The following is a 55,169-nucleotide window of genomic DNA, read 5'->3' on the forward strand; positions in this document are numbered from 1 at the left end:
GCAAACCGTCTCGCGCAGCACAATGCGACGGAGCAGCACCGCCCCCCTTTATCGAGACGACGATCTCCAAACCGGCCCAACGAAAAATCATGCCCTACATCCATCGGCGACGCTCCCAAATCAAAACGTCGCCAAAACAATCATACGGCCCGCAGTAAAGGAATCCGACCCCCGCAAACCGAGTCAATCCGTCGCACCGACTTATGTATATGCCCTAGCGTAAAAACGGGGAGAGGGGACGTGCCCTGCGAGAGAGATGGGAACGGAGAGGTCGCGGCATGTCCCCTTCGCCCCGCGCGCGGGGGTCCGAAGGACGGGTCGAGACCCGTGGCTCGACCCCGGTCGGTGCCGGCAGGCGGATGAGGGGCATTCCGGTCAGCAGCTTACGCCGACATGCGGGGTATCGTACCAAAAGAACAAGGCCTCGCCGGGATTGCGAGGCCTTGTTTCATGCGGTCGGTCAGCCTGACTTAGTGGGCGAAGCTCATCTTGGGTTTGAACTGCCCTGACGGGGCCTGATCGAAAATCTGGTAGATCTGCGGGTTGCGAAGCGGCGTGCCGCTTTCGTCGTTCATCAGGTTTTGCTCGGAGACATAAGCGACATATTCGCTTTCGTCATTCTCGGCAAGCAGGTGATAGAACGGCTGGTCCCTGCTCGGGCGCACCTCGGCGGGAATGGAATTCCACCATTCCTCCGTATTCGCGAACTCAGGATCAACGTCGAAGATGACGCCACGAAACGGAAAAACCTTGTGCCGAACCACTTCGCCGATACTGAACTTTGCTATTCTTTCTTTCATGGTACGACTTCCTTTCATCACCAAATTTGGTGATTGGTGCCGCGCAAATCAAGATTTGTGCGCGATCTCGTCACATGAACGTCACATCCTCACCATTTGCCGTTCATGACCTGGGAGGCGAAAGCCCCGGCAAGCCGGGACTTTCCATGTTCTGAGCCGATCAGGCCGAATAGTACATGTCGTATTCGACCGGATGCGGCGTCATTTCGAAACGCATCACCTCAGCCATCTTCAGCTCGATGAAGGCATCGATCTGATCGTCGTCGAAGACGCCGCCGGCCGTCAGGAACTTGCGGTCCTTGTCGAGGCTTTCAAGCGCTTCGCGCAGGCTGCCGCAGACGGTCGGGATCTTCTTCAGTTCCTTCGGCGGCAGGTCGTAAAGATCCTTGTCCATGGCCTTGCCGGGATGGATCTTGTTCTTGATGCCGTCGAGGCCGGCCATCAGCATGGCGGCGAAGGCGAGATAGGGGTTGGCGGTCGGATCCGGGAAGCGGACCTCGACGCGTTTGGCCTTCGGGTTGGATCCGAACGGAATGCGGCAGGAAGCCGAGCGGTTACGCGCCGAATAGGCGAGCAGCACAGGGGCTTCGTAACCCGGGACGAGACGCTTGTAGGAGTTCGTCGATGGATTGGTGAAAGCGTTGATCGCCTTGGCATGCTTGATGATGCCGCCGATATAAAACAGGCAGCTCTCGGAAAGGCCGGCATATTCGTCGCCGGCAAAGGTCGGCTTGCCGCCCTTCCAGATCGATTGGTGCACGTGCATGCCCGAGCCGTTGTCGCCGAAGATCGGCTTCGGCATGAAGGTCGCCGTCTTGCCGTAGGCGTTGGCCACCTGGTGGACGACATATTTGTAGATCTGCATCTTGTCGGCGTTGCGCACCAGCGTATCGAACTTGATACCGAGTTCGTGCTGGGCGGCGGCGACTTCATGGTGATGCTTTTCGACGACGACGCCCATCTCGGAGAGCACAGTCAGCATTTCCGAACGCATGTCCTGGGCGCTGTCGACGGGGGGAACCGGGAAATAACCGCCCTTGATGCGCGGGCGATGGCCGAGGTTGCCGGTCTCGTAATCGGTGTCGTCGTTCGACGGCAGTTCGGTCGAATCGAGCTTGAAGCCGGTATTGTAAGGATCGGCCTTGTACTTGACGTCATCGAAGACGAAGAATTCGGCTTCCGGGCCGACGAAAACCGTATCGCCGATGCCGGATGCCTTGAGGTAGGCTTCGGCCTTCTTGGCGGTGCCGCGCGGATCGCGATTATAGGCCTCGCCGGAGACCGGATCGAGGATGTCGCAGACGATGACCATGGTCGACTGGGCGAAGAATGGGTCCATATGCACCGTTTCGGTGTCGGGCATCAGCACCATGTCGGACTCGTTGATGGCCTTCCAGCCGCCGATCGAGGAGCCGTCGAACATCACGCCGTCAGCGAACATGTCTTCATCGACGCAGACGACGTCCATCGTCACATGCTGCAGCTTGCCCTTCGGGTCGGTGAAACGCAGATCGACGAACTTAACGTCGTTCTCCTTGATCTGCTTCAGAATTTCGCTTGCGGTCGCCATTAAGTAGTTTCCTCCGATTTGCGATGACGGTGTGGCTCGGCGATGACGGTAACGGACTTTGCGCGATTGGCAAAGTGGTCAGATGGCATCAATGCCGGTCTCGCCGGTGCGGATGCGGATAACCTCTTCGACGTTGGAAACGAAGATCTTTCCGTCGCCGATGCGGCCGGTCTGCGCCGCCTTGCGGATCGCTTCGATGACGGCTTCCGCGTTCTCGTCGGCCAGTACAACCTCGACTTTTACCTTCGGCAGGAAATCGACGACGTACTCGGCTCCGCGGTAGAGTTCCGTGTGGCCCTTCTGACGGCCGAAACCCTTGGCTTCCGTGACCGTGATACCCTGCAGGCCGACTTCCTGAAGGGCTTCCTTCACTTCGTCCAGCTTGAAAGGCTTAATGATCGCTTCGATCTTTTTCATGAGAAAATGTCTCTCCGCTTCTCCTGTTATGGCAGGAATTTTCCCGCTCGCCGGATATGATGCAGATATCGTGCCAGTTTGAAATCCATCTTATCGAAAAAAGACGTCGATTCTGTCAAAACCGGCGCGTTTACCGGGAATTCTATGTGGTTTTGGTGGCAGAACGGGTGAAAAAACATTGTCTCCGATCAAAATCACATCCGAAACGGAAAAAGTCATGTATTTTCGCAACTGCGAATGCACCTCTCGAGATGATGAAAAGATAGGCAAATGCCTAAATGTCGTTCTTCTCTTTGGTATTCCAGGCGGTTGTTTTTTAGGCGTTTTTTGATTGAATAGGGTGATGATCAAAAACCTGTCCGACCTTCTTCTCACGCCGGCCGAAATGGCCGCCGTCGATACGGCCGCAGCCGCATCCGGCATCGATTCCTTTGCCCTGATGGAAAGGGCAGGCGCCGCGGTTGCCGCCGCGGCTCTGCGCCTTCATCCCGGAGCGCTGCGCTTCGTCGCGCTTTGCGGACCCGGCAACAATGGCGGCGACGCCTATGTCGCAGCACGTCATCTGCAGCAGAGCGGGGCAAGGGTGGCGCTCTTCCACCTCGGCGATCCCGTGAGGCTGAAGGGCGATGCCGCCCGCGCCCGCAGGAGCTGCGCATTGGAGGGACAAGGACTCGACCTCTATCGGCCCGAAACCGGCGACGTCGTCATCGATGGCCTGTTCGGGGCGGGGCTCGGTCGCGCGGTGTCGGCCGATGTGCGCACGCTGATCGGCCGCGTCACGCAGGCCGCTATTCCCGTGCTCGCCATCGATCTGCCCTCCGGCCTCGATGGCCGCACCGGCAAGGTGCTGGGTGCTGCCTTCCGGGCCTGCAACACCATCACCTTCATGACCCGCAAGCCCGGCCATCTGCTGATGCCGGGCAGGGAACTCTGCGGTGAATTGGAGGTCTTCGACATCGGTATCCCCGCTCGTATCGTCAGGGCTGAAGCGGGGGGTGCCATCGCCGAGAACACGCCGGATGCCTGGAAGCGCGTGTTGCCGGCCGAACATCTGGAAACCCACAAATACAAGCGCGGTCATCTCATCGTCTTCTCGGGCGAGGCCGACAAGACGGGTGCCGCGCGCATGTCGGCGACCTCGGGCCTGAAGGCCGGCGCCGGCCTGGTGACGATCGCCGCCCCCCGCGCGGCGATGGCCGCCAATGCGGCGCATCTCACCGCCGTCATGCTGCATGCCATCGACGACGAGGCCGACCTCGGCGACTGGCTCTCCGACAAGCGGCTGCAGACCTTCGTCCTCGGCCCCGGTTTCGGCATCGGCGCCAGGGCGCGCGGCTTCGTCTCGGCCCTTGCCGATCGCCATGTCGTGCTTGATGCCGACGGCATCTCTTCGTTCAAGGACGATCCGCAACAGCTGTTTGATCTTTTCGAGGGTGAGCCGCGGCTGGTGCTGACGCCGCACGAAGGCGAATTCGCGCGGCTCTTTCCCGATATCGGCGGCGACGAAGCGCTCGGCAAGGTGGACAAGGCCTTGGCCGCCGCCCGCCGCGCCAATGCCGCGATTATCTACAAAGGCGCCGATACCGTCATCGCCGCGCCAGACGGCCGTGCGCTCATCAATACCAACGCTCCCGTCTGGCTTGCCACCGCCGGTTCCGGCGACGTACTTGCCGGCATCATCGGCGGATTGCTCGCCCAGGGCCTGCCGGCCTTCGAGGCCGCGGCTGCCGGGGTCTGGCTGCATGGAGAGGCAGGTCAACGCGCCGGCAAAGGGCTGACGGCAGAGGAGCTTGCTGCCGAAGTATTGCCGTTTTAAAGCGTCGCTGCGCGTCCTTTGGGAGGGCGGATGCCGCCATCCGGCGGCGGATCTGCCCGCTGCTGGTCTTCTGCACCTTGAACGCAGAATCTGGACCGTCATCCGACATGTCTGACTGTGGCGCAGTCTGAAGGCCGGCTGAATGACGGCCATTGTCGTCGCGCTCCTTGCATGGCATCTTCCGGCCGGAGGATTCCGCGTCTCGTTGACGGGCTTTCCATTTTTTTGCGTAAGTCTGTCTTTCGACGGAGGCTCGAATGAGTATTGGCCTGATCGCCCTACTTGATGATATCGCGGCATTGGCCAAGGTGGCTGCGGCGTCGCTCGACGATATTGCCGGCCAGGCTGCCAAGGCGGGAGCGAAAGCGGCTGGCGTCGTCATTGATGATGCGGCCGTCACACCCCGCTACGTCACCGGATTTTCGGCAGCACGCGAATTGCCGATCATCGGCAAGATCACGCTCGGCTCGCTGAAGAACAAGCTTCTGATCCTGCTTCCGGCAGCACTGATCCTGAGCCTTGTCGCACCGCAGGCGATCACGCCGCTGCTGATGATTGGCGGGCTTTATCTCTGCTACGAGGGTGTGGAAAAAGTCTACGAACTGGTGCTGCCGCATGCAGCCCATGCCCATGAATCGGCACTCGAGACGACAAGCCTCGATGCCAAATCGCTAGAAGACGAGAAGGTTGCTGGCGCAATCAAGACGGATTTCATCCTGTCGGCCGAAATCATGGCGATTACGCTCGCCGCTGTGCCCTCAGGCAGCATGTTCACGCAAGCCGTCATCCTTGCCGTTGTTGGACTGGGTATCACGATCATGGTCTATGGCGGCGTGGCGCTTATCGTGAAAGCCGATGATCTGGGTCTGATGCTGGCGCGTGTGCGGACGGCATCTCCGATGGGCGCCGCCTTGCGTTCGATCGGGGAGGGGCTTGTCACAGGCATGCCTTATTTTCTGAAAGTACTCGGCATCGTCGGAACGGCCGCCATGATCTGGGTCGGCGGCGGCATCATCGTTCATGGCCTCGAAGCCTATGGCATCAGCGGCCTTGCGCATCTGATCCACGAGGCCGGCGAGGCGACTGCGCATGCGGTTCCCGTTCTGGCATCGGTGCTGCGCTGGGTCGTCGAGGCCGCAGGCGCGGGTATCGTCGGTATCGTCGCCGGCTTGATCGCAATTCCGGTCACAGGCTACGCCGTCTCGCCGATATGGCGGTACCTCAAATCGCTCCTGCCGCGCCGGCGGAAAGAGGCGCTGGCGAACGGGAAGAAATGAAGCTTGCGGCTATCGGCGGGCAAGCCCTGCTTATTTCGCCAGCGCCTGCTGCAGGGCGATTGCTCCATGTGGCGCATTGACCTTGCCCTCATGGATCATGAAGGCGAAGACGTCGCGCGGCTCGACCTTCACCTCGCGATCTCTATCGATCAGCGGCAGGTCATCAGGAATCTTGCCCTCGGCCCAGGTCTCCAGCCGGTCTGCCCAGGCCTTCAGGTCCTTTTCCGGATAGCAGGTCGGGATATCGTCCGATCCCTTCTGCAGCCTGGCATAGACGAAATCGGCCGTGACGTCGGCGATCATCGGATATTCGAAATGTTCGGCGCAAACAGGCGCCACGCCGTATTTCGCCAGCAGCGCGACGAACTCCGGCACCTTGAAGGAATCGTGCCGCACCTCGACCACGTGGCGGAGCGTCAGCCCGTCCTGTTTTGCCGGCAGCAGCTTCAGGAAGGCTTCGAAATCGTCTGCATCGAACCTCTTCGTCGGCGCGAACTGCCAGAGCAGCGGCCCGAGATGATCGCCGAGTTCGCTGATGCCCGATGACAGAAACCGCTCCATCGATTCACCGGCTTCGGCAAGCACCCGCCGATTGGTGACGAAACGTGTCGCCTTCAGCGAAAAGATGAAACCGTCGGGCACGTCAGCCGCCCATTTGGCAAAGACGGCGGGCTTCTGCGTGCTGTAATAGGTGCCGTTGACCTCGATAACCTTCAGCTGGCGGCTGGCATAATTCAGCTCGTCCTTCTGCTTCAGGCTCTCGGGAAAGAAATGCCCGCGCCAGGGCTCGAAGGTCCAGCCGCCGATGCCGGTGCGGATAGTGCCGGATTTCGTCATGTCGTCCTCCCCATTCGCAGCCGCTCAGGCCGCATTGATCTCTTTCGTCATGTAGACGAGCGTCCATCCTGGCCGATAAGGGTTCGGCCGGCGACCCGTTTCCTGAAACCCGAACGCGCTGTAGAGCGCGATATTCCACTCCATCCGCGCATTCGTGTAGAGCCGGATCTCCGGCACGGCCAATTCCCGCGCCTTGCCCTCCAGCCAATGCAGCATCGCCAGCCCATGTCCGGCACCCTGAAAGGCCGGCGAGACCGCGATGCTGAACAGCATGAGGTGATCGGAATGCCGTTCGACGACCACCAGGCCGGCCGTTTGCCCGCCGATCTCGCAGAGCCAGACCTCGCCGCATTCGATCCGCGGCGCGTAATCCTCCGTCACCGGGATCGGCGGAGCACCGAAGAGTTCGGTATAGGGCCGATAGGCGGCTGTTGTCAGCGTCACGATCGTTTCCAGATCATCGGGCGACGCTGGCCGCATCGTCATTCCGCCGCAACCGCCTTCTTCACCGGGCGCCGTTCCAGCAATTCCTTCAGGAACTGTCCGGTATAGGACCGCTTTTCCTTGACGATTGCTTCCGGCGTGCCAGTCGCGACGATCTCACCGCCACCATCGCCGCCTTCGGGGCCGAAATCGAGCACCCAGTCGGCCGTCTTGATGACTTCGAGATTGTGTTCGATCACCACCACCGAATTGCCCTGGTTGACCAGTTCGTGCAGCATTTCGAGCAGCTTGGCGACGTCGTGGAAATGCAGGCCGGTTGTCGGTTCGTCGAGAATGTAGAGCGTGCGTCCCGTCGAGCGTTTCGACAGTTCCTTGGCAAGCTTGACGCGCTGCGCCTCGCCGCCCGAAAGCGTATTCGCCTGCTGGCCGACCTTGATATAACCGAGGCCGACATCCTTCAACGATTGCAGCTTGTCGCGCACGGCAGGCACCGCCGCGAAGAAATCGACGCCTTCCTCCACCGTCATGTCGAGCACGTCGGCGATAGACCTCTGTTTGAAGGTGACGTCGAGTGTCTCGCGATTGTAGCGCTTGCCGTGGCAGACGTCGCAGGTGACGTAGACATCGGGCAGGAAGTGCATCTCGATCTTGATGACGCCGTCTCCCTGGCAGGCCTCGCAGCGTCCGCCCTTGACGTTGAAGGAGAAGCGGCCCGGCTGGTAGCCGCGGGCCTTTGCCTCCGGCAGACCGGCGAACCAATCTCGGATCGGCGTGAAGGCGCCGGTATAGGTCGCCGGGTTCGAGCGCGGGGTGCGGCCGATCGGCGATTGGTCGATATCGATCACCTTGTCGATATGCTCGAAACCGTCGATGCGGTCGTGATCGGCTGGGTTTTCACGCGCGCCCATGACGCGCCTTGCCGCCGATTTATAGAGCGTTTCGACCAGGAAGGTGGATTTGCCGCCGCCGGAAACGCCGGTTACCGCCGTAAACACCCCGAGCGGGATCGACGCCGTGACGTTCTTGAGATTGTTGCCACGCGCCCCGACTACCTTGATCTCGCGGCCCTTCTTCGGCTTGCGGCGCTCATTGGGAACCGGAACGCCGAGCTCGCCCGACAGATATTTGCCGGTCAGCGAGTTTGGATTGTCCATGATATCCTGCGGCGTGCCGTGGGCGATCACCTGGCCGCCGTGAATGCCGGCTGCCGGGCCGATATCGACCACGTCGTCGGCCGACAGGATCGCATCCTCGTCATGTTCGACGACGATGACGGTGTTGCCGATGTCGCGCAGGTGCTTCAGCGTGTCGAGCAGCCGGGCGTTGTCGCGCTGATGCAGGCCGATCGACGGCTCGTCGAGCACGTAAAGCACGCCTGTCAGTCCCGAGCCGATCTGCGAGGCAAGCCGGATGCGCTGGCTTTCGCCGCCCGACAGCGTGCCGGAATTGCGCGACAGGCTGAGATATTCCAGGCCGACGTCATTGAGGAAGCGCAGCCGGTCGCGGATTTCCTTGAGGATGCGCACGGCGATCTCGTTCTGCTTGGCGTTGAAGCTTGCCGGCAGCGTCTCGAACCAGTCACGGGCGACGCGGATCGACATCGCGGTCACTTCGCCGATATGCAGCGTGTCGATCTTCACCGCCAACGCCTCCGGCTTCAGGCGGAATCCGTTGCAGGAAGGGCAGGGGGCGGCCGACATGAAGCGTTCGATATCCTCGCGCGCCCAAGCGGAATCGGTCTCCTTCCAGCGGCGCTCGAGGTTGGTGATGATGCCTTCGAAATTCTTCTGCGTCGTATAGGAGCGGGCGCCATCGGCATAATGGAATTCGATCTTGTCGTTAGTGCCGTTGAGGATGACGTCCTTGGCCTCGTCGGAGAGATCGTTCCAGCGGGTGCCGAGCTTGAAGCCGTAATGTTTGCCGAGCGCTTCCAGCGTCTGGTTGTAATAGGGCGAGGTCGACTTGGCCCAGGGCGCGATCGCCCCGTCGCGCAGCGTCCGTTCGGGCTCGGGCACGATCAGATCCGCATCGATCTTCTGCTGGGCGCCGAGGCCGTCGCAGGTCGGGCAGGCGCCGAACGGGTTGTTGAAGGAGAAGAGCCTGGGTTCGATCTCGGGAATGGTAAAGCCCGATACTGGGCAGGCGAATTTCTCCGAAAACAGCACGCGTTCATGCGTCTCGTTCAGCGACTTGTTGGCCGAACCGCCGGCCGACGTCTCTTCCGGCGGCAGCGGCTTGTCGGCGAATTCGGCAACCGCCAGCCCGTCGGCGAGCTTCAGGCAGGTCTCCAGACTGTCCGCCAGGCGTGCCGAGACATCCGAGCGCACGACGATGCGGTCGACCACCACGTCGATGTCGTGCTTGTATTTCTTGTCGAGAACCGGCGCCTCGGCGATCTCGTAGAACTGGCCGTCGACCTTGACGCGCTGGAAGCCTTTCTTCATCAGCTCCGCCAGTTCCTTCTTGTATTCGCCCTTGCGCCCGCGCACGAGCGGCGCAAGGATATAAAGACGGGTACCCTCGCCGAAATCGAGGATGCGGTCGACCATCTGGCTGACGGTCTGGCTCTCGATCGGCAGGCCGGTTGCCGGCGAATAGGGAACGCCGACGCGGGCAAAGAGCAGGCGCATATAGTCGTAGATCTCGGTGACGGTCCCGACCGTCGAGCGCGGGTTGCGCGAGGTGGTCTTCTGCTCGATCGAGATCGCCGGCGACAGCCCGTCGATCTGGTCGACATCGGGCTTCTGCATCATCTCGAGGAACTGCCGGGCATAGGCCGACAGGCTCTCGACATAGCGCCGTTGGCCCTCGGCATAGATCGTGTCGAAAGCAAGCGAGGATTTGCCGGAACCCGAAAGCCCGGTCATGACGATCAGCTTGTTACGCGGCAGATCGAGATCGATGCTCTTAAGATTATGCTCGCGCGCGCCGCGGATGGAGATCGTCTTCAGTTCGCTCATCGTCTCTGCTTTGGTTTTCTGGATAACAGCCCTTATTTAGTGATGCCGACGGGCGAGTCGAGGCTGAATATCCGCAAGGGCTCAAGGTTTTCGATTCTGTTGACAGGATCATACGGATAACCTAGAACAAATAAAGAACAAAAATCCTGATGGATGCATGCGGCTTTCTGATGGATAAACATGTGGATTAAATGCCGCCCATGCGCATCGGCGGTCCGTGATGGTTTAAGGTGCGCCGATCGATTAAACGCCGCCGGGCAGGGCGGCAGGCAGGGTGAGAAGCATGGCTGGTAGCGTGAATAAGGTAATTCTGATTGGAAACGTCGGCGCGGACCCGGAAATCCGCCGCACTCAGGATGGCCGGCCGATCGCCAATATCCGGCTTGCAACCTCGGAGACCTGGCGCGACCGCAATTCCGGCGAGCGCCGCGAAAAGACCGAATGGCACACGATCGTCGTCTTCAACGAAGGCCTCTGCAAGGTCGTCGAGCAATATGTGAAGAAGGGCGCCAAGCTCTATATCGAAGGCCAGCTGCAGACCCGCAAATGGCAGGACCAGCAGGGCCAGGACCGTTACAGCACGGAAGTGGTGCTGCAGGGTTTCGGTTCGACGCTGACGATGCTCGACGGCCGCGGCGAAGGCGGCGGTGCGAGCGGCGGCCGTGGCAGCGCCGGTGGCGGCAACGATTATGGCGACGACTACGGCGCCCCGGCTCCCTCCTCATCACCCAGCCGCGGCGGTGGCGGCGGCGGCAACTTCTCGCGGGATCTCGACGACGACATCCCGTTCTGATCGTTAGGCTTTCGCAGTTTTGTGAAAGACTGGAGAGCATGGCGTCCATAACGGCGTCATGCTCTCCTTTGTTTTCGCGGCAGATCGTTCAGACCGCGGCCTCAATCGTCTACGGCCGTTTCAGTGCGGCGTCGCGCTGATCAGATTGAACGCCGACTTAGCCCCGTCGACGACGAACTGTGCGGCAAGGGCGGCCAGGATGACGCCGAGGAGCCGTGTCAGGATGGCCCGGCCGGTGACGCCGAGGAAACGGTCCAGCCTTTCAGCGATGAGCAGCATGACGAAGGTCAGCAGCAGATTGGCGGCAAGGACGCCGATCAGCTGGGCTTTCCCGATCGAGGTGGCGAGCGTGCCGGCTAGCAGGATCGTCGCCGAGATCGCACCCGGACCTGATATCAGCGGCAAGGCGAGGGGAAAGACGGCGATATTCTCGATATGATCCTTGGTGATCGCCGCCTCGGTCGCCTTCTCCTTGCGCTCCTGCCGCCTCTCGAACACCATCTCGAAGGCGATCCAGAACAGCAGCAGGCCGCCGGCGATGCGGAAGGCGCCGATCGAAATCCCGAGCACGCCGAGCACGCCGGCGCCAAACAGCGCGAAGACGGCAAGGATGATGAAGGCGATGACCGAGCCGCGCAGCGCCACCTGCTTGCGCTCGGTCCGGCTCATGCCTGTCGTCAGGCCCAGAAAGATCGGCGCAAGCCCCGGTGGATCGATGGTGACGAGCAGCGTCGTGAAGGCGTTGATCAATTGGTCGGCGCTTGCCATCGGCTCTCCGGAACCCCATATGGGTGCGTGGTTCTAATGATTGTGAAGCGGGGATTTCGATTTGGCAAATATCCCGCGGCGGCCCGCGGCGGATTTGTCCGGTCCGGCCGCGAAACTTGCATGTTTTACCCTCTTTAAGCCGCAAAAGCCTGTTCAAAACGCGCTGTGAAATTGGCGCGGCAACAGGCTTTCCGCTATAAATCTTCCAGTGATTCTAGAAGAGATCGTGATCTGTTTTGACTGAGCAAACACCCCCCGGCGGCGGGAAGCTCCCGCCAGGCATCGAGCCCATCTCCATCATGGAGGAAATGCAGCGGTCGTATCTCGATTACGCCATGAGCGTCATCGTTAGCCGCGCGTTGCCCGACGTGCGCGACGGCCTGAAGCCCGTGCACCGGCGCATCCTCTACGGCATGTCCGAGCTCGGCATCGACTGGAACAAGAAATACGTCAAATGCGCCCGCGTCACCGGTGACGTGATGGGTAAATTCCATCCGCACGGCAACTCTGCGATCTATGATGCGCTCGCCCGCATGGCGCAGCCCTGGTCGCTGCGGCTGCCGCTGATCGACGGTCAGGGCAATTTCGGCTCAGTCGATGGTGACCCGCCAGCGGCCGAACGTTACACCGAATGCCGCCTCGAAAAGGCTGCTCATTCGCTGCTCGACGATCTCGACAAGGAAACCGTCGATTTCCGCGACAACTACGACGGCACGCTGTCCGAACCGGTCGTGGTCCCTGCCAAGTTCCCGAACCTGCTCGTCAACGGCGCCGGCGGCATCGCCGTCGGCATGGCGACCAACATCCCGCCACACAATCTCTCCGAGGTCATCGACGGCTGCGTCGCGCTGATCGACGATCCGGCAATCGAACTGCCGGAACTGATGCAGATCATTCCCGGCCCCGATTTCCCCACAGGTGCGAAGATCCTCGGCCGTGCCGGCATCCGCTCCGCCTATGAGACCGGCCGCGGATCCGTCATCATGCGCGGCGTCGCCGCTATCGAGCCGATGCGCGGTGACCGCGAGCAAATCATCATCACCGAGATTCCCTATCAGGTGAATAAGGCAACGATGATCGAGAAGATGGCCGAGCTGGTGCGCGACAAGCGCATCGAAGGCATCTCCGACCTGCGTGACGAATCCGACCGCCAGGGTTATCGCGTCGTCGTCGAGCTGAAGCGCGATGCCAATGCCGAGGTCATCCTCAACCAGCTTTATCGTTATACGCCGCTGCAGACGTCCTTCGGCTGCAACATGGTGGCGCTGAACGGCGGCAAGCCCGAACAGTTGACCCTGCTCGACATGCTGCGCGCCTTCGTCTCCTTCCGCGAAGAAGTCGTTAGCCGGAGAACGAAATTCCTGCTGCGCAAGGCGCGTGACCGCGCCCATGTGTTGGTCGGTCTCGCCATTGCCGTCGCCAATATCGACGAGGTCATCCGCGTCATCCGCCAGGCGCCCGATCCGCAGTCGGCTCGTGAAGAGCTGATGACCCGCCGCTGGCCGGCGGAAGATGTCGAAAGCCTGATCCGTCTGATCGACGATCCGCGCCATCGCATCAACGAGGATCTCACCTACAACCTCTCGGAAGAGCAGGCCCGGGCCATCCTCGAACTGCGCCTTGCCCGCCTGACGGCCCTTGGCCGCGACGAAATCGGCGACGAACTCAACAAGATCGGCGAGGAAATCAAGGATTACCTCGATATCCTCTCCTCGCGCGTCCGTATCCAGACTATCGTCAAGGATGAACTCATCGCCGTCCGCGACGAGTTCGGCACACCGCGCCGCACCGAGATCGTCGATGGCGGTCTCGAAATGGACGACGAGGATCTGATCGCCCGCGAAGACATGGTCGTCACCGTCTCGCATCTCGGTTACATCAAGCGCGTGCCGCTGACCACCTACCGCGCCCAGCGCCGCGGCGGCAAGGGCCGCTCCGGCATGACGACCCGCGACGAGGATTTTGTTAGCCGGCTATTCGTCGTCAACACCCATACGCCGGTGCTGTTCTTCTCCTCGCGTGGCATCGTCTACAAGGAGAAGGTCTGGCGCCTGCCGATCGGCACGCCGACTTCGCGCGGCAAGGCGCTGATCAACATGCTGCCGCTCGCGCCCGGAGAGCGCATCACCACCATCCTGCCTTTGCCCGAGGACGAGGCGAGCTGGGACAATCTCGACGTCATGTTCTCGACGACGCGCGGCACGGTCCGCCGCAACAAGCTGTCGGACTTCGTCCAGGTCAACCGCAACGGCAAGATCGCCATGAAGCTCGAGGAGGAGGGCGACGAAATCCTCTCCGTCGAGACCTGCACCGAACATGACGACGTGCTGCTGACGACCGCACTCGGTCAGTGCATCCGCTTCTCCGTCGACGATGTCCGGGTCTTTGCCGGCCGCAACTCGATCGGCGTGCGCGGCATCAATCTCGGCGATCGCGACCGCATCATCTCCATGACGATCGTTGGTCATGTCGATGCCGAGCCGTGGGAGCGCGCTGCCTATCTCAAGCGTTCCGCCACTGAACGCCGGGCGACGGGCGTGGATGAAGAGGATATTGCGCTGGTCGGTGAAGAAGTCACCGAGGAGGGACAGCTCTCCGACGAGCGCTATGAAGAGCTGAGAGCACGCGAACAATTCGTGCTCACCGTCTCCGAAAAGGGCTTCGGCAAGCGTTCGTCCTCCTACGACTTCCGTATCTCCGGCCGCGGCGGCAAGGGCATCCGCGCCACCGATACGTCCAAGACCGCCGAGATCGGCGAGCTGGTCGCGGCCTTCCCGGTCGATGACGGCGACCAGATCATGCTGGTCTCCGATGGCGGCCAGCTGATCCGTGTGCCGGTCGGCGGCATCCGCATCGCCAGCCGCGCCACCAAGGGCGTCACCATCTTCTCGACGGCCAAGGACGAGAAGGTCGTCTCGGTCGAGCGCATCAGCGAGCCGGAGGAGGAGGAGACGGAGGAGGCTGTCGAGGTCGCCGAAGGCGCCCCTGGTACCGACGAAGGTGCTGCCGAAAGTGGCGGCGGCGAGGCGCCGATTGCCGATGGCGATCCGGCCGGGCCTGCCGAGGAATGATCAAGTGAACGGGGCGGCTTCGAGCCGCCCTTTTCTTTTCACGCGGCCCATCTTCTTTTCAAGTCGGATTGTGGTTCAGGACTACGCCCCAAGAAAAAGCCGGACGCTGGGTGGCATCCGGCTTTGAATGGCCCTGGCGACGGAAGGGTGCCGCGGAAAAAGGAGAGAAAGGAACGTCAGAACGCTTTATGTTTTTCGTTCAGAGCCTTCACCTCTTCGCCTTCGCGCTGGAGCGCTGAAATCGTCGAGGCCACAGACACGATAAACATGACGCTGATAAGGGCCGTGAGCATTGTCAAGATCGTGAACATAGGCATTCCTTTCCTGGGGAGTTGCGTTCTCGCCCCTCAGTACTGGCCCAGCACAGCCGTACGGGCCGAAGCATAGGGACCATAAACCTTGGACGTATCAACCTTCTGATCATAGAGAGCGACAGTTGCGGTCAACATGCCCGTGACCATTACCATCCAGAGCACGTTAATCATCGTAATCTTGCCGGGCATTTTTATTCCTTCCGCGCCGCATCTATGTATCGGTTGAATGAACGCATCCGTCTGTAAATGGTTCCGCCGGATGTTGATCGGGTGTTTACCAATGGCGATCTGAAGCGACCTTGAATGTCTCGTTCATCTGGCGTTCAGATTCGAAGCTCCGCGCAGCCGGCCCTGGGCGCGCACGATCGCCGCATGCTCGGCGAGCTCCGGCCGTACCCAGCTCACCTCGTAGCGATCGGCGAAATAGCCATAGGCCATCTCGGCGGCGAGAGAGAAAACGACGGCAAGTGCAACGAGCACGATCAGCATGGACTTGGTCTTTCGGGGAGTGCCGGATGCCGGAATGGCAGCGGCTGCCTTGATGATCCACGTTGGCAGATCCCGTCTGAAACCGCCTTGAACGGCACATTCATCCGCCGTTCAGTCGCCCGGAACGACTGGCCAAATCACTTGCGGCAAGCCGGCATCCGTGACAAAAGGCGTCAAACCAACGGCCGGACCAGATGACGACAGCTTTTTATCCGGGGTCCTTCGACCCGATCACCAATGGGCATGTGGATGTTCTGGTCCAGGCGCTGAACGTCGCCGAAAAGGTGATCGTCGCGATTGGCATCCATCCCGGCAAGGCGCCGCTCTTCTCCTTCGAAGAGAGAGCCGAGCTGATCCGCCGTTCGCTGGCCGAAGCGCTGCCTCGCAAGACCGGCGACATCGCCGTCGTCGCCTTCGACAATCTGGTCGTCGATGCCGCCCGCACCCATGGCGCCACGCTGTTGATCCGCGGCCTTCGCGACGGCACCGATCTTGATTATGAAATGCAGATGGCCGGCATGAACCGGACGATGGCGCCCGATATCCAGACCATCTTTTTGCCGGCGGGCACGGCCTCGCGGCCCATTACCGCCACATTGGTCCGCCAGATCGCCGCCATGGGCGGCGATGTCAGCGCTTTCGTTCCGGCCGCCGTCTTGCAGGCCCTCACATCCAAGCGCTCAAACTAGTAAGAACAAAGCAAAGACTAGGCGGAACCCGCCGCAATGGAGCTCACATGAAACTCTTTTATCTCGCATTTGCCGGCGTGTTGTATCTCGCCTCCTTCGCGGGGGATGCTTTTGCCCAGTCGGCCGATCACTATCTCACCATCCAGCTGAAGAACGGCCCTGTCGTCATCGAGCTCATGCCTGAGGTGGCGCCGAAGCATGTCGCCCAGATCGAGGCGCTGGCCAAGAAGGGCGAATATGACAACGTCGCCTTCCACCGCGTCATCGACGGCTTCATGGCTCAGACCGGCGACGTCAAATACGGCAATATGGAAAAGGGCTTCGATGCGAGCCTCGCCGGCACCGGCTCCTCGGATATGCCCGATATCCCGGCCGAATTCTCCAAGACCCCGTTCGTGCGCGGCACGGTCGGCATGGCCCGCTCGCAGGATCCGAATTCCGCCAATTCGCAGTTCTTCATCATGTTCGCCGACGGTTCCTTCCTGAACGGCCAGTACACCGTCGTCGGCAAGGTCGTCTCCGGCATGGAAAACGTCGACAAGATCAAGAAGGGCGAAGGCCAGAACGGCGAAGTCAAAAGCCCAGACTGGATGATCAAGGTCACCCTGGGCAAGAAGTAAGTTACGAGAGAAACAAGAGGAGAAGGCAAATGGCCGAGATCAAGGATCCCGAAAACACCGTCATTCTGGAAACCACCAAGGGCAAGGTTGTCATTCAGCTTTTGCCGCAGGTCGCCCCGGAACATGTCGCCCGCATCAAGGAACTCGCCCGCGAGGAGGCCTATGACGGCGTCGTCTTCCACCGCGTCATCCAGGATTTCATGGCCCAGACGGGCGATGTCGAATTTGGCAAGAAGGGCTCGGAGACCTTCAATCCCGGCCGCGCCGGCATGGGCGGCTCTTCGAAGCCGGACCTGAAGGCTGAATTCTCGGCGACCACGCATACCCGCGGCACCTGCTCGATGGCCCGTTCGCAGAACCCGAACTCGGCCAATTCGCAGTTCTTCATCTGCTTCACCGACGCGCCCTGGCTGAACAAGCAGTATTCGGTCTGGGGTCAGGTCATCGAAGGCATGGACAATGTTGACAAGATCAAGCGCGGCGAGCCAGTTTCCGATCCGGACTCGATCGTCTCCATGCGGGTTGCCGCCGACGTCTGATTGTGATTTCTGCTGAAACCCGCCCTTGCGCATTGCTGCGCGGGGGCGGGTTTCGCTTTGCCTGAAAGTGCCCTGATGCGCGTAGACCTTTTCGATTTCGACCTGCCCGATGAACGCATCGCGTTGAGGCCCGCTGAGCCGCGCGACAGCGCGCGCCTGCTCGTCGTCGATCCGAATGCGGAAAGCCGCCTGTCGGATCATCGCGTCGGCGATCTCACGTCGTTCCTGCGGGCTGGCGACGCGCTGGTCTTCAACGATACCAAGGTCATCCCCGCCCAACTCGAGGGCATCCGCCATCGCGACGGCGCCGGCGGCCAGCAGATGTCTGCCACGCTGCACATGCGGGTGGGCACCAGCCGCTGGAAGGCGTTCGCCAAGCCGGGCAAGCGTATCAAACAGGGTGACCGCATCTCCTTCGGCGATTCCGGCGAAAGCTGCTTGCTCGGTTCGCTGGATGCCACCGTCGAGGAAAAGGGTGAGGCCGGCGAGGTGACGCTGCTGTTCGATCTCTCAGGACATGCGCTCGACGAGGCGATCGCCGCCGTCGGCCACATTCCGCTGCCGCCCTATATCGCCGCCAAGCGCCCCGAGGACGAGCGTGACCGCGCCGACTACCAGACGATCTATGCCCGTGAGGAAGGCGCCGTCGCCGCGCCGACAGCCGGCCTGCATTTCACGCCCAGGCTATTCGATGCGCTCGATAGCGCCGGTATCGAACGCCATTTCGTCACGCTGCATGTCGGCGCCGGCACCTTCCTGCCCGTCAAGGCCGACGATACCGCCGATCATAGGATGCATCTCGAAAGCGGCTATGTCAGCGCCGAGATCGCCGCCCGGCTGAATGCTGTGCGGGAAAGAGGCGGGCGCATCGTCTGTGTCGGCACGACCTCGTTGCGGCTCATCGAGAGCGCCGCCGAGGAAAGCGGAGAGATCATGCCCTGGGCCGGCGCTACCGGCATCTTCATCACGCCGGGTTACCGCTTCAAGGCGGTCGACATGCTGATGACCAATTTCCACCTGCCGCGCTCGACGCTCTTCATGCTGGTCTCGGCCTTTTCGGGCCTCGATACGATGCGTGCCGCCTATGACCACGCCATTCAGACGGGCTACCGCTTCTATTCCTATGGCGATGCCAGCCTTCTCTTCCGGAAAGACTAGATGACAGACACCTTCCAATTCACGCTTGACAAGACCGATGCCGGCGCACGCCTCGGCCAGATCTCCATGCCGCGCGGCGAGATCCGCACGCCGGCCTTCATGCCGGTCGGCACCGTCGGCACGGTTAAGGCCATGTATCTCGACCAGGTGCGCGAGACCGGCGCCGATATCATCCTCGGCAATACCTATCACCTGATGCTGCGCCCGACGGCCGAGCGTGTCGCCCGTCTCGGCGGCCTACATAAGCTCATTCGCTGGGAGCATCCGATCCTGACAGATTCGGGCGGTTTCCAGGTGATGTCGCTATCCGGCTTGCGCAAGCTCGACGAGCAGGGCGTCACCTTCAAGTCGCATGTCGACGGCAGCCTGTACCATATGTCGCCGGAGCGCTCCATCGAAATCCAGGGGCTGCTCGGCTCCGACATCCAGATGCAGCTCGATGAATGCGTGGCGCTGCCGGCCGAGCCGAAGGAGATCGAGCGCGCCATGGAAATGTCGCTGCGCTGGGCCGAGCGCTGCCGGGTCGCCTTCGGCGAGCAGCCCGGCAAGGCGATGTTCGGCATCGTCCAGGGCGGCGATATCCCGGCGCTGCGCATCCGCTCGGCCGAGGCGTTGAGCCAGCTTGGCCTCAAGGGTTATGCGATCGGCGGCCTGGCGGTTGGCGAACCGCAGGACGTGATGCTGCAGATGCTGGAAACGACGTTGCCGGTACTTCCTCTGGAAAAGCCGCGTTACCTCATGGGCGTCGGCACGCCTGACGATATCCTGAAATCGGTCGCCCGCGGCATCGACATGTTCGACTGCGTCATGCCGACCCGCTCCGGCCGTCACGGTCTGGCTTTTACCCGCCGCGGCAAGGTCAATATCCGCAATGCCCGCCATGCCGAGGATATGCGCCCGCTCGACGAACAGTCGAACTGCCCGGCCTCGCGCGATTATTCGCGTGCCTATCTGCACCATCTCGTCCGCTCCAACGAGGCGCTCGGCGGCATGCTGCTCTCCTGGCACAATCTCGCTTATTACCAGGAACTGATGCAGGGCATCCGCAAGGCGATCGCCGAAGGCCGCTTCGCCGATTTCATGGCGGAAACACAGGAGGAATGGGCGAGGGGTGATCTCGAACCGGTGTAAGGTTACTCCGCTCCCGCGTTGCTTGCCGAGGGGACCGCAGACGCCGGGTTTGGCGCAACCATCGTCTTGAGCTTTTTGCGCGCTGGCTCGTCGAAGCGAATGGCAACGATCCCAGCCGCAATGAAAATCGCTATCACGACGACCATACCTGATGCCGGAGAGGCCGGAAGGTCAAAGCCCTTTTGCCGCAGTGACTGCAGCAGACTGAAGATTGGCCCATGTAGAATATAAATCGGATAGGAAAGCCTCCCCAGCCAGCGGAATAGCAGCTCGACCGAACCGGTCTGCCTTGTGCGCATCGCGAGCCAGACAATGGCCGGAAAGACCACGAGGCATATTAAGAAATCAAAATACGGGAAACCGAAGAACGTGCTGGCCGATATGCCTATGATGAAGATCAGACATCCACACAGACAAAGGCCGACAATGTTGCCGTTATTGGCCGTAGTCGGGTTCTGGATATCATAGAGCCTGTAGAGGCAGATCCCGAGCGAGAATGAGAACAGCACCCTTGAAAAGCCAAATATGAAGTAGCCAGGCTGGTGGCCGATGTCGAGGTTGCCTCCGACCAATGCCCCGCACATGGTGATGCCCGCAGTCCCCAGGGCGATGGCGAGCAAGCTGCTGAGTGACAGTCGTGTCAGAAGGACGGAGAACAACATCCCCGCCCAGAGCTCGAAGAAGAGCGACCAGCTAGGCCCATTGAAAGGAAAGAGACTTTCAAGATTTGTGCTTGGAACGAACAGGATCGCCTTCAGCAGAAGGCCTGCCAGGGTGAAGTAGTCCAACCCGTTTTGAAGTGCATAGTTGAAAAGGCCAATCGGAAGCGAAAGAAGATAAAGAGGGTAAAGCCGAATGATACGCTGCAGCAGAAATCCGGCGGGCGAAATCTGTCCCGTCGTCAGTTGCCTCTCATATGAATTTGCAAGAACGACGCCGCTCAATAGAAAGAAGAGGTCAACGGCAAGGTAACCGATATTCGCCGGCATCGGACCCAGCGTGCCACCGGTATGAAGGAACATGACCACGACGGCCGCAATTCCTCGCAACGCCTCAAGAGCTGTGAAAAATTGTTTGCCAGCGTTCAATATAACAACCCTCCGTTGGTAGTTTGTTACTCCAGGAGGATTTCTAAATCGTTAGCGCAACGAGACCGTGTAAATCAATTGGGTCCCGTCGAAGAGAGGAGACAGCGCGTTAGATGCCCTTGCTGTCCGCGTCCGGCATGATCTGCACGCCATTGATCCTGTAGCTGCCGTCCGGCTGGCGGGTGATCTGGTAGATCGCCGTCCAGTCCTTGCCGTCGCGGCCCGAAATCAGCACCTCGTGATAGATCAGCGCGCCGTTGTCGATCGAGCGGCTGCGCCCGAAGGCATAATTGCCTGGGTGATAGACCGGCTCGTAGCTCTTCTTCACCATGGCGAAAAACAGGTTCTTATCGGGATACATCGCCCTGATGCCGGGCGCGGCGAAGGAATAGGCGGTCTCGGCATCGTCCTTGAGGAAGGCCTTGATCTGTTCCTCGATCATCGTCCGCGTCGTGTCGATCGGATCTTCGGCGCGGGCCGATACGGAGGAGAGGGCGGATGCGGCACACAGGATGAGAACTGCGAAGAAGGCGCGCATGGATTGATCTCCGGCTCTGTCAGGGAAACGATCCCCCGACAGGCAGAAGTGTAGGCGATTTCTGGCGCAAGAAAAGCGGACTTTACGACCAGCGCCGGAAGAGGGCGCTGGCATTCACCCCGCCGAAGCCGAAACCGTTGGTGATCGCATAGTCCATTGCCAGCGGCCGCGCCTTCTTGCCGACGATATCGATGCCGTCGGCGGCTGGATCGGCCTGATCCAGGTTGCGGGTCGGCGGCGCGATCTGGTCGCGCAGCGCAAGGATGGTGAAGATCGCCTCCAGCCCGCCGGCGGCACCGAGCAGATGCCCCGTCGCCGATTTGGTCGCGCTGACGGCAATGCCGCCATTGCGGCCGAAGATTGTGCCGATCGCCGCGATCTCGCCTCTGTCACCGACCGGCGTCGAGGTCGCATGCGCGTTGAGATGCTTGACCTCGGAGGCGGGGATCTTTGCCTGCCGCAGTGCCGCGTCAATCGCCCGGCGGGCGCCGTCGCCATCTTCAGGTCCTGAGGTCATGTGGTAGGCGTCTGCCGCCGTGCCGTAGCCGACGAGCTCGGCGAGTGGTGTGGCGCCGCGGGCAAGCGCGTGCTCGAGCGTCTCAATGACCAGGATGCCGGCGCCTTCGCCCATGACGAAACCGTCGCGGGCCGTGTCGAAGGGCCGTGACGCCAGCTCCGGCGTCTCGTTGAAGCCGGTGGAAAGTGCACGTGCAGCGGCAAAGCCACCGAGGCTCACCTTGTCGATGCAGGCTTCGGCACCCCCGCAGATCGCCACATCCGCTTCGCCGGAGCGGATCAGCCGCGCCGCATCGCCGATCGCCTGGACGCTGGCCGCACACGCCGTCACCGGGGCCCCGAGCGGCCCCTTGAAGCCGTAGCGGATGCTGACCTGGCCGGCGGCGAGGTTGACGAGGAAGGCGGGCACGGTGAAGGGCGACAGCCGCCGCACGCCGCGCGTTTCGCCGATCCGCACCGCTTCGGCGATCGCCGGAAAGCCGCCAACCCCCGACGCGATGATCGTTGCCGTGCGCTGGCGCTCGGCTTCGTCGGTCGGCATCCAGCCGGCCTGTTTTACTGCTTCCTCCGTCGCCGCCATGGCGAAGTGGATGAAACGGTCCATCTTCTTCTGGTCTTTCGGCGGGATGTAACGATCGGGATCGAAGCTGGCCTCAGCATCTTCTGCGATACCGGGAACGATGCCGCCGACCTTGGCCGAGAGCTCGCCGACGATATCCTCCGCCAGCACCCTCAGCCCCGAACCGCCGTCGAGAAGGCGCTTCCAGGCGGGATCGACGCCGGTGCCGAGTGGCGAGACAAGTCCCATTCCGGTGACAACGATACGATCCATTTCCTTTTCCTTTCTATGCGTCGATGCCGAGATACCAGGCGCGCATGCGGGCGATCCGCTCATGCACCTCATCGTCGGCGGCAGGGCCTGCAAGCAGGCTGGTGTTTTCGGGTGTCACCTGTTCGCCGGTCCGCGCATCGACCAGCACCGCCTGACGCTCTTTACCGGAGGCGGCATCGCCCAAGAGAAAGGCAAGGTCTTCCTCAGGAATGTGCCGGTTTCCCCAGGAAAACAGGGTCATCAGAACAGGAAAGAAATCACGGCCCTTGTCCGTCAGCCGATATTCGTAGCGGGCAGGGCGCTGATGGTAGAGCCGCCGTTCGAACAGCCCCTTTTCCGTCAGGTGTTTCAGCCGCCGTGTCAGGATATTCGGCGCCACGCCGAGGCTTTTCTGGAATTCGTCGAAGCGCGAAAGCCCCTGGAAGGCGTCGCGCAGGATCAGCATGCTCCACCAGTCGCCGACGCTGTCGAGCGCGCGCGCCGCCGGGCATTTGAAGTCACTGAAGCTCGTCCGTTGCATGGCTAATGTCACTATAGCAGTGACTATCATCATGCAAGTTACTATGTGGCGTTGCCCTCGAAAATGCGGGCGAGCAGCATGCCGGTGACGAGCATGCCGATTGCCATGAAGATCGTATCGCCCGGCGTGCCGATATAGAGCGGCCCGACATTGGCAAACAGCAGGAAGGCGATGACGAAATTCGCCCAGCCCCAAACGACATTGGCTGTCGGCGAGCCAAGCTTTGCCCCTTGCGCGAATGGGATGCGGAAGCGCCGGCCGCTCACTCCGTTGACGAAATGCGGGATGCCGTTGGTCAGAAATGCTGCGGCGATAAAATGGGCGATATAGGCGATCCAGGGCAAAGGCTTCTCCGTTGCGGCACGAGTGGCGTCAACGGAGAATGTGGCCGGGATTTTCATGCCGGCAAGAGGAGGCTAAAGCATGTCGCGCAAAAGCGTGCAGCGGTTTTGCGGCAACGATATGCGTAAAAACAAAGAGTTAAAGCGAAAGGAGCGAATCTGAAAGATCGTGACGCGCTTTAGAAACGCACGTGGTGCGGCAGCCCGCTGCTGAATAGCGACGGGCCTGGCCGGGTCAGATCAGCACGAAATCCTTGAAGTGAAGCGCCGGAGAATTGTCGAGATCGGCGACATGGATTGCCGCACCCGCGGCACTTCCATCCGCATCAAAGGATAGAATGCCGCTGGCCTGGTCGTAGATCAGTCTATCGTCAGCTTCGAGCGCTTTCGTACCGACAACGAAATTCTCATCCGAAAATCCGGATAGGCTGAGTGCGGCGAAAATCGAATGGTCGAGCAGCAGCTTGTCGCCGGCCGCCGAGGAGAAATCCCGGATCTTGTCGATGCTCACATTGTCGGGCTTAACGTCGAAAACGAAGGAATCGGCCCCGCCGCCGCCGGTCAGAATGTCTGCGCCGGCTTTGCCGATCAGCTTGTCGTTGCCGAGCCCGCCGCTCAACTGGTCGGCGCCCTTGCCGCCATTGAGACTGTTGCTGCCGTCGTTGCCGGTCAGCACGTTGGACGTGTTGTTGCCCGTCGCGCTGAGATTGGCCGTTCCGGTCAAGGCAAGGTTCTCGATCGTTCCGGCCGTGCGCTTCAGATCGGCCAGGCTGAAGGAAGTCGAAGCCTTGACGGTGTCCTTGCCGGATCCGGCTGTTTCATCGGCAAAATCGCCGGCATTGTCGACCACATAGGTATCGTTGCCGGCGCCCCCCGCCATGTGGTCGGCGCCGGTGCTTCCATCGAGGATATTGTTGCCGGAATTGCCGACGAGAACATTCACCAGGCCATTTCCGGTGCCGTTCAGATTGGCGGTGCCGGTCAACGTCAGATTCTCGACGTTTCCGATCGTATGCGCCGTATCCTTGAGGCTGAAGCTGATCGACGACATGACGGTATCCGTTCCGCCGCCCCGGCTTTCGTCGACGATTTGATTCGCATTGGTCACGGTGAAGGTGTCGTTGCCGGTGCCGCCGTAAAGATGGTCGGTGGCCGGCGGCGGTGTGCTGGCGCCGGTGCCTGCTACCTCGACGATAACGGGATGGTCGACGACATCGAGCGTCAGCGATGAGACGTTGCTGAGGCTTTTGATCGCCGTCGTTCCGGTCAGCGGGTCGAAGACCTTCACGGAGCCGAACGAGGCGCCGAGATTGACTTTGACGGCCTTGTCCGCCGCCTGAATGGCGGTATCAGTGGACTGGTTCCAGATATCGGGCTCATTCCAGATGGTGATCTGGTAGCTTCCGTCCGATTTTTCCGTCAGCAGGCTGCGGGCCGAGGACGGCAGACCGTCGATCGAATAATTGAGGGTCCCCGTGCTGAAGCTCGCCTTCGCAGCGCCTTCGTCCGCAAGGATTTCGGTCAGATTGTGGATCGCCGTCGCAGCCGGTTTGGCGGAATAGTCGAGATGAAAAAGGCCGAAATGCTTTTCCTGATTGGCGCCCTGCGGATCGGAATAGGCGTCCAGCAGCTCGTAGATGAATGTCTGTTTCGATCCGAGTGCGGCGCCGTCCATCAGCGTATTGAGCAGGAGTTTTGCCTGCGTCGCTTCACTGACGCCTTCCCAGCCGCCATTGGTATCGGCGGTGAGCGAGGTGTGGTAACCGGTCTCGGTGATCGCCAGCGGCTTGCCGGGATCGGCAGCGCGCTGAACGCCGGATTCTCGGGAAAGCCACGAATATGGCTGGTCGCCATCCTTTGCATAGGTGTGGATCGTCGTGTAGTCGGAGGCCGACGCGACCGTATATCCGGTAAAGCCGAGAACGGGGATATTCTTCAGCAAGGGATCGGCGTTGACCGCGGCAGACAGGTCCTTCTGATAGGCGACCGCTGCGGCCTGGCCGCTCAGGCCGTGGTAGCTGACCGGCCAGTTGTTGACTTCGTTCGGGCCTTCGATGCCGACGACCGATCCGGGATGGGCTTGCACGAAATCATGCAGCCGCTGGGTGACGGTAGCGGGGTCGACTTCCCGCTGGGCGCTGAAGACGAATTGCACGCCGGCTTCGGCGGCATCGCCGAGATGCGTTTGGCCGTTAGGATCGGAGGCGGAGTTGGGGGCGTGATCGCGAACTGTATCAAGGCCAAGATAGTCGAGAGCCTTAACCACTTCTACGACGTTGGAATATTTTCCGTCGGTGTAGTCGATATGCGTGTCAATTCCAAAGGAACGAATAATATCGTTTATTCTAACGGCTTGAGCCATAAATTTTTCTCCCGGTTTACGAGGGAATTGGCAATGGGAATGAATCCCCATTTGTTGCCACCAATTCGATTTAATACACGAGGAGGATCGTGCGGAGCTGCCTCGTTATCCATGATATATTGTTGCGAATGTGGCCCGTTTCGGATTGCATTTATTATGAAATCTGCGCTTGCATTTTTTCGTCCGGCCGGCTGATCATGCCCGAGTGGGACGGCTCATAGGCAGAGTCCGGCGAAATCCGGCATGGTTTTGGAGGCTCCGATGACCGTCAATGTTCAATTCCGGTTTCGCAGCGGCCTGCCCTCGATGGCGTTCGACAATGTCCGCCTTCGCGGCAGTTGGGACGAGCAAGGCCGCCCCTCGAACGAGTGGACGTCTGTTCCTATGCAGCGCTCTCGTGACGAGGATGGCTATGATGTCTTTGTCATCAGGGTTCCCTTTCCCGATGACGCGATCGGCACACATTTTCGCTGGGGGATCGAACTCGATCGACCCGGCGTTTCAAGCCTTTGGGCGATCGCCGCCGAATTGGACGACGAGGCCTCGGCGCTTCGCGAACGCTCCTTCGATCTCCAGCAGGACTTGGCGCCGCAGACCTATTATCTGACATGGATCGGCCGTCTGGGGGCGAACCGGGTTGAAAGGCGCGACGGTGCAGACGGCATTCGTTTTTCGGTCTGGGCGCCGAACGCCAGGGCCGTTTCGCTCGTGCTTGCCGATCCCGCCGTCGGTTACATCGCCGATGACGGCACCGGAGCGGTCGCAACCATCAGGATGCGAAGGACCGTTGACGGATTCTGGAGCGTTGAAACCGGCGAGGACCACGGCCTTTCCGATTTCGACCGCATGGTCGGCACGCCCTATATGTACCGCGTCACCAGGGATGATGGATCGCTCGCCTACCGCACCGATATCTGGTCCCTCATGCAGATCGGCGCGGGAGACTTCGATCCCGATGGAGCGATCTATCACGGATCGCCGGCGGCATTGGACGGACCGCAAAGCTGTTCGGTGGTGTGCGACCCGAAGCGGTTGGTGCTGCCGTCGGGGGAGGAGCTTGCCGCCGAGGCGTTCTGGGCCGACGAATTCGCCGGCGATCGAAAGCTTCCGGATCGGCTCGAGGATCTGGTGATCTATGAACTGCATGTCGGTGCCCTCGGTTTCGGTAAGGCCGCGCCCGGCACGCTTGATGATGCCATTGCCTTCGTCGAGCATCTTACCGAGCTCGGCGTCAACGCTGTGGAACTGCTGCCGATTGCGGAATTCGAGACGCGGGCCAACTGGGGTTACGGCACGTCGCATTTCTTTGCCGCCGATCAGGGGGCTGGCGGTACCGACCGGCTGAAGATGTTCGTCAAGGTCTGCCACCAGCGCGGCATCGCCGTCATCCTCGATGTCTGTTACAACCACTTCGATCCGGATGGCGAGCGGGCGCAATGGGCCTATGATTCCAACGATCACACCCGCAATATCTATTATTGGTACGAGGGACGCCCCCGCGATTACGCCGACCCGACAGGCGGCTATATCGACAACATCTCCACGGGATGGGCGCCCCGCTTCGACGAGGAAGCCGTGCGCCAGCTTTTCATTTCGAGCGCGGCATTTCTCGTCTCCGTCTGCCATATCGATGGTTTCCGGCTCGATCAGACAAGTTCGATCCATCAATATCCGGTTCTGCATGCCGATGGCCGGCGCGCCGATCGCGCCGCTGCCTTCGGGGCCAAGTTTCTGAAGCAGTGGACCCGCACGATGCGGCTGATCAAGCCGCAGCTTTTCCTGACGGCCGAGGATTATTCGGACTGGTCGGCGATGACCGAGCCAAGCCTGACCGGCAACGGGCTCGGCTTCGATGCGACCTGGTATGGCGATTTTCATCACAACCTCGTCGAATACCACGGCGGCGCACAGGCGCAGCTGTTGAAGAATGCCGGTTTCGGGGACAAGCGGGCGCTGACCATGTCGTCTCTTGCCGGCGCATTGCAGACGAGCGCGCGATCCAAGGTGGTCTACAATCAGTCGCATGACGATTGCGGCAATCGTGAAGGATCGGCACGGACCGCTGTTATCGCCGTCAATTTCGCGCCTGTTGTCGGCGAGACCAGGGCGTGGGCAGAGGCGAGATCCCGTTTCGCGGCTGCGATGACGCTGCTATCACCGGGGACGCCGATGTTTTTCATGGGCGAGGAAATCGGCGCCCAGAAGCCCTATCGCTACAATGATTTCCTCGAGAACCGGGAGAATATTCTCGGCGAAGCTGATGGCAGTGGGGCAGGGATGCTCAGCTGTTATCGCGATCTGATCGCGCTCAGCATCCGCCAGGATGCCATTCGCTCCCGCAACATCTCCATTCCCCTGGTTCATGACGAAAATCGGGTGATCGCCTTTCATCGATGGAACGACGGCGAGAATTTCCTGGTCGTGGGGTCGCTGAATGACGCTCCCTTCGAACAGGGCTATCGGCTGCACAGCGAACGGCTGGGGGACGACCTCTGGGAGGAGATCTTCAACAGCGATTCCCGCACATATGGCGGCTGGAACATCGGTAACGGCGGCGGAAGAATCAGAGCCACGGCCGGAGTGCTGAATGCCGTGCTGCCGGCATCGGGTGTTCTGGTCTTTCGCAGGCTCTGACGCTTCCGACGTCCGGTATGGTCAGGCAAAGCCGAGCGGCAGATTTTCCACTTTTCTGTCATTGCCGTAGTCGCGCTCATGCGGCGAGCGACTGCGGCCGTCGCGGCGAGCGGAAAGATCGATCCGGTTTTCGGCGAAGATCCCATCGGGATAGGTGCCGGTGTCATGGCAATCGGCGTCGATCTTGGGTGCAAGGATTTTCAGGATCATCGGGGTTCCTCCACGGCGCAGCATCAACAGTTGGAAAGGTTGTCTGGTTCCATTCATAATCCCGCAATTATTAATAAATTAACCATAAATGCCGGTCTTCGGCAAAGGAGATCGCCATTCGCCTATCCGGACAGCCGCGATCGTTCTCAGGAACGTTCAATGGACGTTTGACGACGAGGACATCGACGCCAGCATTCCTCGATCGCGCGGAACAGCCGCGCTGTGTGCGCCAGCACTTCGGCGCCGACCTCTGTCTCGGCAATCGTGGTTGCCATGCTCTCCAAGCCGTCCGCCACCTCAATCAGCGCTGGCAGCATGTCGGCCCGTCCGATCGCTTCGGCCGATCTGGCCAGTTCGCGCAACGCCTCCGAATAGCTCGATATCAATGCGGGTTTCCGATCTGCCGGAATATCGCAGAACGAGCGTTTTTCAGCAGGCGACAGTGGTGACTTCGACATGGACGCGACCTGTTGAACCCCCAACGAGCTCGCATCCGCATTATTTCTTCCCGAGCCGGTCAATCGTCGCGAGGGCCGGCCGCTTGCATTGAAATGGAACTCCGGACCTGGATGGCCGTTGAGGTGCATGAACACAGGAGGTTTCCATGCAGCTGATCGATACTCGGGTGACACAAGCCGGCGACATCTTCACTGTCGAATTCCTGGGCGAGGGAGGAGAATCGATTTCCGTCAAAATCGACAACTCCCATGGCGAGCTCGACGACACGACGGCGGTCGACCACGCCAAGGTCATGATGGTTCAGCTGACCGCCTTTGCCGGCGGCGAAGCAGACGGCAGCATCAACCGTTACGATGCCTTGAGCAACGGCAATTTCGACGAAGGCAGCAAGGGCCTGATCGGCCAGCCGAGCGCGCGTTCGGCCGGCGATAGGCAAACGCTGGAAGAGGAACTCGATGAAGGCCTCGAGGACAGCTTTCCTGCAAGCGACCCTGTATCGGCAACGGTATCGTCCATTCCCGCAAACGCGCCACGGCACTGATTGCAACGCAATGTTGCAGGCGCCCGCATGTTCTTAATTCCAAACACCGGCCAAGGCTGCTCCGGTTTCCACGCGCTGCCTTGGTCTGCATGACAGATTGATGTCAAAACTGAGAAACAGCTGAAAACCTCAGCTGTGTGATTGACATGGGAGCCTTCTAGAGAGGGCACGAGAAGGGAGCGCCCGTGACGCGCTGCCGAGGTCTCGGAGACGCGCCCCCATGAAAATCATTCAGATCACCGACACCCATTTCAGTCCCGGCAAGCCGCATTTCAACGGCAACTGGGCACCGCTTCTGACCTGGATCGAAGAGACCGGTGCAGACCTGATCGTCCATACCGGCGATCTCACCGTCGACGGCGCCGACAAAGATGCAGACATCACCTTTTCGATGGATCTGATGCGCCAGGTGTCGATCCCGATGCTGATCGTCCCCGGCAATCACGATGTCGGCCACCTCAAGGGATCGGATCAGCCCGTCAATGCCGAGCGGCTGTCCCGCTGGCGCAGCCTTGTCGGCGACGACCGCTGGCTGGAGGATGCGGCCGGCTGGCGCTTCATCGGGTTGAATTCGCTGCTTCTTGGTCACGAGGATGACGAGGAGGAAGCCCAGTTCGAATGGCTAGCTCAGGCGCTTTCCGACAGGGCAGGGCGACGCGTTGCGCTTTTTGCGCACAAGCCGCTATTCGTAGACGCGCCAGATGAAGGCGATACCGGATATTGGAGTGTTCGCCCGTCTGAGCGCCGGCGGCTCTATGATCTGATCGCTGCCCATGACGTGGCGCTGTTTGCAAGCGGCCATCTCCACTGGGCCTGGCAGGGGCGCTTCGACAATACCCAGCTGACATGGGGTCCGTCGGCCGCCTTCATCATCGACAAGATGGAGCGCGAAATGCCGGGCGAGCGCCTGATCGGTGCCGTTGTCCACGAGTTCGATACTGCTGTCGAAAGCACGATCGTCGCCGTTCCCGGCATGACCGCTTATGTGCTCGATGATATCGTGCATGAGGTCTATCCCCAAGCGGTCAAACCGCGGGAGCCCGTCGAATGAGCGCGCTCTCGCTTCGCGGCATCACCAAGGCTTTTGGCGGCAACCAGATCCTTGATGGCGTGAGCCTTGATGTCGGCGCCGGCGAATTCATCGCGCTGGTCGGCCCCTCCGGCTGCGGCAAGAGCACGCTGCTGCGCGTCCTTGCCGGCCTCGACCATGCCGACCAGGGCGAAATCCTGATCGGCGGGCTGGGTATGTCCGGCGTTGCGGCTGCCGACCGCAACATCGCCATGGTCTTTCAGTCCTACGCGCTTTATCCGCACCTGACGGCCTCTGAAAATATCGCCGTGCCGCTGGCGATGCGCCGGCTGTCGAGGATGCAGCGGCTGCCCTTCATCGGGTCGCTGATGCCGGGTCAACGCGCCACCCGCGCGGCGATTGCCCGCGACGTCAAGGATATGGCGGCATCGCTGAAGATCGACCACCTGCTTGACCGCAAGCCCGGTCAGATGTCGGGCGGCCAGCGTCAGCGCGTGGCGCTGGCCCGCGCCATGGTGCGCCAGCCGAGCATCTTCCTGATGGACGAACCGCTCTCCAATCTCGATGCCAACCTGCGCGTTCACGCCCGCGGCGAGATCGTCGACCTGCATCGCCGCGCCGGCGCGCCGACGCTCTATGTCACCCATGACCAGGCGGAAGCGCTGTCCATGGCCGATCGTGTCGCCGTGATGATGGGCGGAAAGTTGCTGCAGATCGCCAGCCCCGAGGTCATCTACGATGATCCCGCCCATATCGAGGTCGCCCGCTTCATCGGCCAGCCGCGCATCAATCTGCTGCCGGCCTTTGCCGAAGGCGGCGTCATTCTCTGCGGCGGCCTGCGCCTGATGCTTGAAAACGCAGCCGACGGGAAGACGCCGGTCACGCTCGCTATTCGCCCGGAATTCGTTTTTCTCTCCAAGAGCCGGCATGACGGCCTTGCCGCCCGGATTGAACGCGTCGAATTCCTGGGCTCCGAGGTCATTCTCCATTGCCGGCTCGACGCGATCGGCGAGACTATCGTCGCCAAGGTTCAGCCCTCCGAAGCCTCGGGCCTCGCGGCCGGCGATCCGGTCGGGCTGCGGCTTTCGCCCGGTCGCACGCTGATCTTTGCCGAGGACGGCAGCCGGCTGGCCGGCAGCGTTGCAACAGGCGATGCCGGGCTGATTGCGGGCGACTCTCAACGGGAGAGGGCGCATGGCTAGTATCGTCTCCATGGCCGTGGGGTACGATGCCGCCGTTGCGCATCGGCGCAGCGAGGCCCGTATCGCCTGGATGCTGGTGATGCCGGCGATGATCCTGCTGTCTCTCTTCGTGCTTTTGCCGGTTGTATCAGTCATCGTGCTCGGCTTTACCGATTTCGAACTCGGCTACGGCAAGTTTCGTTTCGTCGGCTTCGAGAATTACGCGCACTTGATCACCGACCGCACGTTTCGCAAGTCGCTGTGGAATACGACGGTCTATACGGCGATCGTCGCACCAATTTCGATCCTTCTCGGCCTTGGCATCGCCATGCTGATCGAGAGCGAGACGAAGGCGCGCAGCTTCTTCCGCACTGCCTATTTCCTCCCGGTCGCCTCGCTGATCGTCGCCATGGCGACCGTCTGGCAATACATGTTCCACCCCACAATCGGGCCGCTCAACGCACTGCTCGCCCTCGTCGGGATTCCCGGCCCGAACTGGCTCGACAGCTCCGGCACGGTGCTTTACAGCCTGTCGATCATCGGCGTCTGGCAATCGGCCGGCTTCAACATGGTGCTGTTCCTGGCCGGGCTGACGGCGATCCCGCGCGAGCTCTATGCGGCCGCCGAGGTGGACGGCGCCAGATCCTCCCTCGACCGTTTTCTGCTGGTGACCTGGCCGATGCTCGGGCCGACGACGCTCTTCGTCATCACCATCAGCATCACCAATTCAGTCAAGGTCTTCGAGACCGTGAAGACGCTGACCGAGGGCGGTCCGAACAAGGCGTCGGAAGTGCTGCTCTTCACGATCTACCAGGAAGGCTTCGTCTATCTGCGCGTCGGTTATGCCTCGGCGATGACGGTGGTCTTTCTGCTGATCCTGGTGGTGCTGATGTTCCTGCAGTACCGCATTCTCGATCGCCGGGTGCATTACACATGATGACGAGCGCTTTTTCCCTCGGCAGGATCATCCGCCTGACCCTGCTTTCGCTCGGCGCGATCATCTTTCTGTCGCCCTACGTCTTCATGATCTCGACGGCTGGCAAGGCCCAAAGCGACATTTTCACCTCGTCGCTGTCGCTGATCCCGGCGCATCTCACCTATGCGGAGAATTTCGCCAAGGCCTTGAGCCGGGTGCCGATGGCGCGGCTCTTGTGGAACGGCGTCGTCGTCTGCGGGCTGATCTTCTTCTTCCAGGTGCTGGTGGCGATCCCTTGCGCCTACGCCATGGCAAAGCTGCGCTTCGGCGCCGCCCGCGCCATGATGGTGCTGGTCATGCTCGGCCTTCTGGTGCCGATCCATGCGACCGCGCTGCCGCTCTATGTTGCCTTCGACCGCGCCGCGCTGCTCAACAGCTATGCCGCCCTTGTCGCGCCCTTCACCATTTCGGTCTTTGCGATCTTCATGTTCCTGCAGTTCTTCCGCGCCATGCCTGATGATCTGATCCATGCCGCGCGTCTCGACGGCATGTCGGAACTCGGCATCGTCGCCCGCGTCATCGTGCCGAATGCCTGGCCGGCGGTTACCGCCTTCGCCATCTTCTCGGTCGTCGCGCACTGGAACGATCTCTACTGGCCGCTGATCGTCATCAGCAAGCAGGACTATGCCACACCACCGCTGGGCCTGATGTATTTCCGCGCCGCCGAGGCCGGCGACGACTACGGCGCGCTGATGGCGGCGACCCTCATCATTACCCTTCCCCTCGTCATCGCCTTCCTGCTTGCGCAGAAGCGCTTCGTCGAGGGCATCACCATGACCGGTCTCAAAGGCTGACCGGTTTCAACCCAGGAGAACGAGCGATGAAACATATCACCCAGCTTCTCGCCGCAGCGGCCGTCTCGATGGCAATCGCGCTTCCCGCGCACGCCGAGACGACGTTGACGGTTCACTACCCGATGCCGGGCTTCTTCAAGGACGTGATGGACACGATCTCGAAGAAGTTCATGGAAGAAAATCCCGACATCAAGATCCAGTTTGCCAGCCCGTCGGCCACCTATGAAGAAGGCATCCAGACGATCCTTCGCCAGGTCGGCACCAGCGAAATGCCTGATATCACCTTCATCGGCCTCAACCGCCTGCGCATGCTCGATGAGCGCGACGTCGCCGTCGATCTCGGCCCGCTCGTCCAGAAGGATGGCAACATGGCCGAGCAGGGCTTTTCCGACACGATCCTCAAGCTCGCCCAGGTCAAGGGCAAGCAGGTGGGCCTCGCTTTCGCGACCTCCAACCCGATCATGTATTACAACGCCGATCTCGTGAAGGCGGCCGGCGGCGACCCTGAAAATCCGCCGAAGACCTGGGACGAGGTCATCGCGCTCGGCGGCAAGATCAAGGCGCTCGGCAACGGTGTCGACGGCATCGATTTCCGCTGGCAGGGCGACGACTGGATGTTTTCGGCACTGCTCTTCGGCGCCGGCGGCAAGATGCTGAGCGACGACGAAAGCAAGGTCGCCTTCAACGGTCCGGAAGGCCAGAAGGCCGTCGAGGTCCTGCATCGCCTGGTCACCGAAGGCGGCATGCCTGTGTTCACCAAGGCCGCCGGCGAGCAGGCTTTCGCAGCCGGCAAGGTCGGCTTCGAGTTCCAGACGACAGGCGCGCTGCGCAATACGATCAAGAATGTCGGCAACAAGTTCGATCTGCGCACGGCCAAGATCCCGCTGATCGATCCGGCGAACGGACATCTACCGACCGGCGGCAACGCGGTCGTTATTCTGACGCATGACGCCGCCAAGCAGGATGCCGCCTGGAAGTTCGCCAAATTCGCCGCCGGTCCCTATGGCGCTTCCGTCGTCGTGCCCGGCACCGGCTATGTCCCGAACAACGAGCTTGCCGCAAAGTCGGCCGATTATCTCGGCGACTTCTACAAGCAGAACCCGCTATTCCAAGCAGGCCTCAGCCAAATGCCCGTGATGATCCCGTGGTATGCCTTCCCCGGCTCGAATGGCGTCAAAGTCACGCAGACGATCGTCGATAATCTCTCGCGCATCGTCGACCAGTCGGCCGAACCGAAGGAAGCGCTCGACGACGCAGCCGCTGACGTCGAGGACATGCTGCCGCGTAGCTAAGCGCCTCATCGGGCAATAGGTTAGGGCCGCCACGCCATGCGCGCGGCGGCACTGCTGTTTCTGGCAAACTTCTCAGATGGCGCGCACCGTGCCGCCACGACGCAGCGTATAGGCGACGTCGAGATGGCGGGCGGGCGCGGCATTCTCGGCCATGTCGAGAAGTAGCGAAGCGGCCGTCGCGCCCATGCTGGCATCCGGCATTTCGATGGTCGTCAGCGGCGGATCGATCAGCCTGCCGATGGCGATGCCGTCGAAGCCGGCGACCGAAACATCCCCAGGCACCGACAGCCCCTCGCGCTTCAGCGCGCCGATGACGCCGAGTGCTAGCAGATCGTTGGAGGCGATGATCGCCGTCGGTGCAAGCGCGCTCATCGTGACGCCAAGATCGAGCTGGTCATAGCCGCTGACGAAGGGGATCTGCACGGCATCGAGCGGCGCGAGTCCGCTTTCCGCCATGGCGTCGAGATAACCCCGGTGGCGAAGCCGCGCGCGGTCAGAGGCGGCGAAATTGCCGGAGAGAAACAGAATGCGGCGGTGGCCCATGCTGATCAGGAAGGTCGCGATCTCGCGGCCCGCGCCTCGATTGTCGGCGGTGACGGCTGCCGGAAACTGCGCCGTCGGCAGGTTGTTGAGCAGAACGGTCGGCGGGAGCTTCGCAAGCAGCGCCTCGCTGGTCGATGGATCGCAGACGGTGAGGATCAGCCCGGTCGGCCGGTCGTTCAAGAGGGCTGCGACCGCATCTGCCTCGCGCGCCGGATCGTAATTCGACTGGGCGATCAAGACGCCGTGGCCGGCCACCAGCATCCGGTTTTGGATGCTCGACAGCGACGAGGCGAAGACCGGATTGGTGATGCTGGGGATGAGCACGCCGACCACGGGCCTGCGTCCGAGCCGCCCGGTGGACAGGCCGGCCGGGCGATAGCCGAGTTCCGCAGCCGCACGGCGCACCTTGCGCACCATCAGATCGCTGGCCGGGCCGTTGCGGTTGAGAACACGGCTTGCGGTCGCCAGCGAGCATCCCGCCCGGAATGCTACCTGCTCCAACGTCGCCATCGAAAGCGCCCTCCTGGTGACAGCATCAAGGTGCAATCCTTTAGGCGGGTTCGATGACACTGATCTGACATCTAGGCGGAATTATCTACTTCTTGTCCACTCACACACATGGAAGTTGATGGGCAATGCAACCTGTGGAATAGTCGGATTGACGCCGTCTACCCTTTTCATTCTCAACACCTGGACAAGAATGTCTCACAAAAAAATGGAATGCTCCACGGCGCGGTGGTTTCTCGCGACGCTCTCCCTTGTCGCAAACGTCGCGTTGCCAGCCTTTGCAGACACGCCGTCCGTGCCCTGGCCGCAAACGCAAAGCGACATCCAAGCCGAATCCGATGTGCATTTCGGCACGCTCGCCAACGGTATGCGGTTTGCGATCATGCGCAATGCCACGCCGCCCGGACAAGCAGCTATCCGCTTTCGCATTGGCTCCGGTTCGCTCGACGAAAACGACGACCAGCAGGGCCTGGCGCATGTTCTCGAGCACATGGCCTTCAAGGGTTCGACACATGTCGCCGAAGGGGAAATGATCCGTATCTTGCAGCGCAAGGGCTTGGCCTTTGGACCGGACACCAACGCCCATACCTCTTATGACGAGACCGTCTATGCGCTCGATCTGCCTGAGGTCGATGCAGACACGATTTCGACGGGCCTGATGCTGATGCGAGAAACGGCGAGCGAACTGTCCCTCGATGCCAGCGCTTTTGATCGCGAACGCGGCGTCATTCTGTCCGAGGAGCGGCTGCGCGACACGCCGCAGTATCGCGCGTCACTCGGAATCATGAATTCGCTGCTCGCCGGCCAGCGCGCGACCATACGCGCGCCGATCGGTAAAGCCGAGATCATCAGCAATGCGCCCGTGGACCTCGTCCGTGATTATTACCGGGCCAATTACCGACCTGACCGGGCAACGCTGATAGTGGTGGGTGATATCGACCCCGCCGCCATGGAAGTCGAAATCCGGCAGTGCTTCGGCGACTGGAAGGCCGTGGGTCCGGCGCCGACAAAAGCGGATCTTGGCGCGCTTGTGACGAAGGGCGAAAGCGCCGAGGTCATCGTCGTCCCCGGTGGCATGACCAGCATACAGATCGCCTGGACGCGTCCCTATGACGCCGCGCCTGACACCTTCGCCAAGCGCCGCGCTGGGCTTATTGAGGATCTCGGTTTTCTGGTGCTCAAACGTCGGGTGAGCGCCGTGGCCAGCAAGGCGGATGCCCCTTTCATCAGTGCGGACGTCGGTTCCCAGGATCTCCTCGATTCCGCCCATATCGTCCTGATCGCGGCGAATTCGGAGCCGGACAAATGGCAGGCGGCGCTCACGGCCATTGACCAGGAACAGCGCCGGATCCAGGAGTTCGGCGTTGCGCAGGCGGAGATCGATCGCGAAATCCGCGAATATCGCTCGGCCCTGCAGGCTGCTGCGGCCGGAGCCGCGACGCGGATGACCACCGACATTGCTTCCATGCTGGCTCGCAGCGTCGATGACGATCAAGTCTTCACCTCGCCCGCCGAAGACCTCTCGCTGTTCGAGACCATGACGAACGGCGTCACGGCGGACGAGGTCAATCGGGCCTTGCAGCGTGCTTTCTCCGGCAACGGTCCGCAGGTCGTGCTACAGGCGGACCAATCACCTGAGGGCGGAGCCGACACGGTTCGGCAAGTCTATGACGCTTCAAATGCCATTGCCGTCTCGGCACCATCCGGTGCAACTGACGTTGCCTGGCCCTACACCCATTTCGGCGAACCGGGCGCTGTGGTCGAACGCCGTGCGGTTGAAGATCTCGGCTTGACCATGGTGCGCTTTTCCAACGGCGTACGGCTTACCGTCAAGCCAACCAGGCTGCGTGCCAACGAAGTGCTGGTGCGCGAAGATATCGGCCGCGGTCGCCTGGACCTGCCGCACGACCGTTCCGCCGCGATCTGGGCATCTCCGGCCGTCGTGCTGTCTGGCGTAAAGGCCATGGATTACCAGGATATACAGAAAGCGCTGACGGCCAACATTGTCGGCGTCGACTTCTCAGTCGGCGACAGTTCCTTCCGGTTCGACGGTCGTACACGGACTGAAGATCTTGCGACGCAGCTGCAGCTGATGAGCGCATACACCTCCGATCCCGCCTATCGCCCCGAGGCGTTCAAGCGTGTACAGCAGGCCTATTTGAGCGGCCTCGATCAGTATGACGCGTCGCCTGGCGGCGTTTTCAGCCGCGATTTCGCAGGTCTCGTGCATTCCGGTGACCCGCGCTGGACCTTCCCCGACCGCGCGCAGTTGTCCGCCGCCAAGCCAGATGAATTCGAGGCGCTGTTCCGGCCTATGGTTTCCAATGGTCCCATCGACATTACCATCGTTGGCGACGTGACGGTGGACGACGCAATCCGGCTGACGGCTGAAACCTTTGGCGCTTTGCCGCCGCGCCCGGAGACGGGGTCGAGCAACGATCGGGACGACGTGCATTTTCCGGCAACGACCGAGAAACCCGTTTTACAGACCCATAGCGGCAGGGCAGATAATGCCGCCGCCGCCGTAGGGGCTTCCATCGGCGATTTGCTCTCCGATCTGCCGCGATCCTTCACCGCCAATATTGCCACCCAGATTTTCCAAAACAGATTGATCGACCAGTTTCGCATTGCGGAAGGAGCAAGCTATGCCCTGCAGGGCGATGTTGAACTTTCAAGGGAAGTTCCCGGCTACGGCTACGCATATTTCTACGTCGAGACCGACCCGGCAAAGGTTGCGCGCTTCTATGCACTTGTCGACGAGACCGCCAATGATCTGCGGTCGCATGATGTCTCCGAAGACGAGCTCGCGCGCGCCCGGGAACCCATCATCGAGACATTGAAGCATCAGCAGCAGAGCAACGAATATTGGATCGCATATCTGCACCACGCCCAGACGGACTCGCGTCGTTTGGACCGGATACGCGATAGTCTCAGCGGCTACGGCAAGGTCACCGCCGGGGATATCCGCGCGTTTGCCGCGGCCTTTTTCAGCCCGGAAAAATTCTGGAAATTCGAAGTGCTGCCGGTGGCTGTACGTTAGGCGGTGAGCACCGCTCAGGACCGGCGTTTGACCACACGCATGTTCATCTCCGAGCGAAGCGCGAAGCCGTGTGTCTTGTAAAGCGAAATGGCGGATGTGTTCGCCGCATAGGCATGCAGATAGGCCGTGTCGCCGCTGGATGCGATTTCGCTGGCGACGAAACGGAAGAGCAGGGTGCCGAGGCCGCACCCCTGGAAATCGGGATGGGTGCAAAGCCCGCTGAGCTCGATGAAGCCAGTCTGCCGCATCCGCTGCCCGGCCATCGCCACCAGGCGGCCCTCGTTTCTGATCCCCCAGAAGCTGCCGAGGCTCTGGGCTCGCAGGGTGAACGGCCCGGGTTTGGTCAGTGTCGCCAAATCAAGCATGTCGGCGGCATCGGCCTCGGTGAGCGGCTGGATGCGGGAATCCGAAAGCCTCTCATGGGGCCGCTCGGCAACCATCTGGACCACCAATGCCTCTGTGACGACGGCTAAGCCCGGTGGAATGGCGATCGGTCCCGCCTCGACGAGGATCATGCTCTCCTCCGGCGCTGGCAGCTCCTCCAGGGAGTTTAGGCTTTCCGGCGCATCGTCGGCGGACGCCGCGAAGGGGACGACGGACGGCGGGTATCGCCGTGCCTTCTCATTGCCTTCTGCGAGATCGGCATGTGCGGTCTCCAGCGCGCTCCAGATCGGCCGGTCGAGAATATGTTTCATCATGTTTCCTCCTTGACAGGGCTGCGGCGCGCAAGCGGTGCCACCGCAAGCCCGTCCTCGATAGCGGCCAGCTGTTCGAGGATCGGTCCGTCGAGATCGCCGCAGAGATCGGCAACGGCGGCGGCGATGCGCGGCCAGATCACCTTCTTTGAATGATCGATGAGGTCCTGTCCCTTGTCGGTCAGCGAGACCAGTCTGCGACGCTGATCATCCGGTGCCGGCTGCATGTCGACGTAACCGAGTTCGAGAAGCTGGCCGATGGTCCGGGTTGCGCCGGGCTGGGTGATGCCCACCGCCTGCGCAAGCTCGCCGATCGTCAGCGGCCCGGCCCGGTCGATCGCCGCAAGGAACGGATACTGGCCCGCCTGGATGCCGAGGCCCGCTTCGTCGATGACCTGCTGCGTATCGGCCTGCAGCCTCTCTCCGATGCGCCGCAGCCGGCTGCCCATGCACAGAAACCCAAGCGTTCGGACCACATCCTCGACCATGCCGATCTCCATTTGTATGGGATGTTATATAACATGTTATGGATTAAATCGCAATTCTTCTGCGGAAAGGGCCGGCAGATGAAGCCGGGGGCAGGGCGGCACGAACCAGTGCCTCGATCAGCCTCGCCATCTCCTCGCCATCAGCAACACCACCAGCACACAGCTGAGCAGGCCAAGAGATAATGGCAGCCCCTGATGTCCGATCAGGTGCATCGCCAGTCCTATTGCCGGCGAGCCGACGATGCCGCCGATACCCCATACCAAGGCGAAGGCCGCATTGCCGGCGATCAAGGCTTGGCCGGTGAACCGCTCGCCGAGCTGGATCAGCGACAGGGTGTAGATCCCGAACGAGACCCCGCCCCAGACGAAAACCAGCGGCCAGATCAGCCACGTGGCGAAGACCGACGGCAGCAGCAGGCAGCAGGCCAGGCAAGCCAAGACGCAGAATAACATCGTCCGCGTCGAGCCGAACCGCTCGGCGACGTGCCCGAGCAAAATCTGCAGCACGGCATTGCCCGCGATGAAGCAGGTGATGAGCGACGCGATGCGCTCTTCGGCGCTGCCGAGCGCTGCGCCATAGACCGCGAACAGGGAAAGCAGGATCTGCTCGAAGGCGGCAGCCGTGAAAACCGCAAACAACAGCAGCGGCGCCAGTGGGAAGAAACCGCCGACCGATGTTGCCGCGCCTTCATCAGGCATGCCGGGCAGACGAGGGGCGACCGCAAGCACGATCAGGCCGCAGAAAAGGAAGGCCGCAATACCGATCATGAAGGGCGGCCAACCCTCGGCGCCGGTAAGGCCGAGCGACAGTGGGCCGATGGCGAATCCACCCGAAACGATCGATGAATAGAGGCCCATGATACGGCCCCGGCGTGGCGCCGGCGTGAGCGAGATCAGCCAGGTCTCGCTGATCACGTAAAGCGGATTGGCGAAGAAGCCGAGCAGGAAGCGCAGCAGCATCCAGGCCCATACGTCCTGCATCCAGGCAATTGCAAACAGGGTGAGAGCGGCCAGGATCGAACACAGGATCGCAAGCCGTCCTCCGCCGACACGCCGCGAAAGCGCCGGAATGAACGACGCTGATATAATGAAACCCAGCGGCGTCATCGCCGCCGACAAGCCGATCAGGCCCGATGTCGTTCCTTGCCGCTCTAGGATGAAACTCAGCAGCGGATAGGTCAGCCCCTGTGCCACGGCGAACACCGTGACGGTCGCGATGATACCCGCCATAGCGGCCCAGGGGATCCGATCCCCGCGTGGTGATGTGATGCTTTCGGCAGTCATGCAGATGTCCTCGTCAGACCGTATGGTTGAAGGTCCGGGTAAGCCTCAAGGTCAATGAGGATGAATTCTGCAAGGAGGCGGGGAGCGTCGTACTTAAGTTTTTCCAAAAAGTTCTCAAAAACGTCCAAAGGGACTAAACAGGTCAGCATCAAATTTTGCCCCGACCGCAAGCCATCACCGCCAAAATTCCGCCGGACATCATCAGGACCATCTGGAATGATCGCTTCACCTTCCTTTCTCGGCTTTCCCGATCTCCTTGCCGATGGGCGTTTGCCCCGTGTGGTGATCTTCGCAGCCGCTCACGGCAGCACCTATCCCGGCAAGGACAGCAGCGGCTACGCCCTGGCCGCTCATGCGATCCGCGCTGCGAGCCAGGACGATGCCCCGCTCGTCGAGCACTGGGATTTCGATCTCGGAGGGCCGCTGTTCGACGGTGGGCCGGTCTCATGCATCGACGCCGGCGACATCCGGACCACCGTGCACGATAATGCTGGCAACCGGGCCCGGATCGAGGCGAAGACGCGCGAGGTGCTGGAATTGCCGGCTATCCCGATCCTGCTCGGCGGCGACTGTTCCGTGACCTTTCCCTTCCTCACTGGCTTTGCGGATCAGGGCCCGGTCTGGGTCCTGCAGATCGACGCCCATATCGACTGGCGCGATGAGGTGCATGGCGAGCGCTACGGCTATTCAAGTCCGATGCGTAGGGCGAGCGAGATGCCGCATGTCGCCGGCATGGTGCAAGTCGGTCTTCGTAGTGTCGGCAGCGCGCGCGCCACCGACGTCGAGGCGGCTCGGCACTATGGCAGCCGCTTCGTGACCGCTCGTGAGGTTCACGCTGAGGGCGTCGAAGCTGCCCTCCAGCATATTCCGGAAGGAGCCCAGGTCGTCGTCACCCTCGATTGCGACAGCATCGATCCCAGCATCATGCCGGGCGTGGCGGCGCGTACTCCTGGCGGTCTCACCTACACTGAGGTGATCGACCTGATCGCGGGCCTCGGCAGGCGGGCCAGGATTGCAGGATTCGACCTTGTCGAGCTCTATCCTCCCGCCGACATAGACGGCCTGTCGGCGCTGACCGCCGCGCGCATTCTCGTCAATGGGGTCGGCGCCATCGTCCGGCAATATTGAAACCCTGCTTCCTTTGAGCAAGCAGTGCATGGTGCTGCATTTCGCCTCTAGGCGATCTTGCCAAGACGTGGTTCCGTCCCAGCCAGAAGCTGCCGAATGTTGGCGCAATGTCGTGCAATCACGTAAATGCCGTCGATACCACGCGGCCTAAGCGGACGAACAGTTCCATCCAAGCTTTAAAGACTCTAGGATGCGCCCTATGCAGGGGTCACGCTTTGCCTTTGGTCCGTTTGTGCTTGATCCGGGGGCTGGAACGCTTCTTCGGAACGATGATCCCGTTGCCGTTGGCCACCGCGGGGTAAAGCTGCTTGCAGCACTCGTCGCGCGGCCCGGCGAAATCCTCGGCAAGGCCGAGTTGATGGATGCGGCCTGGCCGGGCAGGATCGTCGAGGAAGGCAACCTCACGGTCCAGATCGCGCAGCTGCGCAAGCTGCTTGGTCCGGCTACCGATGGCGGTGAATGGATCTCCACGGTGCCGCGCGTCGGCTACCGCTTCATAGGCGCCATCAATCAGCTCGGCGGCTTGAAGCGAAAAGCTTTGCCGCTGCCCGACAAACCATCGATATCAGTGCTGCCCTTCCTCAATATCAGCAACGATCCCGAACAGGAATCCTTCGCCGATGGGCTGACCGAAGACCTGATCACAGACCTCTCCAGGATACCGGGCCTGTTCGTCATCGCCCGTAACTCGGCCTTCGCCTACAAGGGAAAGGCGATGGATGTGCGCGAGATCGCCGAGGAGCTTGGCGTGCGCTACCTGCTGCAGGGCAGCGCAAGACGCGTCGAGGCGCGCGTGCGCATCAATGCTCAGCTGGTCGATGCGGCAAGTGGCGATCATCTATGGGCGGAACGCTTCGATCGCAGCCTGGACGATGTCTTTGCCGTTCAGGACGAGGTGACGGCCAAGATCGTCGAGGCGCTGCTCGGCCGGCTGCGCGCACCGCCGCCGCGCAACCGGCCTAAAAATATCGAGGCTTACGATCTCTGCGTGCGGGCGCGCAGGCTGATGGATGACACGCCGCTTGCGGCGCGGGAAGCGCATCTGATGCTGACGCGCGCGATTTCGCTCGATCCCGACTATGCCGAGGCCTATCGCTGGCTTGCCATGAACCACTGGATGGGAGAGGTGCATTCCGCCGGACCAACGCAACCCACCCGAAGCCTTGCTTTGGAGCTGGCGCGCAAGGCCGTCGCGATCGACCCCAATGACGCCGGCTGTCGCTGGGTCCTGGCTTATCTGCTCGCCTATGAGCGCAGCTTTGCCGAGGCTGATGCGGGATTCGCCAAGGCGATCGAACTCGACCCGAACGAGGCCGACACCTTTGCGGCATTATCCGACATCACGGTCCTGGCCGGGCGGGTCGGGGAGGGCCTTGAGCATATCGCCAAGGCTTTCCGGCTAAACCCGTTTCCGGCAATTTGGTACTATCTGGCGCTCGGCCAGGCGCAATATGCCGCCGGCCAATACCAAGCCGCTGTCGAGACGCTGCGCAGCGACGAGACCTATCGCACGAGCTCACGCCGTTTCCTGGCAGCAAGCCTTGCCCAGCTCGGCCGGCTCGACGAGGCGCGCGCCGAGGTCGAACTGTTCCTCGTCGCCAACCCGCGTTTTTCAATCCGCCACTGGGCTGCGACCGAGCCATTTCGCGACGCTCGGACGCTTGCGCATTTCATCGATGGCTACCGCAAGGCAGGTCTTCCCGAGTAACACCGGCGCGTCTCAAAGACGGCCGGCCGGCCGTCTCCCGCGTCATCGATAAAGACCTGTCCGCGAGGCTCTGCATCGTCGCAGAGCCTCCGCGGATATGATAGGATCGGGATGCGTTGACCACGGGAGGGGAAAATGCGCCGAGTCCTTCTGTCTCTGATCCTTTGCGCGCAGTCCGCATCGATGTCGGCGGCGTCTGGGCCTGTCGTCTTCCACACCGCTTCGTTCGGTAGCAGCCGCTCGGTCAGTCTCGGTCTGGCCGGGGGCGGGCCTGCCCGCGATCCCGCCTTTGATTTCGACGTCGTCATCACACTCTCGGAATTCGACGGTGGCGGGACAGTGATCTATCGGGACGGAGGAAGACACGAGGCGAGCGTGCGCTGCGTTTCGCCCGCCATGGTGCGGATCAATTCCGCCGACTATACGGTTGACGTGTCGGCGCGGTCGGGAACCGACTGGAAGCATGATCTCTGGGCAGCGCTCTGCGCCGCTCCAGTTTCCTGAGCGGCATCTCGGCCTTGATTGACCGAGGGCATCAGGCCTTCCGGGGACGAACCTCCATGAACACGTATGGCGCGCCGGTTCCCGAGGGGACCGCATACACCGCATAAGACGCCTGCGGATCGTCGCCCATTCCCAAGGAGCCAGGTGGCATGCCCGGCACGGCCAGCCCTCGGACTGGCGGCCGCTCGTGCAACAGCCGTTGGACGGCCTCGATCGGCACGTGTCCCTCGAGGTAGTATTTCTCGATGACGGCGGTGTGGCACCCCTGCACCTCGACCGGTACGCCCAACTGCGCCTTCAGCGCTGCAAGGTCGTCGGTGTCGCGGGCGTCGACCGAAAATCCCGCTGCCGCCATTGCCTTCGACCATTCATGGCAGCAGCCGCAGCTGGGATCCTTGTAGACCGTCATCGTCGCCGGCGCGGCGGCATATGCCCATCTGCCAAAGAACGCCAGGGCGGATGCCGCCATTGCAATGAAGCTTCTCCTGTACATCGTCTCCACTCCGTGATGTCCTGCCGCCCGGATCGAGGCCGGGCGGCAGGCGCCCACTATTTTACTTCGGTGACGGTCAGCTTGCCATTCACGCGTTCGGCGACGAACTCGATGTTCGAGCCTTCCTTCAGTCTTTCCAGCAGGGCCGGGTCTTCGACCCGGAAGACCATCGTCATCGCAGGCATGTCGAGGTTCTTCAGATCCTCATGCTTGATGGTGACCTTCTTCGCCTTGGTGTCTACCTTGTTGACGACACCCTTGGTGAATTCCTGGGCGAACGCGCCGAAGGCCGCGCTGGCAGAGAGCAGGGCGGCCAGGCTGATTTTGATCATGGCAGTTTTCATGTTCTTGGCTCCTTTTTTGCGGATTATTTCCCAGCGACGGTGACGTCGCCGTGCATGCCGGCTTCGTAGTGGCCAGGGATCAGGCAGGCGAACTTGAACTCGCCGTCGGTGGTGAACTTCCAGACGATCTCGCCGGATTGACCGGCCGGAAGGCGGATGGAATTGGCGTCGGCATGTTCCATCTCCGGAAACTTCTCCATGACCTTCTTGTGCTCCAGAATCTTGTCTTCCTGATCGAGTACGAATTCGTGGTCGACGGTTCCGGCATTCTTGATTGCGATCTTGACCGTCTGCCCTTTGCGGACGTTGAACACAGCGGGGGTGAACAGCATTTTCCCGTCGTCGGTTTCCTTCATCGTGACGCGGATCGTCTGCGTTGCTTTGGCTTTATCGCCAGGTTCGCCAATGGCCATTTTTTCACCGTGACCGCCAGCGTGATTGCCGGAGGCGAGGGCAGGCGATGCGAGGGCGACCAGCGCCAGTGCCAATACACAATTCTTCATGCGTAAATCCTTTTTTTGGATGTGGGAGGTTGGCCTCAGCCGTTTTTCGGTTTCGGCGTGATTTGCGTTTTCGCGTCTTTGGCCTTGGTCGCGTCCGGCAATTCGCCAGTCCATTCCCAAGCCTGGGTCCCGGGTGGATTTTCGTACCAACCCGGATCTGAGTAATCGTCCGCCGAGATGCCCTCGCGGACCTTCACGACCGAGAACATGCCGCCCATTTCGATGGGGCCGTGCGGCCCCCAGCCGGTCATCATGGGAACGGTGTTCTCGGGGATGGGCATTTCCATTTCGCCCATGTCGGCCATGCCCTTGGTGCCCATGGGCATGTATTCCGGCTGCAGCTTCCTGATCTTCTCGGCGACCTTCGATTTATCCGCACCGATGAAGGTCGGGATGTCGTGACCCATGGCGTTCATCGTGTGGTGCGACTTGTGGCAATGGATCGCCCAGTCGCCGAGATACTTGGCGTCGAACTCGTAAGCACGCATCGCGCCGACCGGGATGTCGATGCTGACCTCCGGCCACCGCGCTTCCGGCCGTACCCAGCCGCCGTCGGTACAGGTTACCTCGAAATCGTAGCCGTGCATGTGGATCGGATGGTTCGTCATGGTGAGGTTGCCGACCCGCACCCGCACCCTGTCGTTCTTCGACACGACGAGAGGGCTGATGTCCGGAAACAAGCGGCTGTTCCAGCACCACATGTTGAAGTCGGTCATCTCCATGATCCGCGGCACATAGGAGCCGGGATCGATGTCGTAGGCGTTGAGCAGGAAGACGAAGTCGCGATCGACGCGCATGAACGTCGGATCCTTGGGATGGACGACGAAGAAGCCCATCATGCCCATGGCCATCTGCACCATCTCGTCGGAATGCGGGTGGTACATGAAGGTGCCGGATTTCACGAGGTCGAACTCGTAGACGTAGGTCTTGCCGACCGGAATGTGCGGCTGCGTCAGCCCGCCGACGCCGTCCATGCCCGATGGCACGAGCATCCCGTGCCAGTGGATCGTCGTGTGCTCCGGCAGCTTGTTCGTCACGAAGATGCGGACGCGGTCGCCTTCGACCGCCTCGATGGTCGGCCCCGGAGACTGTCCGTTGTAGCCCCAGAGATAGGCGGTCATGCCGTCGGCCATCTCGCGCTCGACTGGTTCGGCGACGAGGTGAAACTCCTTGACGCCGTTGTTCATCCTGTGGGGCAGGGTCCAGCCATTGAGGGTGACCACCGGCTGATAGTCCGGACCTGAGGCCGGGTGGAGTGGCGGCTGCATGTCCGCCGATTCCATTGTCGGTGCGTCGGGCAGCCCCATCGCCGACGTCTTCGTCCAGGCGGCTGCGGTGAGCAGAGTGGCGCTGGCTCCAAAAAGTTGTCGTCTGTTGAACATGATGTGTCCCTTCTTAATGACCGCCGCCAGCGCTGCCTTCGGAAGCAGCGGCGACCTCGGTCTCTGCCGACACCTTCGTCGCGCCGCCGCCGTAGATCGCAGGCGCGAGGTTGGCTTCGGCCAGCCAGAAGTCGCGCTTTGCGTTGACGGAGAGCAGGATGGAGTTGATCTTGTCACGGGTGTCGGTGAGCAGTTCGAACGTGTTCGAGATCATGCCGTTGTAGGTCAGCAGGGATTCTTCCTCGACCTTGGTGCGAAGTGGTACGACGTCGTTTTGGTAGTGCCGCGCGATATCGTAGTTCGAGCGGTAGGCTTCGTATGCCGATCTCGCCTCCGACCGGACATTGACGGCCTTCTCCGCCAGCAGATTCGCCGCCCGCATATATGCCACTTCAGCCTTGCGCATCCGGGCCTTGCCCGTATCGAAGATCGGGATTGCGAACTCCAGTTCGACCTGAGCGGTCGTCCTGGTCTTCTTCTCGTCGTCCTCGATTTCCCGTTCCGTTTCGAAGCCCGTCAGGATTTCGAGGTCGGTGACATAGCGCGTTGCTTCGGTCAGGCCATACGACCTGGCAGTGGCTTCGAGTTCGAGCTTTGCGACCTGGAGGTCTATCCGATTTCGGAGTGCTTCCGCCTCGATGGTGTCTCGCCTGGCGACGGACTTGGGTAGCGGGGGCAGGCCGTTGGGAACCTGGTAGTCGAGGTCAGTGCCCCAGAGGCCCATCAGCCGCGTCAACTCCTCCTTGGCGAGACGGGCCGCCAGCCGGGCCTTCGCTGTCTCTCCGGCGAGTTCAGCAACAAACACATGTTCGCGGGCCTGGGCGCCCTTGGTCATCGCACCGGTCTCGCCCAGCTTCTCCGCGAGCTCGGAAGCGGCGTCCGCCGCCGCCTGCGCACGCTGGAGCTGCGCGACGTTCTCCCAGGCCGCGACCGCGCCGATCCAGGCCCGCCGGGTGTCGGCAGCGACCTGAAGCGTCTTCACGGCCGCGGTCAGTTGCGACTGCCGAAAGCGAGTGTCGGCGATCGCGATATCCCTGTTCCTCGTGGCGAGCGCCAGGATGTTCGTCGTGATCATTCCCTCGATCGTCTTGAACGCCCCCAGCTCCGGCGTCCCCATGCCGGTCGTGCCGATGGAGACGGTTGGGTTGAGGAACATCGTCGACTGCCAGGCGTCGGCGGCGCTGTCGCCAAGATCGGCGTAGGCGGCCTGCAGACCCTTGTTGTTGAGCAGCGCGATCTGGACGGACGTTTCGACGTCGAGGGTCTTCCTTCGCGCGACCAGACTTCTGACCTGCGCGGCCGCCGACCGGGCTTGGTTCTGGTTCTGGATCCAGACGGTCTCTTTCGCCGTGACAGTGGCGGTCTTGTTGAAAACGGCGGTGAAGCCCGCTTCCTTGCTGGAATAATCGGCGTCTGTGGCGCAGCCGCTCAACACCAGCGGGAATATCAGCGCCACCATTGTTCTTCTTGGCTCGATCATGAGGCGTCTCCATTCGCTGGAGACTGCAGATCGTTCTGTCTACGCCAGGGCTTGGGATCGACGGTCTGCCTGGTGACGGAGCCGGAGATCGGCGACCGGTATGCGGCCGGGCGCGCGGACGGCTGTTCGACCGCTGCGGGGGACGCCACCACGTCGGGAGGAAGCGTGGATGCGCAGCCGCCGACAAGAAGCGGCAGCCCCACCACGAAGAGCGAGGGTTTCATTATGAAATTTCCGAATAAGAGATAACCTACGGTGCGCCCGCCCGAATGCGGGGCAGGCGACCGACTGGACCCGATCGAGCGGGCGCGTCTCTATTCAGATATTGGGGGGACGGTGGAGAGTCGGAAGTTCCCCAAGTGTCGTCCGGTCGTCAATAAATTCCCGGATGGAATTCACGATGGGTCCGCCGACGTCGGGACCTTCACAAATGATGCCAAGCCCGCCGCAGAAATCCTTGCAGCATTCCTGCTTGACCAGCTTCGATACGCCATCTGCATCATCACCGACGTCGCCCTGCGAATGGTCATGAGCAGCCATCTTCGTCATGTCATGGCCATCGTGATGCTGCATTGCATCGGACTCGGACAGTACCGCTGCCACCTCGGGGAAGGAGGAGCCATGCATCGCGGCGCTGGTGTTCGACAGCGAGTACCCTGCCAGTGATACGACGATCACCAGCCGCATCATCACGAGCAGCCTGCTCATTGCGATTCGGTACATCTTGCCCATGCTCCTCGAACTACATGCAAAGCAGATCGATTTCAATTGCGACTCATCTGTCGTCGATGTTCGCGTCCTTTATGTGGCACGGAACCGCCCGTCCCGTTCAGTCCTGGTGTTCTCAGCCATGAGCGGCCGCTGCGTCGTGCTGATATTCGCCACGTTACAGATCCTCGGCGGACCGCTTCCGGCGCGGGAACACCATCCGGTCGACTGTCTCGTCACGGACGACGAGCGTGTGCCAGATCGCCGCGGCGAGATGCAGCGCCACCATCGCCAGGATGATCTTCGACCCGACGACGTGGTACGGCGCGATCTCGAACCAGAAGTAGCTCGCGACAAATCCCATGCAGGCCTGTCCGATGATTGCGGCGTAGAAGGCGTGATGAAGCGTCGCGGCGGCTCGCCCGGTCCATGTGCCGGGCGCGCCGGTCTCGGGCGGGTGAAGGACACGAAGAGCCAGCCGCAGGCCCATCAGCAGGCCAATCGCCATTCCCGCGTAGTCGTGGAGCTGGTGCTGGACGACGTCCCAAGGCGATGGCGTCATCCCCATGTGGACGGCGTGGTGGGTTCTCTCGATGCTGCCGCCCGTCAGATACTGGACCGGCACCAGGAGGGCGATCAGCCAGTGAAGTCCTATCTGGGCTAGCGAATAACCAGGTTTCATCGATTTTTCCGAGCGCGAGGCGCAGACTAGCCGGCGATCGTTAATGCTTCCTCATCGGCCGTTGCCAAAACGCAAGGCCGCCACAGATCACTGGTACTGTGGAACATTGCCGCTGCCGCACAGTTCGGCGCCGGAAGGGAACCCAGCCTTATGAGACCTGAAAGCATCTTCCGGTACGCTCAGCTTTTGGTCGTCGCTCTCCTGGTGGCGGCGAATCCTTTCGGCATGGCCGCGGTGCCGAGCACCTTTCAAAACCAGCACTGTGCCGTCGTGGGGGAGCGTGATCACCATGCGCGGCATGCCTACGTCCCGCAAGCCGGGTGCTGTTCGGCGATGCACTGCTGTCCGATCCTTCCGGAACTTGCCAAGGTCGCGGCTCCGCGCTTTGAACCGGGGAAGCATGAAGCGACGCAGTCCGTCGACAGGCCGCTCCTGCTGATCCGTGCGATCGATCCGCCGCCCCGATTTCAGGCGGGCTGACACGGACCAAACAATCAAACAGATTTCGGAGATCGAAACATGAAGACGTTCACCAAGCTTGCCTTGTGCTCGGCAGTCGCCGCCTCCTTCGCAATCCTGCTGTCGGGCGCTTCCGCCCAGTCGACGATGGCCTATCCGGAGAAATGCAAGTCCGAAAGCATGAAGACCGACATGTCGAAGATGGACATGTCGGGCGGCATGCCGATGGGCGACATGACCGAGTACCAGAAGGCGTCGATGGACGGCATGAAGGACATGCACATGAACATGATGCAGGGGATGATGAAGAAGGACGCCGATGTCTCCTTCGTCTGCGGGATGATCGCCCACCACATGGGCGCGATCAGCATGTCGGAGGTCGAACTGAAGTACGGCGACAATGATGAGGCCAAGCAAATGGCCCAAAAGGTCATCGAAGCGCAGAAAAAGGAGATCGAAGAGATGTCCAAGTGGGTGGACAAGGAAGCCAAATAGGAGATTGAGCCATGCATCAGATGTCGACCGAGATGAAAGCCTGCATCAACAACTGCCTCGCCTGCTACAGCGAATGCCTGTCGATGGCCATGGGCCACTGCCTGGAACTGGGCGGCGAACATACCAAGCCTTCGCACTTCAAGCTGATGATGGCCTGCGCGGAGATCTGCCGGACCTCTGCGCACTTCATGCTGATCGGCTCGGAGCACCACAAGCATGTCTGCCGGGAATGCGCAGAAATCTGCGGCCAGTGCGCCGAAGACTGCGAGCGGGTGGGCGACATGCAAAGCTGCGTCGACGCCTGCCGCCGCTGCGCCGATAGCTGCAGCAAGATGGCCGCGTGATCGGGGAGGGCGGTCTCCGTCCGCCCTCTTCCTGCCCAGATGAGAACGGATATCCGGTAAAGCCGCGGATATCCGAAAGCAATTGGCATGGCTCGGTTTGGAACGCAGCGTTTATGAAACAGACCGCTTACATGAAGAAGGTTGGACTGCTCTCCATCGTGGGAGCAGTCCTGATGGCGGGGGTTCCGTCGCCAGCCGCGGAGGACCTCGTCTCCCGTCGACAGGCGGACATGAAGGCCATGGCCGCCGCGGCGAAGACGATCTCCGGCATGTTCAAGGATCCGGCGGCCTATAAGGCCAGCGAGTTCAAATGGGCGGCCGACACCATCCGTGACAAGTCCGGGAGCGTTCTCTCCGCACATTTCGCCTCCGAGGCCGCCAATCTGCAGTCGAAGGCCGGGCCGCATTCGAAGGCCAGGCCGAACATCCTCGAAGAGCGCGATCGGTTCGACCGTATCGCCAACGACCTGCGCGACTACGCCGTCGCACTGGATGCCGCCGCGCAGAACAACCCCGGGCCGATGACTGCCAGTATGCGCATGAAGCCCGGAGAGGCCATGGGCGGCGGTCCTTTCGGCACTCATGTCCGCAACGAGCAGGAGCTGCTGGCTATGCCGGCGGAACACGCGTTCCACCTCATGCTCCAGGCCTGCGCGACCTGCCACGCCAGGTTCAGGATGGAATAAGGGCGATCATGCGGGACCGGGAATGGCTCGCCTTGTTCAAGCGCCCGACCTTTCAAGCACGGCGTCATTCGCTTCAAACAGCCATGTTCGACGCTGCCGACATCACTTCCCGAGGGGCGGGACCGCCGAACATATGGCGGCCATCCTCCTCGACTTCCGTGAAACACCAGCGCACGACGCCATCTCGATCGAGCAGGAATTCGCCGACGAGTTGGCCGTGGCCGGTGGCGATCATCTGCTTGTCATCCTCGGTAAACTCATAGCCGTCCGCCTTGTCGAGGAAATCCGACGCCGCCATCGGGTCCATAGGCGCTGGAAGCTCGCCCGGCATGTCGATGCGCATCGACATCACCGTGTTCATGCTGACTTTGCGCGGCCACTCATTCTCATCTTCGGTGAACTGCAGATTCGGCAGGCCGAAGGCCCTGTGCGATACCCGTTCCGGGTCCGAGGCCGCCAGCAGATTGGGAAGCGGATGGTAGCGGAAATAAAGGCGGGCGCGCTCGATCGGCGTGTTGACGACGGTCAGGCTATCGATGCCCTTCTCCTGCAATGCGCCGGTGAGTTCGGCCATGGCGGCGATTTGCCGGCGGCAGAAGGGGCAATGTAATCCGCGGAACAACCCGACGAGCACCGGCTTTTGGCCGCGAAAATCGTCGATGGCGACCTTGCCCTGGCGGGTGATCGCATCCAGCACCACGTTCGGCGCGCGATCTCCCGGCTGCAATGGTCTTGCGGCGTGGTTCTCCTGCATGTTTCGTTCCTCCCTTTATGTTTTTGAATCGATTTGCCAAATCGATCTCCGCGATCATTGCAACGAGGACAGGTCAGTCGAGAAACGGCAAGACGACGAGCGTGCCTGGATCGAGGTTGTGGCGGATGCACACATCCTGCGCCAGCGTGAAATACCGTTCCGCCTCGTCCATGTCGTCATGCTCAAGGCTGAGTGTCGCCAAGCCATCATAGCACGGAAAGAGCAGTTGCGGTTCATCAATTTCCTTCGCAACCTCAAGGGCTTCCTCGTAATACTTATGAGCTAGCTTCGGCTGCCCGTGGCACTGATGAATCTGGCCCAGCACGATCAGCGGCACGGAGAGATGGTCGCGTTGATCAAGCGCCCGGTCGATTTCGACGGCCTTCTCCGCCGCCGGTACACCCTCGGCGGCGCAGCGATCGGTGAAGGTACAGCATGCAACCGCGAGGTTGGCGAGAAGGCGCGCCTGGAAGCTGAGATCGCCGATACGGGTCGCAACCTCCAGACCGCGCCGGCAGATTCTGATGGCGTTGGCAGGATCGACAATCGTGTAGAGAACACCGAGATTGGAATAGGCGCGACAGGCGGCACTTTGCAGATCTGCCTTTTCGGCAACCGAGAGGCTGCGCTCCACTTCCTGTACGGCCTCGCGGCGACGTCCGAGTCGCGCAAAGGCCGCACCCTTGGTATTCAGCGCCTCCGCCATCGCTCGCGCTGTCTCCCGTCCGGCCTCGGTCGTCCCGTCGATCGGCAGCGTCTGCAGGCATTGCAGCGCCTGCGTCGCCCACTCGGCGGCAGCGGCCTGATCCCCCATGCGGAAAGCCAGATGGCCGCGCTCCTGCAGGACATGGGCACGTTCGACCGGCGCATCGATCGTTGCGATCATCACTTCGGCTTCGGCCAAATGTGTCTCCGCTAGATCGCGGCGTCCTGCATCGAGATGCAAACGGCCGATCTTGCGCAATATCCTCGCCGCGGCGATAGGATCGTCTTTGGTGCGGTGGATCGCCAGCGCTCGCTGATAATGGTTCAAGGCGGCGTCGCGCAGGCCCGCCGGGCCGCAGAGATCGGCAAGACGCTCCAACAGCGCCAATTGCTCCGATGTCACCTCCGCCTCATTCGCGAAGGCCGCAAGGGCCTGACGGTAGAGGCGCATTGCGTCGTCATTGGCGTAGGCCTTGCGCGCCAGATCGCCCGCCGCCATCAGATAGGTAGCGCCCTTGGCCTTTTCGGTGGTCATGCTGAAGTGATGGCCGAGCTGCGCCAGATGCTCGGGCCGGTCGGGCGCCGCACCATATTGACGTTCCAGAACCCGGCCGATCCGTTGATGAAGCTCCATGCGCCGTTGCAGCAGGAGATTGTGATAGATGACGTCATGCATCAGTGTCTGGCTGAAGCGATAGCCCGGCGGCCCGCCGGCATCCGGCCCACGCAATTCCTCTATGATATTCGCATCGCAGAGATGATCCAATGCGGCATCGATGGCGGCTGGGTCGGTGGCGATGGTGCGGAGCAGGGCGGTATCGAATTTCGGGCCGACCACCGCCGCTTCTTGCGCCAGCCGTCTGATCTCCTGTGGCAGACGATCGACGCGGGCAAGCAACAGGGCTTGCAGGTTCACCGGTATATCGACATCCGTGTCTTCCGCTGCGACATGCCAGCGCTGGCCGTCATTGTGCAACGTGCCCATGTCGATCAGCACCCGAAGGATTTCTTCGATGAAAAGCGGATTGCCGCCGGCGCGGTCGAGGATGCGCTTGCGCATCGTCGCCGGCAACTTGGCATAGCTCTCGCCAAAAAATGCAGCAAGCAGCTTCTGCCCGTCGGCCGCAAGGAGTGGGGCAAGACGCTGCACGGTGACGCTGACACGATTGGAGTCCAGTGGGTCGGTCTGCGATGTCGGCCGGTAGACCGCAAGCAGCATCAACCGGCTGC

Annotated in this window: 54 protein-coding genes and 2 pseudogenes (1 of these 56 running past the window's edge); 24 read left to right on the forward strand and 32 right to left on the reverse strand. The window is 61.4% G+C overall.

Annotated features, from left to right (window positions below):
* Positions 1–470: 470 nt before the first annotated feature.
* The 3 genes from hspQ to ACIPSK_RS14910 form a co-directional block, all read right to left on the reverse strand.
* Positions 471–800, reverse strand: coding sequence for a heat shock protein HspQ (gene hspQ / locus ACIPSK_RS14900; RefSeq protein ID WP_003559363.1), 330 nt, complete (start codon positions 798–800; stop codon positions 471–473).
* 160 nt (positions 801–960) lie between these two features.
* Positions 961–2,370 (reverse strand): type I glutamate--ammonia ligase, encoded by a 1,410-nt coding sequence (glnA, locus tag ACIPSK_RS14905; protein ID WP_017964276.1) that lies wholly within the window; start codon positions 2,368–2,370, stop codon positions 961–963.
* Positions 2,371–2,448: 78 nt separating this feature from the next.
* Positions 2,449–2,787, reverse strand: a complete 339-nt coding sequence (locus tag ACIPSK_RS14910) for a P-II family nitrogen regulator (protein WP_015339877.1) — start codon at positions 2,785–2,787, stop codon at positions 2,449–2,451.
* Between the two features lie 343 nt (positions 2,788–3,130).
* On the opposite strand from ACIPSK_RS14910, the gene ACIPSK_RS14915 reads away from it, so the two are divergent.
* Both ACIPSK_RS14915 and ACIPSK_RS14920 read left to right on the forward strand, forming a co-directional pair.
* Positions 3,131–4,603, forward strand: a complete 1,473-nt coding sequence (locus ACIPSK_RS14915; protein ID WP_162119248.1) for an NAD(P)H-hydrate dehydratase — start codon at positions 3,131–3,133, stop codon at positions 4,601–4,603.
* 257 nt (positions 4,604–4,860) lie between these two features.
* Complete coding sequence (locus tag ACIPSK_RS14920) at positions 4,861–5,880, forward strand: DUF808 domain-containing protein (protein WP_162119249.1); 1,020 nt, start codon at positions 4,861–4,863, stop codon at positions 5,878–5,880.
* Positions 5,881–5,910: 30 nt separating this feature from the next.
* Here ACIPSK_RS14920 and ACIPSK_RS14925 read toward each other — a convergent pair whose 3' ends face one another.
* The 3 genes from ACIPSK_RS14925 to uvrA are packed head-to-tail and all read right to left on the reverse strand — an operon-like array spanning position 5,911 to position 10,121.
* Complete coding sequence (locus ACIPSK_RS14925) at positions 5,911–6,717, reverse strand: DUF72 domain-containing protein (RefSeq protein WP_162119250.1); 807 nt, start codon at positions 6,715–6,717, stop codon at positions 5,911–5,913.
* Between the two features lie 24 nt (positions 6,718–6,741).
* Positions 6,742–7,203 (reverse strand): GNAT family N-acetyltransferase, encoded by a 462-nt coding sequence (locus tag ACIPSK_RS14930; protein WP_162119251.1) that lies wholly within the window; start codon positions 7,201–7,203, stop codon positions 6,742–6,744.
* The gene (gene uvrA, locus ACIPSK_RS14935) at positions 7,200–10,121 is read right to left on the reverse strand and encodes an excinuclease ABC subunit UvrA (RefSeq protein WP_162119252.1); all 2,922 of its coding nucleotides are present in this window, start codon (positions 10,119–10,121) and stop codon (positions 7,200–7,202) included. Before uvrA ends, ACIPSK_RS14930 begins: the two co-directional genes overlap by 4 nt.
* 283 nt (positions 10,122–10,404) lie before the next feature.
* Between uvrA and ACIPSK_RS14940 the strand changes: the two genes are divergently transcribed.
* The gene (locus ACIPSK_RS14940) at positions 10,405–10,914 is read left to right on the forward strand and encodes a single-stranded DNA-binding protein (protein ID WP_162119253.1); all 510 of its coding nucleotides are present in this window, start codon (positions 10,405–10,407) and stop codon (positions 10,912–10,914) included.
* A gap of 120 nt (positions 10,915–11,034) precedes the next feature.
* Here ACIPSK_RS14940 and ACIPSK_RS14945 read toward each other — a convergent pair whose 3' ends face one another.
* Complete coding sequence (locus tag ACIPSK_RS14945) at positions 11,035–11,682, reverse strand: MarC family protein (protein ID WP_017964283.1); 648 nt, start codon at positions 11,680–11,682, stop codon at positions 11,035–11,037.
* Between the two features lie 236 nt (positions 11,683–11,918).
* Between ACIPSK_RS14945 and gyrA the strand changes: the two genes are divergently transcribed.
* Complete coding sequence (gene gyrA / locus ACIPSK_RS14950; RefSeq protein WP_162119254.1) at positions 11,919–14,753, forward strand: DNA gyrase subunit A; 2,835 nt, start codon at positions 11,919–11,921, stop codon at positions 14,751–14,753.
* Positions 14,754–14,929: 176 nt separating this feature from the next.
* Here gyrA and ACIPSK_RS14955 read toward each other — a convergent pair whose 3' ends face one another.
* The 3 genes and pseudogenes from ACIPSK_RS14955 to ACIPSK_RS14965 form a co-directional block, all read right to left on the reverse strand.
* Positions 14,930–15,064, reverse strand: coding sequence for a hypothetical protein (locus tag ACIPSK_RS14955; protein ID WP_260059105.1), 135 nt, complete (start codon positions 15,062–15,064; stop codon positions 14,930–14,932).
* 36 nt (positions 15,065–15,100) lie between these two features.
* Positions 15,101–15,256: a hypothetical protein gene (locus tag ACIPSK_RS14960; RefSeq protein WP_003539654.1), complete on the reverse strand. Its 156-nt coding sequence runs from the start codon at positions 15,254–15,256 to the stop codon at positions 15,101–15,103.
* A gap of 123 nt (positions 15,257–15,379) precedes the next feature.
* Positions 15,380–15,660, reverse strand: a pseudogene (locus ACIPSK_RS14965) (hypothetical protein).
* Between the two features lie 90 nt (positions 15,661–15,750).
* Between ACIPSK_RS14965 and coaD the strand changes: the two are divergent.
* The 5 genes from coaD (at position 15,751) to tgt (ending at position 19,693) form a co-directional block, all read left to right on the forward strand.
* The gene (gene coaD, locus ACIPSK_RS14970; protein WP_162119255.1) at positions 15,751–16,245 is read left to right on the forward strand and encodes a pantetheine-phosphate adenylyltransferase; all 495 of its coding nucleotides are present in this window, start codon (positions 15,751–15,753) and stop codon (positions 16,243–16,245) included.
* A gap of 47 nt (positions 16,246–16,292) precedes the next feature.
* Positions 16,293–16,865 carry a peptidylprolyl isomerase gene (locus ACIPSK_RS14975; protein ID WP_162119256.1) on the forward strand — a complete coding sequence of 191 codons (573 nt, stop codon included), beginning with the start codon at positions 16,293–16,295 and terminating at the stop codon, positions 16,863–16,865.
* A 29-nt stretch (positions 16,866–16,894) separates the two neighbouring features.
* On the forward strand, positions 16,895–17,404 hold the full coding sequence (locus tag ACIPSK_RS14980; protein ID WP_162119257.1) for a peptidylprolyl isomerase: 510 nt from the start codon (positions 16,895–16,897) through the stop codon (positions 17,402–17,404).
* Between the two features lie 75 nt (positions 17,405–17,479).
* The gene (queA, locus tag ACIPSK_RS14985; protein ID WP_162119258.1) at positions 17,480–18,562 is read left to right on the forward strand and encodes a tRNA preQ1(34) S-adenosylmethionine ribosyltransferase-isomerase QueA; all 1,083 of its coding nucleotides are present in this window, start codon (positions 17,480–17,482) and stop codon (positions 18,560–18,562) included.
* Positions 18,563–19,693, forward strand: coding sequence for a tRNA guanosine(34) transglycosylase Tgt (gene tgt, locus ACIPSK_RS14990; protein WP_162119259.1), 1,131 nt, complete (start codon positions 18,563–18,565; stop codon positions 19,691–19,693).
* A gap of 2 nt (positions 19,694–19,695) precedes the next feature.
* On the opposite strand, the gene ACIPSK_RS14995 is transcribed toward tgt, so the two are convergent.
* The 6 genes from ACIPSK_RS14995 to ACIPSK_RS15020 form a co-directional block, all read right to left on the reverse strand.
* The gene (locus tag ACIPSK_RS14995) at positions 19,696–20,781 is read right to left on the reverse strand and encodes an acyltransferase family protein (protein ID WP_162119260.1); all 1,086 of its coding nucleotides are present in this window, start codon (positions 20,779–20,781) and stop codon (positions 19,696–19,698) included.
* 109 nt (positions 20,782–20,890) lie between these two features.
* Positions 20,891–21,319: a DUF4864 domain-containing protein gene (locus ACIPSK_RS15000; protein WP_130743917.1), complete on the reverse strand. Its 429-nt coding sequence runs from the start codon at positions 21,317–21,319 to the stop codon at positions 20,891–20,893.
* A gap of 82 nt (positions 21,320–21,401) precedes the next feature.
* Positions 21,402–22,667: a beta-ketoacyl-ACP synthase II gene (fabF, locus tag ACIPSK_RS15005; protein WP_162119261.1), complete on the reverse strand. Its 1,266-nt coding sequence runs from the start codon at positions 22,665–22,667 to the stop codon at positions 21,402–21,404.
* A 13-nt stretch (positions 22,668–22,680) separates the two neighbouring features.
* Positions 22,681–23,187, reverse strand: a complete 507-nt coding sequence (locus tag ACIPSK_RS15010) for a winged helix-turn-helix transcriptional regulator (RefSeq protein WP_162119262.1) — start codon at positions 23,185–23,187, stop codon at positions 22,681–22,683.
* 41 nt (positions 23,188–23,228) lie between these two features.
* On the reverse strand, positions 23,229–23,531 hold the full coding sequence (locus ACIPSK_RS15015; RefSeq protein ID WP_162119263.1) for a hypothetical protein: 303 nt from the start codon (positions 23,529–23,531) through the stop codon (positions 23,229–23,231).
* Positions 23,532–23,763: 232 nt separating this feature from the next.
* Positions 23,764–25,890: a calcium-binding protein gene (locus ACIPSK_RS15020; RefSeq protein ID WP_446532943.1), complete on the reverse strand. Its 2,127-nt coding sequence runs from the start codon at positions 25,888–25,890 to the stop codon at positions 23,764–23,766.
* Positions 25,891–26,151: 261 nt separating this feature from the next.
* Here ACIPSK_RS15020 and ACIPSK_RS15025 point away from each other — a divergent pair, with 261 nt between their 5' ends.
* Positions 26,152–28,524 carry an alpha-amylase family glycosyl hydrolase gene (locus tag ACIPSK_RS15025; protein WP_162119264.1) on the forward strand — a complete coding sequence of 791 codons (2,373 nt, stop codon included), beginning with the start codon at positions 26,152–26,154 and terminating at the stop codon, positions 28,522–28,524.
* Between the two features lie 21 nt (positions 28,525–28,545).
* Here the strand turns inward: ACIPSK_RS15025 and ACIPSK_RS15030 are convergent, their stop codons facing one another.
* Both ACIPSK_RS15030 and ACIPSK_RS15035 read right to left on the reverse strand, forming a co-directional pair.
* Positions 28,546–28,734: a hypothetical protein gene (locus tag ACIPSK_RS15030; protein ID WP_026154148.1), complete on the reverse strand. Its 189-nt coding sequence runs from the start codon at positions 28,732–28,734 to the stop codon at positions 28,546–28,548.
* A 156-nt stretch (positions 28,735–28,890) separates the two neighbouring features.
* A pseudogene (locus ACIPSK_RS15035) lies at positions 28,891–29,192 on the reverse strand (hypothetical protein).
* A 146-nt stretch (positions 29,193–29,338) separates the two neighbouring features.
* Between ACIPSK_RS15035 and ACIPSK_RS15040 the strand changes: the two are divergent.
* From ACIPSK_RS15040 to ACIPSK_RS15065, 6 genes are all read left to right on the forward strand, one after another.
* Complete coding sequence (locus ACIPSK_RS15040) at positions 29,339–29,734, forward strand: hypothetical protein (RefSeq protein WP_017960454.1); 396 nt, start codon at positions 29,339–29,341, stop codon at positions 29,732–29,734.
* A 220-nt stretch (positions 29,735–29,954) separates the two neighbouring features.
* The gene (locus ACIPSK_RS15045) at positions 29,955–30,785 is read left to right on the forward strand and encodes a metallophosphoesterase family protein (protein WP_162119265.1); all 831 of its coding nucleotides are present in this window, start codon (positions 29,955–29,957) and stop codon (positions 30,783–30,785) included.
* Positions 30,782–31,966 carry an ABC transporter ATP-binding protein gene (locus tag ACIPSK_RS15050; RefSeq protein ID WP_162119266.1) on the forward strand — a complete coding sequence of 395 codons (1,185 nt, stop codon included), beginning with the start codon at positions 30,782–30,784 and terminating at the stop codon, positions 31,964–31,966. The genes ACIPSK_RS15045 and ACIPSK_RS15050 overlap by 4 nt, the downstream gene beginning before the upstream one ends.
* Positions 31,959–32,882, forward strand: coding sequence for a carbohydrate ABC transporter permease (locus ACIPSK_RS15055; RefSeq protein WP_162119267.1), 924 nt, complete (start codon positions 31,959–31,961; stop codon positions 32,880–32,882). Before ACIPSK_RS15050 ends, ACIPSK_RS15055 begins: the two co-directional genes overlap by 8 nt.
* On the forward strand, positions 32,879–33,715 hold the full coding sequence (locus ACIPSK_RS15060) for a carbohydrate ABC transporter permease (protein ID WP_162119268.1): 837 nt from the start codon (positions 32,879–32,881) through the stop codon (positions 33,713–33,715). Before ACIPSK_RS15055 ends, ACIPSK_RS15060 begins: the two co-directional genes overlap by 4 nt.
* A 26-nt stretch (positions 33,716–33,741) precedes the next feature.
* Positions 33,742–35,007: an ABC transporter substrate-binding protein gene (locus ACIPSK_RS15065; RefSeq protein ID WP_018069549.1), complete on the forward strand. Its 1,266-nt coding sequence runs from the start codon at positions 33,742–33,744 to the stop codon at positions 35,005–35,007.
* Between the two features lie 72 nt (positions 35,008–35,079).
* Here the strand turns inward: ACIPSK_RS15065 and ACIPSK_RS15070 are convergent, their stop codons facing one another.
* Positions 35,080–36,060: a substrate-binding domain-containing protein gene (locus tag ACIPSK_RS15070; RefSeq protein WP_162119269.1), complete on the reverse strand. Its 981-nt coding sequence runs from the start codon at positions 36,058–36,060 to the stop codon at positions 35,080–35,082.
* A gap of 118 nt (positions 36,061–36,178) precedes the next feature.
* On the opposite strand from ACIPSK_RS15070, the gene ACIPSK_RS15075 reads away from it, so the two are divergent.
* On the forward strand, positions 36,179–39,097 hold the full coding sequence (locus ACIPSK_RS15075; RefSeq protein WP_168724971.1) for a M16 family metallopeptidase: 2,919 nt from the start codon (positions 36,179–36,181) through the stop codon (positions 39,095–39,097).
* A 14-nt stretch (positions 39,098–39,111) separates the two neighbouring features.
* On the opposite strand, the gene ACIPSK_RS15080 is transcribed toward ACIPSK_RS15075, so the two are convergent.
* The 3 genes from ACIPSK_RS15080 to ACIPSK_RS15090 all read right to left on the reverse strand — a co-directional run bounded on the left by ACIPSK_RS15080 (position 39,112) and on the right by ACIPSK_RS15090 (position 41,564).
* The gene (locus ACIPSK_RS15080) at positions 39,112–39,792 is read right to left on the reverse strand and encodes a GNAT family N-acetyltransferase (RefSeq protein WP_162119275.1); all 681 of its coding nucleotides are present in this window, start codon (positions 39,790–39,792) and stop codon (positions 39,112–39,114) included.
* Complete coding sequence (locus ACIPSK_RS15085) at positions 39,792–40,280, reverse strand: MarR family winged helix-turn-helix transcriptional regulator (protein ID WP_162119271.1); 489 nt, start codon at positions 40,278–40,280, stop codon at positions 39,792–39,794. Before ACIPSK_RS15085 ends, ACIPSK_RS15080 begins: the two co-directional genes overlap by 1 nt.
* Before the next feature lie 117 nt (positions 40,281–40,397).
* Positions 40,398–41,564: an MFS transporter gene (locus ACIPSK_RS15090; protein ID WP_162119272.1), complete on the reverse strand. Its 1,167-nt coding sequence runs from the start codon at positions 41,562–41,564 to the stop codon at positions 40,398–40,400.
* A gap of 216 nt (positions 41,565–41,780) precedes the next feature.
* On the opposite strand from ACIPSK_RS15090, the gene ACIPSK_RS15095 reads away from it, so the two are divergent.
* From ACIPSK_RS15095 to ACIPSK_RS15105, 3 genes are all read left to right on the forward strand, one after another.
* On the forward strand, positions 41,781–42,692 hold the full coding sequence (locus tag ACIPSK_RS15095) for an agmatinase (protein ID WP_162119273.1): 912 nt from the start codon (positions 41,781–41,783) through the stop codon (positions 42,690–42,692).
* 199 nt (positions 42,693–42,891) lie between these two features.
* Positions 42,892–44,400 (forward strand): winged helix-turn-helix domain-containing tetratricopeptide repeat protein, encoded by a 1,509-nt coding sequence (locus tag ACIPSK_RS15100; RefSeq protein WP_222279524.1) that lies wholly within the window; start codon positions 42,892–42,894, stop codon positions 44,398–44,400.
* A gap of 135 nt (positions 44,401–44,535) precedes the next feature.
* Positions 44,536–44,904, forward strand: coding sequence for a hypothetical protein (locus ACIPSK_RS15105; protein ID WP_162119658.1), 369 nt, complete (start codon positions 44,536–44,538; stop codon positions 44,902–44,904).
* A 31-nt stretch (positions 44,905–44,935) separates the two neighbouring features.
* Here ACIPSK_RS15105 and ACIPSK_RS15110 read toward each other — a convergent pair whose 3' ends face one another.
* From ACIPSK_RS15110 to ACIPSK_RS15145, 8 genes are all read right to left on the reverse strand, one after another.
* A complete protein-coding gene (locus ACIPSK_RS15110; protein ID WP_162119659.1) occupies positions 44,936–45,397 on the reverse strand; it encodes a DUF411 domain-containing protein in 462 nt (153 codons plus the stop codon).
* A 56-nt stretch (positions 45,398–45,453) separates the two neighbouring features.
* Positions 45,454–45,741: a copper-binding protein gene (locus ACIPSK_RS15115; protein ID WP_162119660.1), complete on the reverse strand. Its 288-nt coding sequence runs from the start codon at positions 45,739–45,741 to the stop codon at positions 45,454–45,456.
* 23 nt (positions 45,742–45,764) lie between these two features.
* Positions 45,765–46,244, reverse strand: a complete 480-nt coding sequence (locus ACIPSK_RS15120) for a cupredoxin domain-containing protein (RefSeq protein WP_162119661.1) — start codon at positions 46,242–46,244, stop codon at positions 45,765–45,767.
* Between the two features lie 35 nt (positions 46,245–46,279).
* Positions 46,280–47,626, reverse strand: coding sequence for a multicopper oxidase family protein (locus ACIPSK_RS15125; protein ID WP_222279522.1), 1,347 nt, complete (start codon positions 47,624–47,626; stop codon positions 46,280–46,282).
* A 13-nt stretch (positions 47,627–47,639) separates the two neighbouring features.
* Positions 47,640–49,085, reverse strand: a complete 1,446-nt coding sequence (locus ACIPSK_RS15130) for a TolC family protein (RefSeq protein ID WP_446532944.1) — start codon at positions 49,083–49,085, stop codon at positions 47,640–47,642.
* Between the two features lie 17 nt (positions 49,086–49,102).
* Entirely contained in the window at positions 49,103–49,330 is a 228-nt protein-coding gene (locus ACIPSK_RS15135) for a hypothetical protein (RefSeq protein ID WP_162119662.1), read from the reverse strand.
* A 94-nt stretch (positions 49,331–49,424) separates the two neighbouring features.
* Positions 49,425–49,838, reverse strand: coding sequence for a hypothetical protein (locus ACIPSK_RS15140; RefSeq protein ID WP_210254236.1), 414 nt, complete (start codon positions 49,836–49,838; stop codon positions 49,425–49,427).
* A gap of 154 nt (positions 49,839–49,992) precedes the next feature.
* Positions 49,993–50,496 carry a cytochrome b gene (locus ACIPSK_RS15145; RefSeq protein ID WP_162119664.1) on the reverse strand — a complete coding sequence of 168 codons (504 nt, stop codon included), beginning with the start codon at positions 50,494–50,496 and terminating at the stop codon, positions 49,993–49,995.
* 150 nt (positions 50,497–50,646) lie between these two features.
* Between ACIPSK_RS15145 and ACIPSK_RS15150 the strand changes: the two genes are divergently transcribed.
* The 4 genes from ACIPSK_RS15150 (at position 50,647) to ACIPSK_RS15165 (ending at position 52,480) form a co-directional block, all read left to right on the forward strand.
* Complete coding sequence (locus tag ACIPSK_RS15150) at positions 50,647–50,976, forward strand: hypothetical protein (RefSeq protein ID WP_162119665.1); 330 nt, start codon at positions 50,647–50,649, stop codon at positions 50,974–50,976.
* A 39-nt stretch (positions 50,977–51,015) separates the two neighbouring features.
* Positions 51,016–51,450 (forward strand): CopM family metallochaperone, encoded by a 435-nt coding sequence (gene copM / locus ACIPSK_RS15155; protein WP_162119666.1) that lies wholly within the window; start codon positions 51,016–51,018, stop codon positions 51,448–51,450.
* 11 nt (positions 51,451–51,461) lie between these two features.
* The gene (locus tag ACIPSK_RS15160; protein WP_162119667.1) at positions 51,462–51,794 is read left to right on the forward strand and encodes a four-helix bundle copper-binding protein; all 333 of its coding nucleotides are present in this window, start codon (positions 51,462–51,464) and stop codon (positions 51,792–51,794) included.
* 113 nt (positions 51,795–51,907) lie between these two features.
* A complete protein-coding gene (locus tag ACIPSK_RS15165) occupies positions 51,908–52,480 on the forward strand; it encodes a cytochrome c (protein WP_162119668.1) in 573 nt (190 codons plus the stop codon).
* A gap of 73 nt (positions 52,481–52,553) precedes the next feature.
* Here ACIPSK_RS15165 and ACIPSK_RS15170 read toward each other — a convergent pair whose 3' ends face one another.
* Both ACIPSK_RS15170 and ACIPSK_RS15175 read right to left on the reverse strand, forming a co-directional pair.
* Positions 52,554–53,234 carry a peroxiredoxin-like family protein gene (locus ACIPSK_RS15170; protein ID WP_170255871.1) on the reverse strand — a complete coding sequence of 227 codons (681 nt, stop codon included), beginning with the start codon at positions 53,232–53,234 and terminating at the stop codon, positions 52,554–52,556.
* 73 nt (positions 53,235–53,307) lie between these two features.
* Positions 53,308–55,169 carry the 3' portion of an adenylate/guanylate cyclase domain-containing protein gene (locus ACIPSK_RS15175; RefSeq protein ID WP_162117166.1) on the reverse strand. 1,384 nt of this gene lie beyond the right edge of the window, so 1,862 of the gene's 3,246 nt are visible here — the last part of the coding sequence; the start codon falls outside the window, past its right edge — the gene reads right to left on this strand; the stop codon is at positions 53,308–53,310.

The sequence above is a fragment of the Rhizobium sp. LARHSG275 genome, from assembly GCF_052871115.1.

Bases quoted from the DNA above. Each gene is read 5' to 3' on its own strand.
- hspQ (WP_003559363.1), bottom strand. From the start codon at position 800: ATGAAAGAAAGAATAGCAAAGTTCAGTATCGGCGAAGTGGTTCGGCAC.
- glnA (WP_017964276.1), bottom strand. From the start codon at position 2,370: ATGGCGACCGCAAGCGAAATTCTGAAGCAGATCAAGGAGAACGACGTT.
- ACIPSK_RS14910 (WP_015339877.1), bottom strand. From the start codon at position 2,787: ATGAAAAAGATCGAAGCGATCATTAAGCCTTTCAAGCTGGACGAAGTG.
- ACIPSK_RS14915 (WP_162119248.1), top strand. From the start codon at position 3,131: ATGATCAAAAACCTGTCCGACCTTCTTCTCACGCCGGCCGAAATGGCC.
- ACIPSK_RS14920 (WP_162119249.1), top strand. From the start codon at position 4,861: ATGAGTATTGGCCTGATCGCCCTACTTGATGATATCGCGGCATTGGCC.
- ACIPSK_RS14925 (WP_162119250.1), bottom strand. From the start codon at position 6,717: ATGACGAAATCCGGCACTATCCGCACCGGCATCGGCGGCTGGACCTTC.
- ACIPSK_RS14930 (WP_162119251.1), bottom strand. From the start codon at position 7,203: ATGACGATGCGGCCAGCGTCGCCCGATGATCTGGAAACGATCGTGACG.
- uvrA (WP_162119252.1), bottom strand. From the start codon at position 10,121: ATGAGCGAACTGAAGACGATCTCCATCCGCGGCGCGCGCGAGCATAAT.
- ACIPSK_RS14940 (WP_162119253.1), top strand. From the start codon at position 10,405: ATGGCTGGTAGCGTGAATAAGGTAATTCTGATTGGAAACGTCGGCGCG.
- ACIPSK_RS14945 (WP_017964283.1), bottom strand. From the start codon at position 11,682: ATGGCAAGCGCCGACCAATTGATCAACGCCTTCACGACGCTGCTCGTC.
- ACIPSK_RS14955 (WP_260059105.1), bottom strand. From the start codon at position 15,064: ATGTTCACGATCTTGACAATGCTCACGGCCCTTATCAGCGTCATGTTT.
- ACIPSK_RS14960 (WP_003539654.1), bottom strand. From the start codon at position 15,256: ATGCCCGGCAAGATTACGATGATTAACGTGCTCTGGATGGTAATGGTC.
- coaD (WP_162119255.1), top strand. From the start codon at position 15,751: ATGACGACAGCTTTTTATCCGGGGTCCTTCGACCCGATCACCAATGGG.
- ACIPSK_RS14975 (WP_162119256.1), top strand. From the start codon at position 16,293: ATGAAACTCTTTTATCTCGCATTTGCCGGCGTGTTGTATCTCGCCTCC.
- ACIPSK_RS14980 (WP_162119257.1), top strand. From the start codon at position 16,895: ATGGCCGAGATCAAGGATCCCGAAAACACCGTCATTCTGGAAACCACC.
- queA (WP_162119258.1), top strand. From the start codon at position 17,480: ATGCGCGTAGACCTTTTCGATTTCGACCTGCCCGATGAACGCATCGCG.
- tgt (WP_162119259.1), top strand. From the start codon at position 18,563: ATGACAGACACCTTCCAATTCACGCTTGACAAGACCGATGCCGGCGCA.
- ACIPSK_RS15000 (WP_130743917.1), bottom strand. From the start codon at position 21,319: ATGCGCGCCTTCTTCGCAGTTCTCATCCTGTGTGCCGCATCCGCCCTC.
- fabF (WP_162119261.1), bottom strand. From the start codon at position 22,667: ATGGATCGTATCGTTGTCACCGGAATGGGACTTGTCTCGCCACTCGGC.
- ACIPSK_RS15010 (WP_162119262.1), bottom strand. From the start codon at position 23,187: ATGCAACGGACGAGCTTCAGTGACTTCAAATGCCCGGCGGCGCGCGCG.
- ACIPSK_RS15020 (WP_446532943.1), bottom strand. From the start codon at position 25,890: ATGGCTCAAGCCGTTAGAATAAACGATATTATTCGTTCCTTTGGAATT.
- ACIPSK_RS15025 (WP_162119264.1), top strand. From the start codon at position 26,152: ATGACCGTCAATGTTCAATTCCGGTTTCGCAGCGGCCTGCCCTCGATG.
- ACIPSK_RS15030 (WP_026154148.1), bottom strand. From the start codon at position 28,734: ATGATCCTGAAAATCCTTGCACCCAAGATCGACGCCGATTGCCATGAC.
- ACIPSK_RS15040 (WP_017960454.1), top strand. From the start codon at position 29,339: ATGCAGCTGATCGATACTCGGGTGACACAAGCCGGCGACATCTTCACT.
- ACIPSK_RS15045 (WP_162119265.1), top strand. From the start codon at position 29,955: ATGAAAATCATTCAGATCACCGACACCCATTTCAGTCCCGGCAAGCCG.
- ACIPSK_RS15050 (WP_162119266.1), top strand. From the start codon at position 30,782: ATGAGCGCGCTCTCGCTTCGCGGCATCACCAAGGCTTTTGGCGGCAAC.
- ACIPSK_RS15055 (WP_162119267.1), top strand. From the start codon at position 31,959: ATGGCTAGTATCGTCTCCATGGCCGTGGGGTACGATGCCGCCGTTGCG.
- ACIPSK_RS15060 (WP_162119268.1), top strand. From the start codon at position 32,879: ATGATGACGAGCGCTTTTTCCCTCGGCAGGATCATCCGCCTGACCCTG.
- ACIPSK_RS15065 (WP_018069549.1), top strand. From the start codon at position 33,742: ATGAAACATATCACCCAGCTTCTCGCCGCAGCGGCCGTCTCGATGGCA.
- ACIPSK_RS15070 (WP_162119269.1), bottom strand. From the start codon at position 36,060: ATGGCGACGTTGGAGCAGGTAGCATTCCGGGCGGGATGCTCGCTGGCG.
- ACIPSK_RS15075 (WP_168724971.1), top strand. From the start codon at position 36,179: ATGGGCAATGCAACCTGTGGAATAGTCGGATTGACGCCGTCTACCCTT.
- ACIPSK_RS15080 (WP_162119275.1), bottom strand. From the start codon at position 39,792: ATGAAACATATTCTCGACCGGCCGATCTGGAGCGCGCTGGAGACCGCA.
- ACIPSK_RS15085 (WP_162119271.1), bottom strand. From the start codon at position 40,280: ATGGTCGAGGATGTGGTCCGAACGCTTGGGTTTCTGTGCATGGGCAGC.
- ACIPSK_RS15090 (WP_162119272.1), bottom strand. From the start codon at position 41,564: ATGACTGCCGAAAGCATCACATCACCACGCGGGGATCGGATCCCCTGG.
- ACIPSK_RS15095 (WP_162119273.1), top strand. From the start codon at position 41,781: ATGATCGCTTCACCTTCCTTTCTCGGCTTTCCCGATCTCCTTGCCGAT.
- ACIPSK_RS15100 (WP_222279524.1), top strand. From the start codon at position 42,892: ATGCAGGGGTCACGCTTTGCCTTTGGTCCGTTTGTGCTTGATCCGGGG.
- ACIPSK_RS15105 (WP_162119658.1), top strand. From the start codon at position 44,536: ATGCGCCGAGTCCTTCTGTCTCTGATCCTTTGCGCGCAGTCCGCATCG.
- ACIPSK_RS15110 (WP_162119659.1), bottom strand. From the start codon at position 45,397: ATGTACAGGAGAAGCTTCATTGCAATGGCGGCATCCGCCCTGGCGTTC.
- ACIPSK_RS15115 (WP_162119660.1), bottom strand. From the start codon at position 45,741: ATGAAAACTGCCATGATCAAAATCAGCCTGGCCGCCCTGCTCTCTGCC.
- ACIPSK_RS15120 (WP_162119661.1), bottom strand. From the start codon at position 46,244: ATGAAGAATTGTGTATTGGCACTGGCGCTGGTCGCCCTCGCATCGCCT.
- ACIPSK_RS15125 (WP_222279522.1), bottom strand. From the start codon at position 47,626: ATGTTCAACAGACGACAACTTTTTGGAGCCAGCGCCACTCTGCTCACC.
- ACIPSK_RS15130 (WP_446532944.1), bottom strand. From the start codon at position 49,085: ATGGTGGCGCTGATATTCCCGCTGGTGTTGAGCGGCTGCGCCACAGAC.
- ACIPSK_RS15135 (WP_162119662.1), bottom strand. From the start codon at position 49,330: ATGAAACCCTCGCTCTTCGTGGTGGGGCTGCCGCTTCTTGTCGGCGGC.
- ACIPSK_RS15140 (WP_210254236.1), bottom strand. From the start codon at position 49,838: ATGGGCAAGATGTACCGAATCGCAATGAGCAGGCTGCTCGTGATGATG.
- ACIPSK_RS15145 (WP_162119664.1), bottom strand. From the start codon at position 50,496: ATGAAACCTGGTTATTCGCTAGCCCAGATAGGACTTCACTGGCTGATC.
- ACIPSK_RS15150 (WP_162119665.1), top strand. From the start codon at position 50,647: ATGAGACCTGAAAGCATCTTCCGGTACGCTCAGCTTTTGGTCGTCGCT.
- copM (WP_162119666.1), top strand. From the start codon at position 51,016: ATGAAGACGTTCACCAAGCTTGCCTTGTGCTCGGCAGTCGCCGCCTCC.
- ACIPSK_RS15160 (WP_162119667.1), top strand. From the start codon at position 51,462: ATGCATCAGATGTCGACCGAGATGAAAGCCTGCATCAACAACTGCCTC.
- ACIPSK_RS15165 (WP_162119668.1), top strand. From the start codon at position 51,908: ATGAAACAGACCGCTTACATGAAGAAGGTTGGACTGCTCTCCATCGTG.
- ACIPSK_RS15170 (WP_170255871.1), bottom strand. From the start codon at position 53,234: ATGCAGGAGAACCACGCCGCAAGACCATTGCAGCCGGGAGATCGCGCG.